At 70.0% G+C, this 53,562-nt stretch carries 56 protein-coding genes, 1 pseudogene and 1 other annotated feature (2 of these 58 running past the window's edge); of the genes and pseudogenes, 22 read left to right on the top strand and 35 right to left on the bottom strand.

The window, feature by feature from the left end:
- Both LH62_RS17085 and LH62_RS17080 read right to left on the bottom strand, forming a co-directional pair.
- Positions 1-338, bottom strand: partial view of a superoxide dismutase gene (locus LH62_RS17085; RefSeq protein ID WP_043363271.1) — the 5' end (the start) only. 397 nt of this gene lie to the left of the window's left edge; only the first 338 of its 735 coding nucleotides appear in the window; its start codon is at positions 336-338; its stop codon lies off the left edge, out of view.
- A 64-nt stretch (positions 339-402) separates the two neighbouring features.
- Positions 403-1,473 (bottom strand): ABC transporter ATP-binding protein, encoded by a 1,071-nt coding sequence (locus LH62_RS17080; RefSeq protein WP_043363268.1) that lies wholly within the window; start codon positions 1,471-1,473, stop codon positions 403-405.
- A 128-nt stretch (positions 1,474-1,601) separates the two neighbouring features.
- Between LH62_RS17080 and LH62_RS28510 the strand changes: the two genes are divergently transcribed.
- The 5 genes from LH62_RS28510 (at position 1,602) to LH62_RS28505 (ending at position 3,520) form a co-directional block, all read left to right on the top strand.
- Positions 1,602-1,949, top strand: coding sequence for a YqjD family protein (locus LH62_RS28510; protein WP_052214614.1), 348 nt, complete (start codon positions 1,602-1,604; stop codon positions 1,947-1,949).
- Between the two features lie 6 nt (positions 1,950-1,955).
- Entirely contained in the window at positions 1,956-2,390 is a 435-nt protein-coding gene (locus tag LH62_RS17070; RefSeq protein ID WP_043363265.1) for a phage holin family protein, read from the top strand.
- Between the two features lie 115 nt (positions 2,391-2,505).
- Positions 2,506-2,745, top strand: coding sequence for a hypothetical protein (locus LH62_RS17065; protein WP_144404513.1), 240 nt, complete (start codon positions 2,506-2,508; stop codon positions 2,743-2,745).
- On the top strand, positions 2,742-3,020 hold the full coding sequence (locus LH62_RS17060; protein WP_043363261.1) for a GNAT family N-acetyltransferase: 279 nt from the start codon (positions 2,742-2,744) through the stop codon (positions 3,018-3,020). The genes LH62_RS17065 and LH62_RS17060 overlap by 4 nt, the downstream gene beginning before the upstream one ends.
- 17 nt (positions 3,021-3,037) lie before the next feature.
- A complete protein-coding gene (locus LH62_RS28505; RefSeq protein ID WP_144404512.1) occupies positions 3,038-3,520 on the top strand; it encodes a hypothetical protein in 483 nt (160 codons plus the stop codon).
- 72 nt (positions 3,521-3,592) lie between these two features.
- Here LH62_RS28505 and LH62_RS17050 read toward each other — a convergent pair whose 3' ends face one another.
- From LH62_RS17050 to LH62_RS17030, 5 genes are read right to left on the bottom strand one after another with little or no spacing between them, the layout of a single operon-like run.
- Positions 3,593-4,717, bottom strand: coding sequence for a serine hydrolase (locus tag LH62_RS17050; protein ID WP_160299845.1), 1,125 nt, complete (start codon positions 4,715-4,717; stop codon positions 3,593-3,595).
- A gap of 54 nt (positions 4,718-4,771) precedes the next feature.
- Positions 4,772-5,728, bottom strand: a complete 957-nt coding sequence (locus LH62_RS17045) for a tripartite tricarboxylate transporter substrate binding protein (RefSeq protein WP_043363256.1) — start codon at positions 5,726-5,728, stop codon at positions 4,772-4,774.
- The gene (locus LH62_RS17040) at positions 5,728-6,225 is read right to left on the bottom strand and encodes a DUF934 domain-containing protein (RefSeq protein WP_043363254.1); all 498 of its coding nucleotides are present in this window, start codon (positions 6,223-6,225) and stop codon (positions 5,728-5,730) included. The genes LH62_RS17045 and LH62_RS17040 overlap by 1 nt, the downstream gene beginning before the upstream one ends.
- Entirely contained in the window at positions 6,212-7,879 is a 1,668-nt protein-coding gene (locus tag LH62_RS17035; protein ID WP_043363252.1) for a nitrite/sulfite reductase, read from the bottom strand. The genes LH62_RS17040 and LH62_RS17035 overlap by 14 nt, the downstream gene beginning before the upstream one ends.
- A gap of 2 nt (positions 7,880-7,881) precedes the next feature.
- Positions 7,882-8,184: a DUF2849 domain-containing protein gene (locus tag LH62_RS17030; RefSeq protein WP_043363250.1), complete on the bottom strand. Its 303-nt coding sequence runs from the start codon at positions 8,182-8,184 to the stop codon at positions 7,882-7,884.
- Positions 8,185-8,353: 169 nt separating this feature from the next.
- On the opposite strand from LH62_RS17030, the gene LH62_RS17025 reads away from it, so the two are divergent.
- Both LH62_RS17025 and LH62_RS32525 read left to right on the top strand, forming a co-directional pair.
- Positions 8,354-9,496 (top strand): YbfB/YjiJ family MFS transporter, encoded by a 1,143-nt coding sequence (locus tag LH62_RS17025; RefSeq protein ID WP_052214612.1) that lies wholly within the window; start codon positions 8,354-8,356, stop codon positions 9,494-9,496.
- Between the two features lie 18 nt (positions 9,497-9,514).
- The gene (locus tag LH62_RS32525; RefSeq protein WP_043363247.1) at positions 9,515-11,464 is read left to right on the top strand and encodes a DUF4139 domain-containing protein; all 1,950 of its coding nucleotides are present in this window, start codon (positions 9,515-9,517) and stop codon (positions 11,462-11,464) included.
- A gap of 4 nt (positions 11,465-11,468) precedes the next feature.
- Here LH62_RS32525 and LH62_RS17015 read toward each other — a convergent pair whose 3' ends face one another.
- The gene (locus LH62_RS17015) at positions 11,469-12,239 is read right to left on the bottom strand and encodes a hypothetical protein (protein ID WP_043363244.1); all 771 of its coding nucleotides are present in this window, start codon (positions 12,237-12,239) and stop codon (positions 11,469-11,471) included.
- Between the two features lie 30 nt (positions 12,240-12,269).
- On the opposite strand from LH62_RS17015, the gene LH62_RS31180 reads away from it, so the two are divergent.
- Together LH62_RS31180 and LH62_RS17010 are read left to right on the top strand one after the other, a co-directional pair.
- On the top strand, positions 12,270-12,428 hold the full coding sequence (locus LH62_RS31180) for a hypothetical protein (protein WP_160299844.1): 159 nt from the start codon (positions 12,270-12,272) through the stop codon (positions 12,426-12,428).
- Positions 12,407-12,691: a carboxymuconolactone decarboxylase family protein gene (locus LH62_RS17010; protein ID WP_052214610.1), complete on the top strand. Its 285-nt coding sequence runs from the start codon at positions 12,407-12,409 to the stop codon at positions 12,689-12,691. The genes LH62_RS31180 and LH62_RS17010 overlap by 22 nt, the downstream gene beginning before the upstream one ends.
- 122 nt (positions 12,692-12,813) lie before the next feature.
- Here LH62_RS17010 and LH62_RS17005 read toward each other — a convergent pair whose 3' ends face one another.
- Genes LH62_RS17005 through LH62_RS16990 form a run of 4 tightly spaced genes read right to left on the bottom strand, consistent with a single transcriptional unit; the run spans position 12,814 to position 15,843 of the window.
- Complete coding sequence (locus tag LH62_RS17005; protein ID WP_043363241.1) at positions 12,814-13,998, bottom strand: MFS transporter; 1,185 nt, start codon at positions 13,996-13,998, stop codon at positions 12,814-12,816.
- On the bottom strand, positions 13,995-15,065 hold the full coding sequence (gene arsB / locus LH62_RS17000; protein WP_236552567.1) for an ACR3 family arsenite efflux transporter: 1,071 nt from the start codon (positions 15,063-15,065) through the stop codon (positions 13,995-13,997). Before arsB ends, LH62_RS17005 begins: the two co-directional genes overlap by 4 nt.
- The gene (gene arsC, locus LH62_RS16995; protein WP_043363239.1) at positions 15,062-15,499 is read right to left on the bottom strand and encodes an arsenate reductase (glutaredoxin); all 438 of its coding nucleotides are present in this window, start codon (positions 15,497-15,499) and stop codon (positions 15,062-15,064) included. Before arsC ends, arsB begins: the two co-directional genes overlap by 4 nt.
- On the bottom strand, positions 15,496-15,843 hold the full coding sequence (locus LH62_RS16990; protein WP_043363236.1) for a helix-turn-helix transcriptional regulator: 348 nt from the start codon (positions 15,841-15,843) through the stop codon (positions 15,496-15,498). The genes arsC and LH62_RS16990 overlap by 4 nt, the downstream gene beginning before the upstream one ends.
- Before the next feature lie 44 nt (positions 15,844-15,887).
- Between LH62_RS16990 and LH62_RS16985 the strand changes: the two genes are divergently transcribed.
- Positions 15,888-16,409, top strand: a complete 522-nt coding sequence (locus LH62_RS16985) for a DUF6428 family protein (protein WP_043363234.1) — start codon at positions 15,888-15,890, stop codon at positions 16,407-16,409.
- A 154-nt stretch (positions 16,410-16,563) separates the two neighbouring features.
- On the opposite strand, the pseudogene LH62_RS16980 reads toward LH62_RS16985, so the two are convergent.
- A pseudogene (locus LH62_RS16980) lies at positions 16,564-18,039 on the bottom strand (SulP family inorganic anion transporter).
- Positions 18,040-18,119: 80 nt separating this feature from the next.
- Positions 18,120-18,175 (bottom strand) — a sequence feature (sul1 is cis-regulatory element that is thought to sense ions involved in sulfur or methionine metabolism; They are found in Alphaproteobacteria).
- 375 nt (positions 18,176-18,550) lie between these two features.
- Here LH62_RS16980 and LH62_RS16975 point away from each other — a divergent pair.
- The 3 genes from LH62_RS16975 (at position 18,551) to LH62_RS16965 (ending at position 20,323) form a co-directional block, all read left to right on the top strand.
- A complete protein-coding gene (locus LH62_RS16975) occupies positions 18,551-18,796 on the top strand; it encodes a hypothetical protein (protein WP_144404511.1) in 246 nt (81 codons plus the stop codon).
- Positions 18,789-19,850 carry a hypothetical protein gene (locus LH62_RS16970; RefSeq protein WP_052214609.1) on the top strand — a complete coding sequence of 354 codons (1,062 nt, stop codon included), beginning with the start codon at positions 18,789-18,791 and terminating at the stop codon, positions 19,848-19,850. The genes LH62_RS16975 and LH62_RS16970 overlap by 8 nt, the downstream gene beginning before the upstream one ends.
- A 152-nt stretch (positions 19,851-20,002) precedes the next feature.
- The gene (locus LH62_RS16965) at positions 20,003-20,323 is read left to right on the top strand and encodes a hypothetical protein (protein ID WP_052214608.1); all 321 of its coding nucleotides are present in this window, start codon (positions 20,003-20,005) and stop codon (positions 20,321-20,323) included.
- Between the two features lie 447 nt (positions 20,324-20,770).
- On the opposite strand, the gene LH62_RS16960 is transcribed toward LH62_RS16965, so the two are convergent.
- The 7 genes from LH62_RS16960 to LH62_RS28500 all read right to left on the bottom strand — a co-directional run bounded on the left by LH62_RS16960 (position 20,771) and on the right by LH62_RS28500 (position 29,714).
- Entirely contained in the window at positions 20,771-21,235 is a 465-nt protein-coding gene (locus LH62_RS16960; protein ID WP_043363229.1) for a hypothetical protein, read from the bottom strand.
- A 76-nt stretch (positions 21,236-21,311) separates the two neighbouring features.
- Entirely contained in the window at positions 21,312-23,708 is a 2,397-nt protein-coding gene (locus LH62_RS16955; protein WP_255360023.1) for a two-component system VirA-like sensor kinase, read from the bottom strand.
- Between the two features lie 20 nt (positions 23,709-23,728).
- A complete protein-coding gene (locus LH62_RS16950) occupies positions 23,729-24,697 on the bottom strand; it encodes a cytochrome-c peroxidase (protein WP_082012621.1) in 969 nt (322 codons plus the stop codon).
- A complete protein-coding gene (locus LH62_RS16945) occupies positions 24,697-25,467 on the bottom strand; it encodes a response regulator (protein ID WP_082012620.1) in 771 nt (256 codons plus the stop codon). Before LH62_RS16945 ends, LH62_RS16950 begins: the two co-directional genes overlap by 1 nt.
- 268 nt (positions 25,468-25,735) lie before the next feature.
- Complete coding sequence (locus LH62_RS16940) at positions 25,736-26,614, bottom strand: alpha/beta fold hydrolase (RefSeq protein WP_236552654.1); 879 nt, start codon at positions 26,612-26,614, stop codon at positions 25,736-25,738.
- A 5-nt stretch (positions 26,615-26,619) separates the two neighbouring features.
- Complete coding sequence (locus tag LH62_RS32720) at positions 26,620-26,862, bottom strand: DUF1127 domain-containing protein (protein WP_082012619.1); 243 nt, start codon at positions 26,860-26,862, stop codon at positions 26,620-26,622.
- A gap of 263 nt (positions 26,863-27,125) precedes the next feature.
- Positions 27,126-29,714 carry a winged helix-turn-helix domain-containing protein gene (locus LH62_RS28500; protein ID WP_052214606.1) on the bottom strand — a complete coding sequence of 863 codons (2,589 nt, stop codon included), beginning with the start codon at positions 29,712-29,714 and terminating at the stop codon, positions 27,126-27,128.
- Positions 29,715-30,293: 579 nt separating this feature from the next.
- Between LH62_RS28500 and LH62_RS16930 the strand changes: the two genes are divergently transcribed.
- From LH62_RS16930 to LH62_RS16920, 3 genes are all read left to right on the top strand, one after another.
- Positions 30,294-31,088, top strand: coding sequence for an alpha/beta fold hydrolase (locus tag LH62_RS16930; RefSeq protein ID WP_043366002.1), 795 nt, complete (start codon positions 30,294-30,296; stop codon positions 31,086-31,088).
- Positions 31,089-31,225: 137 nt separating this feature from the next.
- The gene (locus LH62_RS16925) at positions 31,226-32,842 is read left to right on the top strand and encodes a GMC family oxidoreductase (protein WP_043363227.1); all 1,617 of its coding nucleotides are present in this window, start codon (positions 31,226-31,228) and stop codon (positions 32,840-32,842) included.
- Positions 32,843-33,065: 223 nt separating this feature from the next.
- Positions 33,066-33,758, top strand: a complete 693-nt coding sequence (locus LH62_RS16920; RefSeq protein WP_201445521.1) for a winged helix-turn-helix domain-containing protein — start codon at positions 33,066-33,068, stop codon at positions 33,756-33,758.
- Here LH62_RS16920 and LH62_RS16915 read toward each other — a convergent pair.
- The 3 genes from LH62_RS16915 to LH62_RS16905 form a co-directional block, all read right to left on the bottom strand.
- Positions 33,722-34,624, bottom strand: a complete 903-nt coding sequence (locus LH62_RS16915; protein ID WP_052214605.1) for an alpha/beta fold hydrolase — start codon at positions 34,622-34,624, stop codon at positions 33,722-33,724. The genes LH62_RS16920 and LH62_RS16915 overlap by 37 nt on opposite strands.
- A gap of 276 nt (positions 34,625-34,900) precedes the next feature.
- Positions 34,901-35,689, bottom strand: a complete 789-nt coding sequence (locus tag LH62_RS16910) for an SDR family oxidoreductase (protein ID WP_043363222.1) — start codon at positions 35,687-35,689, stop codon at positions 34,901-34,903.
- Complete coding sequence (locus LH62_RS16905; RefSeq protein ID WP_043363220.1) at positions 35,689-36,015, bottom strand: nuclear transport factor 2 family protein; 327 nt, start codon at positions 36,013-36,015, stop codon at positions 35,689-35,691. Before LH62_RS16905 ends, LH62_RS16910 begins: the two co-directional genes overlap by 1 nt.
- A 136-nt stretch (positions 36,016-36,151) precedes the next feature.
- Here LH62_RS16905 and LH62_RS16900 point away from each other — a divergent pair, with 136 nt between their 5' ends.
- The gene (locus tag LH62_RS16900; protein ID WP_201445520.1) at positions 36,152-36,451 is read left to right on the top strand and encodes a helix-turn-helix domain-containing protein; all 300 of its coding nucleotides are present in this window, start codon (positions 36,152-36,154) and stop codon (positions 36,449-36,451) included.
- 305 nt (positions 36,452-36,756) lie between these two features.
- Here LH62_RS16900 and LH62_RS16895 read toward each other — a convergent pair whose 3' ends face one another.
- From LH62_RS16895 to LH62_RS16875, 5 genes are read right to left on the bottom strand one after another with little or no spacing between them, the layout of a single operon-like run.
- Positions 36,757-37,221, bottom strand: coding sequence for a GNAT family N-acetyltransferase (locus LH62_RS16895; RefSeq protein WP_144404510.1), 465 nt, complete (start codon positions 37,219-37,221; stop codon positions 36,757-36,759).
- Positions 37,222-37,226: 5 nt separating this feature from the next.
- Entirely contained in the window at positions 37,227-37,982 is a 756-nt protein-coding gene (locus LH62_RS16890; protein WP_043363214.1) for a creatininase family protein, read from the bottom strand.
- Positions 37,983-38,031: 49 nt separating this feature from the next.
- A complete protein-coding gene (locus LH62_RS16885) occupies positions 38,032-39,570 on the bottom strand; it encodes a cryptochrome/photolyase family protein (RefSeq protein ID WP_043363212.1) in 1,539 nt (512 codons plus the stop codon).
- Positions 39,570-40,169: a DUF6134 family protein gene (locus LH62_RS16880; protein WP_043363210.1), complete on the bottom strand. Its 600-nt coding sequence runs from the start codon at positions 40,167-40,169 to the stop codon at positions 39,570-39,572. The genes LH62_RS16885 and LH62_RS16880 overlap by 1 nt, the downstream gene beginning before the upstream one ends.
- On the bottom strand, positions 40,169-40,891 hold the full coding sequence (locus LH62_RS16875; protein ID WP_043363207.1) for an SDR family NAD(P)-dependent oxidoreductase: 723 nt from the start codon (positions 40,889-40,891) through the stop codon (positions 40,169-40,171). The genes LH62_RS16880 and LH62_RS16875 overlap by 1 nt, the downstream gene beginning before the upstream one ends.
- A gap of 115 nt (positions 40,892-41,006) precedes the next feature.
- On the opposite strand from LH62_RS16875, the gene LH62_RS16870 reads away from it, so the two are divergent.
- From LH62_RS16870 to LH62_RS16860, 3 genes are all read left to right on the top strand, one after another.
- Positions 41,007-42,185 (top strand): M20 family metallopeptidase, encoded by a 1,179-nt coding sequence (locus LH62_RS16870; RefSeq protein ID WP_043363204.1) that lies wholly within the window; start codon positions 41,007-41,009, stop codon positions 42,183-42,185.
- Between the two features lie 71 nt (positions 42,186-42,256).
- Complete coding sequence (locus LH62_RS16865; RefSeq protein WP_043363202.1) at positions 42,257-42,679, top strand: TerB family tellurite resistance protein; 423 nt, start codon at positions 42,257-42,259, stop codon at positions 42,677-42,679.
- A 67-nt stretch (positions 42,680-42,746) separates the two neighbouring features.
- Positions 42,747-44,918: a malate synthase G gene (locus LH62_RS16860; RefSeq protein WP_043363201.1), complete on the top strand. Its 2,172-nt coding sequence runs from the start codon at positions 42,747-42,749 to the stop codon at positions 44,916-44,918.
- A 64-nt stretch (positions 44,919-44,982) separates the two neighbouring features.
- Here the strand turns inward: LH62_RS16860 and LH62_RS16855 are convergent, their stop codons facing one another.
- From LH62_RS16855 to LH62_RS16840, 4 genes are read right to left on the bottom strand one after another with little or no spacing between them, the layout of a single operon-like run.
- Positions 44,983-45,870 carry a DMT family transporter gene (locus LH62_RS16855; protein ID WP_082012617.1) on the bottom strand — a complete coding sequence of 296 codons (888 nt, stop codon included), beginning with the start codon at positions 45,868-45,870 and terminating at the stop codon, positions 44,983-44,985.
- The gene (locus LH62_RS16850; protein WP_043363199.1) at positions 45,867-47,111 is read right to left on the bottom strand and encodes a M20/M25/M40 family metallo-hydrolase; all 1,245 of its coding nucleotides are present in this window, start codon (positions 47,109-47,111) and stop codon (positions 45,867-45,869) included. Before LH62_RS16850 ends, LH62_RS16855 begins: the two co-directional genes overlap by 4 nt.
- Complete coding sequence (locus LH62_RS16845; protein WP_043363196.1) at positions 47,108-48,373, bottom strand: FAD-dependent oxidoreductase; 1,266 nt, start codon at positions 48,371-48,373, stop codon at positions 47,108-47,110. The genes LH62_RS16850 and LH62_RS16845 overlap by 4 nt, the downstream gene beginning before the upstream one ends.
- On the bottom strand, positions 48,373-49,422 hold the full coding sequence (locus tag LH62_RS16840) for an MBL fold metallo-hydrolase (protein ID WP_052214603.1): 1,050 nt from the start codon (positions 49,420-49,422) through the stop codon (positions 48,373-48,375). Before LH62_RS16840 ends, LH62_RS16845 begins: the two co-directional genes overlap by 1 nt.
- A gap of 117 nt (positions 49,423-49,539) precedes the next feature.
- On the opposite strand from LH62_RS16840, the gene LH62_RS16835 reads away from it, so the two are divergent.
- Positions 49,540-49,767: a hypothetical protein gene (locus tag LH62_RS16835; RefSeq protein ID WP_043363193.1), complete on the top strand. Its 228-nt coding sequence runs from the start codon at positions 49,540-49,542 to the stop codon at positions 49,765-49,767.
- A 1-nt stretch (position 49,768) separates the two neighbouring features.
- Here the strand turns inward: LH62_RS16835 and LH62_RS16830 are convergent, their stop codons facing one another.
- Positions 49,769-50,530, bottom strand: coding sequence for an SDR family NAD(P)-dependent oxidoreductase (locus LH62_RS16830; RefSeq protein ID WP_043363191.1), 762 nt, complete (start codon positions 50,528-50,530; stop codon positions 49,769-49,771).
- A 36-nt stretch (positions 50,531-50,566) separates the two neighbouring features.
- Positions 50,567-51,787: an MFS transporter gene (locus LH62_RS16825; protein WP_052214602.1), complete on the bottom strand. Its 1,221-nt coding sequence runs from the start codon at positions 51,785-51,787 to the stop codon at positions 50,567-50,569.
- 165 nt (positions 51,788-51,952) lie between these two features.
- Here LH62_RS16825 and LH62_RS16820 point away from each other — a divergent pair, with 165 nt between their 5' ends.
- Positions 51,953-52,681 (top strand): substrate-binding domain-containing protein, encoded by a 729-nt coding sequence (locus LH62_RS16820; protein WP_043363189.1) that lies wholly within the window; start codon positions 51,953-51,955, stop codon positions 52,679-52,681.
- 69 nt (positions 52,682-52,750) lie between these two features.
- Here LH62_RS16820 and LH62_RS16815 read toward each other — a convergent pair whose 3' ends face one another.
- Positions 52,751-53,562, bottom strand: partial view of an NAD-dependent succinate-semialdehyde dehydrogenase gene (locus LH62_RS16815; protein WP_043363186.1) — the 3' portion only. It continues 625 nt past the right edge of the window; only the last 812 of its 1,437 coding nucleotides appear in the window; the start codon falls outside the window, past its right edge; its stop codon occupies positions 52,751-52,753.

The raw sequence follows: 53,562 nt of genomic DNA, 5'->3' as shown, positions 1-53,562 counted from the left end.
CCGCCGTTGTTGCGGAGCGCGGTGCGGATGCCCTCCGGCATCTCGCCGAGCTTTGCCAGGATCTGCTCGATCGGCATGGTAGCGACCTGGGAATGGTCCTTCACGGCCGCGTTCAGGTTGGCGACATAGGCGGCATGGTGCCGCCCGTGGTGGATCTCCATGGTCTGCGCGTCGATATGCGGCTCGTTCGCATTGGCCGCATAGGGCAGCGCCGGCAGGGCGAAGGGGCCAGTGGGAGCGGAAGCGGGCGCCTGCGCCCTGGCCCGCGGGGCGGCAAGGAGGCTCGCCAGGGCGGCGCCGCCGAGCAGGGCGGAGCGGCGGTTGAGCAGCGTGGACAAGGGCGGTCTCCCCGGATTGTTGCGCCGAGCAGATGGGGCGGCGGCGGCCGGAACCAAGGGCGGCTCAGCGCAGCGCGCGATAGGCGAAGGCCGCGTAAGGGTCCCAGGCGACGGAGGCCGGGCCGCCCGGAACCGGCAGGCGGGCGCCGGGCGGGCGCCGGGCAATGAGCATCCCACCTTCCCCCAGCTCCATCAGCAAGCGGACATGGTCGCCGAGGAAGACGCTGTCGCGCAGCGCGGCAGGGAGCGCACCCTCGCCCATCTCCTCGGCCGGCAGGGCGGCAACGGCAACGCGGTCCGGGCGGATGGCGACGATGCAGCGGCTCCCGGGCCCGCCGGCATCGGCAATGCGAGCCTCGACCAGCGGGCCGCAATCGAGGCGGATGCCGCATTCCGCCTCCTCCCGCCATGCGACCGTGCCGGGCAGGCGGTTGTTCTCGCCGAGCAGGCCGGCGATGAGGGCGGTGGCGGGTTCCTCATAGAGGGCGCGCGGCCGGTCGCATTGGACGATGTGGCCCCCGTCGAGGACTGCGATGCGGTCGGCCAGCGCCATCGCTTCCTCCCCCTCGCGGGTCGCCAGCAGGAGGGTGAGGCCGAGGCGGCGGGCGAGCCGGCGCAGGTCGAAGGCGAAGCTGCGGCGGGAGCCGGGGTCCAGGCCCGCGAGCGGGTCGTCGAGCAGCAGCAGCGGCTGCTCCGGGGCGAGGGCCCGGGCGAAGGCGGCGCGGAGGCGCGGCAGCGGCCCGAGGCCGGCGATCCGGCGCCCCTCGAAACCGTCGAGGCCGAGCGCGGTCAGCGCGCGGGCGATGCGGGCGGGCCTGTCGCGGGCGGGGATGCCGTAGCCGGGCAGGAGTTGGGCGGTCGCCTCCTGCACCGTGCGGTTTGCCGGCAGCACGGGATCGAAAAGGGTGAGCGGGCGCTGCGAGGGCGCGAGCGGGGCAAGGTCGCGGCCGTCGAGCAGCAGCTGCCCGGAATCGGGCCGGTCGATGCCGGCGACGAGGCGAAGCAGCGCGGTCTTGCCGCTGCCGGCCGGGGCGAGAAGAACCAGGGTCTCGCCGCGGGCGAGGTCGAGGCTGATCTCCTCGAAACCCGCCGCCCTCCTCGCAATCCCATCCAGGCGCAGCAGCGGCGCGTCCATGATTTCCCCCTTCACAGGTCGCAGGCATCGCCGCCCGAGGCGAGGGTGTCAACGCGCACCGGGGTTGGAACCATCAGGCGGCAGGCCGCGTTGCAGCGGCAAGTTTCCACCTCGCAAGGAGCAATGACATGTCGGCTGCCAACGACCTCTCCAACGACGCCCGCCGCCTCAAGGACCAGGCCGCGGCCTCGACCGACCGCGTGGCGACCGATGCCCAGGAAGAGCTGGCGAAGCTGCGCGCCCAGGTGGAGCGGCTGATGCAGGAGCGCGTCACCCCCGCCCTGGCCGGCGCGGCCGACCAGGTTTCCGACTACGCCAACCGCGCCCGCGAGGCGGTCGAGGAGCGGGCCGATGCGCTTTCCGAGACCGTGCGCGAGAAGCCGCTGATGGCGATCGGCATCGCGGCCCTCGGCGGCTACCTGATCGGCCGGCTGATGGGCGGCAATACCTACGTCTATCCGCGCGACCGGCACTAAGCGGCCATGCGCCTGATCAGCCTCCTGCGCGTCGCGGCGCAGGCCGAGACGCTGCGGTGGAAGCGCACCGGCCGGGGCGTCGCCATCCAGGCGGCGCTCGGGGCGGCGGCGGCGGTCTTCGGGCTGATGCTGCTGGTCATGCTGCATGTCGCGGCGCTGATCTGGCTGGCCGAGGGGCGCAGCGGGACGACGGCGGCGCTGATCGTTGCCGGCGTCGACCTGGTGGTGGCCGCGTTGCTCGGCTGGCTCGCCGCCCGGCATGCCGAGGACCCGATCCAGGTCGAGGCGCAGCGGGTGCGCGACGACGCCCTGCGGCAGGTGGGCGATACCGCCTCCCGTGCCATGGTGCTCGCGCCGCTGCTGCGCAGCCGCAATGCGAAGAAGGGGTTGATCGGCGCCGCGCTGACCGCGGCGGTGGTCGGCTTCGTCGCCCGGCGGTGACATGACGGGCGGCCGGATCCTGGGCGATCCGGCCGCTCGCATATCGGTCCCCTGCATGTCGATCCATGGCGGCCCTTGCGCGTTCGACCAGGGCAGGCAGCGAGGGGATGGCGGCATGGACCGCTCACTTCACCATCATCCGACGACGATGCTCGATGGGCTGAGGCCCTTGCTGGCTATGGCCGGGTGCGACGGCGTGCCCGGCCAAGCCGCGGCCTCCGAGATCGAGAAGGCGCTGGCGCCCGGCACGTTCGGGTGGCGGACCGGTGACGAGCCTGCGGTCGGTGCGGCGAATGCCGGGATCATCGGTCACGGCGGGCGCGAGCGCAGCGCCTGGAGGATCGACGAGGCATGAACCAGGTCAACGACAACGCGGCATCGCAGCGCTTCGAGCTGGCGGCAGGGGATGCGGTCGCCTTCATCGCCTACCGCCGCGAGGGCAACCAGGTCGAGCTGATCCATACCGAGGTGCCGCAGGCGCTGGAGGGCAAGGGCGTTGGCTCGGCGCTGGTGCGCGGCACGTTGGAGCGGCTGCGGGCAGACGGTGCGACCGTCTTGCCGAGCTGCAGCTTCGTTGCTCGCTACATCGAGCGACATCCCGAATATGGGGACATGGTCGCTGGCGGCTGACCGCGATGCGGGCGCTGGTGCTTGCGCTCCTCCTTGCCGCGCCGGCGGCGATGGCGCAGGAGGCCCATTGCACCGTGCCGGCGACGGCGCCGGTGATGGACTGGCGCGGCCTTGGCCTCGGGATGCGCTATCCATCCACCTTCACAATCGCCGAGGCGACGCCTGATACAGTCCGCTTTGCCAGCCGCGATGGGCAGGCCAGCGCCGCGGTGACGGCGATCCCGAACGGGCTGCGTCAAAGCCTCGCGGCGGTGATGGCCGAGGCGCGGCAGGACATCACCGGGAATAGTGGCGGGGAGATCACCTACAGCCGCACGAAGGGGAGCTGGTTCGTGTTCTCCGGCTTCATGGCCGGCCGGATCTTTTACCGGCGCAGCCTGGTGTCGACGGATGGAACATTCATCGGCACGCTCTGGGTCGAGTTCCCCCGCGCGATGAAGCCATGCTTCGAGGCGGCGGTGACGACGATGTCGCTCTCCTTCCGCGAAACGGGCCGCTAGACCCGGTCACCGGTCATGGTTCGGCTTGTCGCCTGATAACGCCTTCGGCGCTTCCGCCTCAAACGATCACGCTTAATCCGGCAGGATGGCGGCGTGGGCGAGGCTGCTGAGCACATCCATGCGCTGGTTATGGAAGGCCTCGGTCTGGCGGCAATTCGAGAAGAAAGCGAAGGAGACGCCGCTCGTCGGGTCTGCCCAGCAATAGGAGCTGCCGACGCCGCCATGGCCGAAGGTGCGCGGATGGCCGATGGTGCCGAGGCCGCGCGCGACAGGCGTTTCCCCGCGGGAGTGCGGGCCAAGGCCACGATGCATCGGGATGCCCATGTAGTCGTCGATGCGGTCGCCGGTGAGATTGCGCGTCACGAACTCGATCATGCGCGGCGAGAACAGCCGGGTGCCACCCAGCGTACCGCCCTGCGCAAGCGCCTGGTAGAAGGCCGCCATGCCACGCGCCGTGCCGTAGCCGCCACCGCCCGGGATGCCGGCGGCGTGGTGGGCAGCGGTGTTTTCCGCCGCGCGGGGGACGAAGGTGCCGTCCTGCTTCAGGTCGTAGATCTCGGCGGCGCGGGGAAGGTCGCCCTCCCCCATGCCAATGACGACCTCGCGCTCGAGGCCGAGCGGCGCGAGGATGCGCTCGCGGATAACGGTGCGGAAGTCCTGGCCGGTGATCGCCTCGATCAGCACCGCGGCCACCCAATGGGCGGCGGTCGGATGGTACTGGACGCGGCTGCCGGGGGTCCATTCGAGGGTGAAGTCGCTGACCTTCTGCCGCAGCCGGGCATGGTCGGCCCAGCACTCCGACGGCACCACGGCCGAGGGAAAGCCGCCCTGATGGGTCAGCAGCTGCAGGATGGTGATGCCATCCTTGCCATGCGCCGCGAATTCCGGGACGTGCTGCGCCACGGGGTCGGAGAAACGGAGCAGCCCTTCCTCCGCCAGCAGCCAGAGCGCCGAGGCGGTGACGACCTTGGTGTTCGAATACATCAGGAAGAGGGTATCGGCCGTTGCCGGCATGCCGAGCCGCGCCTCGCCGAAATGGCGGAACAGGGCGAGCTTGCCGTGCCGGGCCACCGCCACCTGCGCGCCGGGGTGGTGGCCCTCGGCGATATGGCGTTCGATAACGGCGCAAAGGCGGGCGAGCGGGCGCGGATCGAGGTTCAGCGCCTCCGGATTCGACTCGGGCAGCGGGAAGGCCATGGACATGCTCCCTCGGTTCTTTCCTAGGGAGCCTAACACCGCTGCCCGGCGATGCTAGTCCGGCTGGATGCGGGCGCGGCGGATGGTCACGGCCCAGCGCTCGGCATCGGCGCGGATGAGGGTGCCGAGGGCTTCGGGACTCTCCTTCACCGGCTCCAGGCCGAGGGCGGCGAGGCGCTCGGCGACCTCTGGCTTCCCCAAGACCTGGCGGATGGCGCCGTTCAAGCGGGCAACGACCGCAGGGTCCGTGCCGCGCGGCGCGACGATGCCATGCCAGCCGACCGCCTCGGCACCAGTCATGCCGGCCTCGGCGAGGGTCGGAACCTCGGGCAGGCCCTTGCTGCGCTCGCCGCTCGAGACGAAGAGGCCGCGCATGCGGCCGATGCGGACATGGTCGGTGACCGCGCCGATATTGATGATGACGCCCTGCAGGCTGCCGCCGAGCAGGTCGTTCACCGCAAGCGCGCCGCCGCGATAGGGCACATGCGTCCAGCGCACCTCGGCCGCCGCCTGGATCTGCTCGCCGAGCAGATGGGCAAGGCTGCCATTGCCCGGGGTGCCGACGGCGAGCGGCTCACGGCGGGTGGCGGCCAGGAAGTCCTCCAGGGTCTGCGCGCTGCTGTCGGCGCGGACGACGAGGATCTGCGGCACGCGGACGGCGCGGGCGACGGGCGCGAAGCCTTCCACCGGGTCGAAGCCGAGATGCGGGAAAAGCGTGCGGTTGATGGAAAGGCTGTCGGAGCCGGCGAGCAGCGTGTAGCCGTCCGGCCGGGCGCGCGAGGCGGCCTCGTAGCCGATATTGCTGCCGGCGCCGGGCAGGTTCTCGACCACCACATTCTGGCCGAGCGTGTCGGTCAGGTGGCGGGCCAGCAGGCGGGCGACGATGTCCTGGCTGCCGCCGGCGGCGACGGGGACGATGATGCGGATGGTCCGCTCGGCCGGCCAAGCCTGCGCGAAGGCAGGCGTGGCGAGGCTCGCGGCGGCGAGGGCGAGGAGGCTGCGGCGGTGCATCAGGCGAGTTCCAGCTTGCGGCGGAGCAGGGAAAGCGGGTGATCGGCGCCTTGCGCAGCCTGGTAGCCGATGCGGATGGCATCGCGCGAGCGCGCCCAGGTCTCGGGCCTCGTGCCCTCAGGGACCTCGACCGTGCTCACGCCGCAGCGGAGCAGCATGGCGTACTGGTCGGGGAGGACGTGACCCGTCGCCCGGATCTCGCCGGCGAAGCCGTGATGCTCGCGCAAGCTCCGGGCCTGGGTGAAGGCGCGGCCGTCCTTCGACTTCGGCATGCGCAGCGCGACGAGGGCGAGGCGGCTGAGGAAGGGGGCGATCTCCTCCGGCTGCGTCTCGGGCGCGACGGCGACGCCGAGCGGCGCGTTGCGGCCGGCGAGCGTCGCGGCCTCGGCCTGCAGGCGGGCGAGGCTGATGATCGCCGGGCCTTCGGGGAGCGGGGCGTCGTCCTCGATGCTGGTCCAGTCGTCGGGCCGCAGGCGGCCATCCTCAAGCAGGGGCATAGAGGGCGTCCTTGAAGGGCGTCACGCCGATCCGGCGGTAGGTGTCGATGAAGCGCTCGCCCGGGCTGCGATGGGCGATGTAGGTGGTGATGAGGGTTTCCACCGCATCGACGATGGTGTCGTAGGAGAAGGCGGGGCCGATCAGCTCGCCGATCGCGGCGTCGTTGGTCGCCGAGCCGCCGAGGGTGACCTGGTAGACCTCCTCGCCACGCTTATCGACGCCGAGGATGCCGATATGGGCGACATGGTGGTGGCCGCAGGCATTGATGCAGCCGGAGATGTTGATGAAACACTCGCCGATGTCGTGCTGGCGGTCGAGCGAGGCGAAGCGCTCGCTGATGCGCTGGGCGATGGGGATGCTGCGGGCCGTCGCCAGCGCGCAGTAGTCCATCCCCGGGCAGGCGATGATGTCGCTGATCAGGCCGATGTTCGGCGTCGCCAGCCCGGCGGCGCGGAGGCCCTGCCAGAGCGCATGCAGATCTTCCTGACGGACATGCGGCAGGACGAGGTTCTGGACGTGGGTGACGCGGATCTCGCCGAAGGAGTGGCGCTCGGCGAGGTCAGCGACGGCCTCCATCTGGTCGGCGCTGGCATCGCCGGGGATGCCGCCGATCGGCTTCAAGGAGATGGTGACGGAGGCATAGCCAGGCTGCCGGTGCGCGCGGACGCTCGTCGAGGCCCAGGCGCGGAACTCCGGGTCCTCCGGCAGCTCCTGATCCTCGAGGGCGGCGAAAGGCGGCGGCGCGAAATGCGCCCCGATGGCGGCGACGATATCCGGGTCGAGCCGGTACCTGTCGCGCGGCATGCGCTCATATTCGCGCTCGACCATCTGGGTGAACTCGTCGCCGAGGTCGCGGACGAGGATCTTGATGCGCGCCTTGTAGATGTTCTCGCGCTGGCCGAGGGCGTTATAGACGCGCAGCACGGCTTCCATATAGGCGAGGAACTCGGACTCCGGCACCCAGTCGCGCAGCTTGCGGGCGATGATCGGGGTACGGCCGAGGCCCCCGCCGGCATGCACCTCGAAGCCGACCTCGCCGCGCTCGTTGCGCTTGGCCAGCACGCCGACATCATGCACCTGGGCTGCCACGCGGTCGTTGGGGCTGCCGGTGATGGCGATCTTGAACTTGCGCGGCAGCCAGGTGAATTCCGGGTGCAGCGTCGACCACTGGCGGAGGATCTCGGCGTAGACAAGCGGGTCCACCACCTCGTCGGGCGTGGCGCCGGCATATTCGTCCGTCGTGGTGTTGCGGATGCAGTTGCCGCTGGTCTGGATGGCATGCATGTCCACCTCGGCCAGCGCTTCCAACATCGCCGGCACATCCTCCAGCTTCGTCCAGTTAAACTGGATGTTCTGGCGGGTGGTGAAATGGCCGAAGCCGCGATCCCAGCGGCGGGCGATTCTGCCAAGCTGGCGGAGCTGGGCGCTGTTCAACAGGCCATAGGGAATCGCCACGCGGAGCATGTAGGCGTGAAGCTGGAGGTAGAGGCCGTTCATCAGCCGCAGCGGCTTGAACTCGTCCTCGGTCAGCTCGCCGGCGAGGCGGCGCTCGATCTGGCCACGGAATTCGGCGATCCGCTCCTGGAGGAACTCGCGGTCGATCTCATCGTAGCGGTAGGTGCGTGCGTATTGCGGCGGGGTCAGGGCATTCATGCTCAGGCGGCCTCGGCTGCGACGCTCGGACCCTGCACGCGCAGGCGCTCGCGGAATTTCAGGGGAATGGGGCCGGCAGGATCGACCTCGACGGCATAGACCCCGACGACATTCTGGTCGCGCTCGCCCTGCCGGGCGAGGGCAAGGCCTGCCTCGGCGGCATCGGGAGCGAAGGGGGCAATCTCGGCGATGCTGTCGCGCCAGAGGCCCTCGGTGCCGAACCAGACCACGCGGCCATCGCGCAGGCGGTTGGCGGTGAAGACCACGGGGGCCGTGGCGGGGCGGGCCTTCGCCTTGGTGCTCATCGAGGGGATGTCCTGCGCGGCGGGGGTGTTGCCCGGTATTTAACGACCGGGATGGTGAACAACAAGTCACAGCCTGTAGATTTGCGCGATTGAATCTCGTGTTTTCACGCATTGCGATTGTGGTTCTTGTCGCATCGCCCGGCGCGGAGGGGCCGTCTAGGCTCCGGGCGTGAGCCCCTTCCTTCGATTCGCCCTGGCCGGTGCTGCCGCCACCGCCGCCGGCAACGGCTTGGCGCGCTTCGCCTATGTGCCGCTCTTCCCGGCCATGGTGACGGCGGGATGGGTGGATGGCGGCGAGGCCGGGATGCTCGGGGCGGCGGCGCTGCTTGGCTACCTTGTCGGGATACTGGGCGGGCGCGGGGTGGCGCTTCGGCTGGGTGTGCCGGGGCTGCTCGATTGCGGCATGGGTCTGGTGGTGCTGGCCCTCGCGGCCTGTGCCTGGAATGGCGGTTTCGCCTGGTTCCTCGTCTGGCGGACCTTGGCCGGAATCGGCGGCGGGCTGCTGATGGCGCTGGCCGGGCCGGCCACCCAGGCCTCGGTGGCGCCGGAACGGCGGGGGGCGGCCGGAGGTGTCGTCATCTCCGGGGTCGGGCTCGGCATCGCCACCGGGGCCGCGGCAGTGCCGGCGCTGCTTTCGAGCGGACTGCCGGCGGCCTGGCTCGGGCTGGCGGGGCTGGTGCTTGGCCTCTGGGGCTTCGCCCATCCGCGCTGGCCGCGCATGGCGCTGACCGGCGAGGCAGCCGAGGCGCCGCCACGGGCTAGGCTGCTCACTGCGACCTACGGGCTGCACGCGGCCGGGATGGTGCCGCCGATGGTGTATCTGGCGGATCTCGCGGCGCGGGGGCGTGGATTGGGCCTCGGGATCGGTGCGGCGGTCTGGCTGGTCTTCGGCCTGGCGGGAGTGGCGGGCGGCATCCTCTCCGGCCGGGTGACGGACCGGATCGGCGGGCGCCGGGCCCTGGCGATCTGGCTGGCGGTTCAGTCCCTGGCGTTGGCGCTGGCCCTGCCGCCCTGGCCGGCGCTCGTGCTGCCGGCGGCCGCGGCGGCGGGCTTCGCCGCGGTGGGGGTGACGGCGGTGACGCTTACCGTCTGCCGGGAGGTGGCGGGCGCGCGGGCGACCGGGCTCTGGGTACGCTGCACGGCGGCCTTCGCGGTGATGCAGACCGTGGTGGGATTCGGCCTGGCCGCGCTCTTCGCCGCGACGGGGGAGAGCCATCTCGCGGTCTTTGCCGCGGGACTTGGCTTCTCGCTCGCGAGCCTCGCCGGGGCGATGGGGTTGCTGCGGAAAGCGGATAGAATGATGGCCACCTGATCCCCTGGGGGAGGTTCCATGCGTCGCCTGCTGCTGCTCGCCGTCTGCTTCAGCTCCCCGGCACTGGCCGAGGAGTTGCCGGTCCGGGCAGTCACCCTTTCGAATGCCGGCCTCGCTGAGATCGAGCGTGGCGGGCGGCTGGAGGCCGGGGTGGCGATCACCTTCCGCGTCCCGGTCGAGGATGTGGACGACGTGCTGAAGAGCCTGGTGCTGCGCGACCCGGCCGGGGTCGTCGAGGGGCTCCGCCTACCGGCGCAGGAGATCGAGGCGGAGGCTTTCCGCGGCCTGCCGCTGAAGCCGGCGGATTTCGAGAACCGGGCGAGCCTGCTGCGGGCGCTGCGGGGCCAGGTGGTGGAGGCGGGGGGCAGCACCGGGCGGCTGGCCGATGCCGAGGAGGCCGAGGGCGGGCTGCGCGTCTCCCTGCTCAGCGCGGCGGGACTCAGGCTGCTGCTGCTGCGCGAGGGGGAGGAGGTGCGCCTCACCGATGGCGGCCTCGCGGCGCGCATCGCCCGGGCGGCAGAGGCGCTGGCGGCGGCCCGCGCGGCGGATGAGCGGCAGGTGGAGATCCGGCTCCGGTCGGATACGGCACGGGAGGTTTCCTTCGCCACGGTAACAGGAGCGCCGCTCTGGAAGCCTTCCTACCGGCTGTTCCTGCCGGAGGCGTCAGGCGAGGCCGGGTTGCAAGGCTGGGCGGTGGTCGAGAACCGCTCCGGGGCGGATTGGGCGGGGGTGCGCCTCTCGCTCGTTTCCGGCAACCCGGCGGCCTACCGGCAGGCGCTCTACACGCCGATCCGGGTGGAGCGGCCGGAACTGCCCGTGCGTGCGGCGGACCAAGTGCAGGTGGCGGCAGATACCGGGCCACAGCCGCCGCCCCCCCTGCCCGCGCCGGCCATGCGCGCCATGCGGATGGAGCCCGAGGCGGCTCCGCTGCCCGTCGCCGCGGTGCCGCAGGCGGTGGCCGAGAGCGCGGCCGGGCGGGCCGCCTTCACCCTCACCTCCCCCGTCTCGATCCGCGGCGGGGAGACGGCGAACCTGCCCTTCCTCGAGGCGCGGCTGCCGGCGGAGCGGGTTTGGTGGGTGCAGGAAACCGGCGCCCGCAACCCGCTCAGCGCGGTGCGGCTCCGCAATGCCGGTGGGACGGTGCTGCCGGACGGGCTGGCGGCGGTCTTCGACGCGGCCGGGGGCTATCTTGGCGATGCGGAGCTGCGGGCGGTGCAGCCGGGCGAGCAGCGGCTGCTGGCCTTCGCCGGCGACCGGGACGTGGCCATGTCCTCCAGCGCCTCCAGCGCGGAGCGGCCGGTTGGGGTCGCGGTACGGCGCGGCATCGTCGTGCTCGACGCGCTCCGGCGGGAGGAGGTGGCGCTGGCGGTCGATCCGCGCGGGGCGCGCGGGCGCATGGTGATCGACCTGCCGCGGCGGGCTGGGGCACGGCCGCTCTTCCCTGTTGCCGCCGAGGGGGATTTCGGCCTGCGGACGGAGGCGGTGCTGGAGGGCCAGTCGGCTGTGCTGCGCTTCGCCTGGGAGCGGGACGGACGGACGGAGGTGCCGATCCTCGACCAGGGGCTCGGCGACCCGGTCCTGCTGCGCTGGCGGGAGATCGATGTGGAGGCGAGCCTCCGGCGCCTGCCAGGCGGCATGGCGAGTCTTGAGACGCTGCGCGCGGTGCTGGAGCGGCTGCCGGCGGAGGCACCCGGGCGGCCGGCGCTGGAGGCGGTCGTTGCCGGCCTGGGTGAATCGCGCCGGCTGCTCGAGGCGGCGCGGGGTGCGATCCGGCAGTACCAGGTGGCGGAGGCCGCGCTCGGACGGGCGCGCACCGCCGCCGAGGACCGCAGCGGCGCGGAGCGGGAGGAGGCGCGGCGGCGGCTCAACCAGGCGAGCCTCGCCGCCGAGCGGGCCGGAGCCGCGGCCGATGCGGCCTGGGAGGCTTGGCAGCGGCAGGTGGCGGAGGTGCTCGGGCGGACGGGCTAAAGCATCACATCCCGCCGGCGCCTGCCTTCTGGATCCGGCGGCGCCCGGCACGCCCCAGCCAGGCCGCCACTGCGACGATCGCCATGCCGAGACCGGCCGTGACGGCGACCGCCGGCAAGGCCGCATTGGCGACGACGATGGCGAAGAGCGCCCAGAGCAGCGCGCCAGCATACCAGAGGTCGCCCCGGCCCCGCCGCAGCACGGCGCTGCCGATCCAGGCGGCGAGCAGGACCAGCCCCATCGCCACCAGGGCCGGATCGGTGCCGCCCCAGGTCACGCCCTCGGTCGCCGCCGCGCCGGAAAGGTTGACGATGCTGGCGGCCGAAACCCAACCGGCCAGCAGGCCGAAGAGCGGCCGGACGATCCAGCGCCAGCCGGCACCCTCCGCCGGCAGCGCCGTGGCCCGGAAGAAGGCCGTCAGTGCCGCGGCCAGCAGGGCGAGGATGATCGCCAGCAGGTGCCAACCATTCGGCGTCAGCTGCGCCATGACCATCCAGAGCAGCATCAGCGCGAAGGCCCCCGCCGCCGGGCCGCGCAGGCGCGCGAGGCGGGCGTCGGCGTGCTGCGCCGGGCGCATCTGCCAGAAGCCCCAGGCCAGGGCGAGGGCGAAGATCGGCCCCCAGATCGAGAAGGCATAGGGCGCCGGCACCACCGGCGTGCGGATGCTCTGCATCGCCCAAAGCGGATGGCCGGTGCCGATGAGGCGCGCCAGGCCGCCGGCGAAGGGCAGCAGGGCCGGGAGGAGCAGGTTCAGCAAGGCGAGGATTCGGGGCATGCTCGGCACTCTGTCAGGGGACCGGGACGGATGCAGCAGCGGGCCGAGGCCGATCCTTTCCTTGCCGAAAGGCCGCGGCTGCTGGTGCTGGCCCTCGCCTACCGGATGCTCGGCGCTACCGGCGAGGCCGAGGAGGTGGTGCAGGAGGCTGCGCCTTCTGCATCCACATGCACAGCGCGGATGCGTTGAAGGCAGGCGAGACGCCGCAGCGGCTGCTGCTGCTTTCGGCCTGGCGCGAAAGCTCGCTCTACACCGCGCAGGAGCGGGCGGCGCTCGCCTGGACGGAGGCGCTGACCCTGCTGCCGCAGACCGGGGCGCCCGACCCCGACTATGCCGCCGCTGCCGAGCAATTCTCGCCCGCGGAGTTGGTCGCGGTGACGACGCTGGTCGGCATGATCAACCTGTGGAACCGGCTGGGCGTCGGCTTCCGCCTGGACCACCCCAGGGGCTGATACGGGGGCCGGCGGGGTGGCTGAGGATGGCCACTTGCGGCACGGCCGCTATCGACGGCAGGGCGTTGCGAAGCGGAGCAGGGATGCGGCCTTGATCCCGCTGCCCGGCATCCTCGGCGGGGTCAGCCTGCACCCTTACCGCGCGTTCGGCGTGCGAGAGCCAGCAGGGCGAGCAGGGACAGCGCCGTGAGGGAGCCGGATAGCAGGAGCGCGGCGCGTGGCCCGAGCGAGTCCAGCACCAGCGCGAAGACGAGCGGCGCCGCACCCTGCAGCAGGCGTGCAGGGGCGGCCAGCAGCCCCGTCCGCAGCCCGTAGCCGGCGGGCCCGAACAGCGCGAGCGGCAGTGTTCCGCGCGCGATGGTCAGCAGGCCGTTGCCGGCGCCGTGCAGCACCACGAAGGGGATGGCGGCCGCCGGACCCATGAAGGCCAGTAGCACCGCTCCGACGGGATGCAGGCCCGCGACCAGCTGGGCGGTGACGAGGGGCGACGCCTTCCGCAGCAGCGCGAACTCCGCCATGCGGGCGGCGACCTGCGCCGGGCCGACCAGCGACGCCGCGAAGATCGCCGCGGCCGGCGCCGCGCCCAGGGCCTCGATGACGCGCGGCAGGTGGGTCGCCATGGCGGTCGAGACGAAAGCGGTTGCCGCGAAGACGGCCGCCAGGATGACCATGGTCCAGGGTATGCCGCCGGCCGCGGCATCGGCCTGCGCGGCGGCGGGCACGGGCGGCGGCGCCTTGGCGACGAGGAAGCGGTTCATCGGCAGGGCCACGGCCAGGTGCAGGAACGCCCAGGCCAGGCAGGCGCCGCGCCACCCCAGGATGTCGATCATGAGGGCGCTGGCCGGCCACCCCACCGTACTGGCGAAGCCGGCGAAGAGGGTGATTCCGGTGATCGCGTTGCGCGCCTCGCGCCCGTAGAGGCCCGTGACCGTGGCGAAGGCGGCCTCGTAGAGGCCGAACCCCATGCCGACGCCGATCACCACCCAGGCGAGTGCCAGCGTGATGGGCCCGGACGCCCAGGCCAGCAATGCCAGCCCGGCCGCGAAAACGATGTTGGAAGCCGCCAGCACGTCACGGCCGCCATAGGCGTCGATGAGTCGCCCGGCGGTCGGGCCAACCAGGCCGGAAAGCAGCAAGGCGCCGGAGAAGATGCCGAAGAACCAGGCCCGCGACAGGCCCAGCGCCTCGCAGACCGGGTCGGCGAAGACCGCCGGGAGGTAGTAGGTGGAGCCCCAGGCGAGGGTCTGCGTGACGCCGAGGGTGGTGGTGACCACACCCCGGCGCCGCGAGAGATCCGCAGCCGTCATCTGCGCTCGTACCAGCCCCGGGTCCGCATCACGATGTGCACGACGGACAGCATGACGGGCACCTCGACCAGCACGCCGACCACGGTTGCCAGTGCGGCGCCGCTCTCGAAGCCGTAGAGCCCGATCGCGACGGCGACGGCGAGCTCGAAAAAGTTCGAGGCGCCTATGAGCGCGGAGGGCCCGGCAACGCTGTGGGCCGAGCCGCACTGGCGGTTCAGGACGTAGGCGAGGCCCGCGTTCAGATAGACCTGGACGAGGATGGGCACTGCCAGCAGCAGGATGACCAGCGGCTGCGCGAGGATCTGCCCGCCCTGGAAGCCGAACAGCAGCACCAGCGTGGCCAGCAGCGCGACCAGCGACACCGGGTGCAGCGCCTTCAGCGTGCGCTCAAGCGCCTTGCCGCCTGAAGCGACCAGCGACCGCCGCCAGACCTGCGCCGCGGCAAGGGGCAGGACGATGTAAAGCCCAACCGAGAGGATCAGCGTGTCCCAGGGCACGGTGATGGCAGAGAGGCCGAGCAGCAGTCCGACCACGGGCGCGAAGGCCACGAGAATGATCGCGTCGTTCAGCGCGACCTGCGACAGGGTGAAGTTGGCGTCGCCGTCGGTCAGGCGCGACCATACGAAGACCATGGCCGTGCAGGGCGCGGCCGCCAGCAGGATGAGCCCCGCGATGTAGCTGTCGACCTGGCCCGCGGGCAGCCACGGCCGGAACAGCCAGCCGATGAACAGCCAGCCGAGCAGCGCCATGGAGAAGGGCTTCACCAGCCAATTGATGCCGACCGTGACGGCGATGCCGCGCCAGTGGCGCGCGACCTGCCCCATGGCCGCGAAATCCACGCGGAGCAGCATCGGCACGATCATCGCCCAGATGAGCAGGGCGACCGGGATGTTGACCTGGGCCACCTCCATGCGGCCGAGCGCCTGGAAGGGGCCGGGCAGCAAGGCGCCGAGCGCAATGCCGACGACGATGCAGAGGGCAACCCAGAGGGTCAGGTAGCGCTCGAAGGTGCCCATGGCAGCCTTTCGGCGCCCGATGGCGGCCTCGCCTTCGGCAGCCGCGCTCATGCCGCCGGATCCTTGGCGACGCGGTGCCCATCGGCGTCCACCACCGCCTCGCCGTCCTCCTTGGCGAAGGCGCCGCGCTGCGGGTCCGGCAGGATCTCGAGGACGGTCTCGGACGGCCTGCAGAGCTTCACGCCAAGGGGCGTCACCACGATCGGGCGGTTTATGAGGATGGGATGCGCCATCATGGCGTCGAGCAATTGGCTGTCGGTCAGGGACGGGTCGCCGAGGCCGAGTTCCGCGTAGGGGGTGCCCTTCTCGCGGAGCACGTCGCGCACCGGGATGCCCATGCGCTGGACGAGGTCGGCCAGCACCTCCCGAGCCGGCGGGGTCCTCAGGTACTCGATGACCTTCGGCTCCTCCCCGCTGTTCCGGATGAGGGCCAGGGTGTTGCGGGACGTCCCGCAATCCGGGTTGTGGTAGATCGTGACGGTCATTCCGCGGGCTCCACAGGAGGGCAGGCACAGGCCGAGAGCGCCGGAGTGCAGACCTCCGGGTGGCCCTGGCAGCAGTCGCGCATCAGGAAGGCGATGAGGCCGGAGAGGGCCTCGTAGACGGCCGAGTAGCGGATCGATCGACCCTCCCGCCGCGACTGGACCAGCCCGGCTGCCTCGAGGTGGGTGAGGTGGAAGGACAGGCGCGAGGAGGTGGCGCCCATGGCGTCCCCGATCGCACCGGCGGCCATGCCTGCTGGCCCGGCCGTCACCAGCAGGCGCACGATCCTCAGGCGGGTCTCCTGCGACAAGGCGCCGAGCGCATCGAGTGCTTGCATTTCATCCATGACGGCTCAATAACTCAAGAGAGGTTGAGATAAAAGAGGTCACGATGAACGCGCCTGTCCTCCCGGTGAACATCGGCTTCCAGGGCGACGCCTCGTTGGGCGTTGTACTCGACGCTTTGCTGCCCCATGGGGCGCGCCGGCTGGTCATCAGCTACGACGGGCGCCAGACCGGGGGCGGCTACCACGTCACCGAGGTGAAGGCGGGCTCCTTCGTCACCCTCGACTGCGGCGGCAACCCGGATGCCTGGCGGGAGACGATCCTGCAGGTGGAGGACCTACCCGCTTCGGCCGACAAGCCGGACCCCATGGAGGTCGGCAAGTTCCTTTCCATCCTGGAGAAGGTGGCAGCTCGGGTGAACCTTGAGCCGGACAGCCGGCTGACCTTCGAGATCGGGCCGCCCGGCCGTCCCATGCAGGTCTTCGATGTCGAAGCCATCCGCGTCGAGGCCGCCAGCGTCGTGATCGAGCTGGGTCCCCGGCCCGCCATCTGCAAGCCGCGGCACCGTGCCGAACAGGACGCCAAGGCCGGCTCGGCCTGCTGCACACCGCGCAGCGGGTGCTGCTGACGCCGGCGTCATTTCCGAACATTTTGAGGCAGCTGCCCTCGTAGGCGCGTCGTCAACGGCATGCCGATCCCCGCGGGGGCGCGCTCCTTCCAACGCGGATCATGCCTTGCCGATGCCGCAGCGGCACTCATAGCCGCGCATCAGCCTGTGCGCTTCAAGAATGGGGCCGGACGGGTGCGGCAGCATCCTGCCTGTGCGAGGCGAACCGCTCGACCATGGTGGCGCTCGCTTCGATCAAGCCAACCACCCGCACGTCGTGCCCGTAACGGCGCCCCTTGAGCACGACCCGATCCAGAGCGCCGACGGCCGAGATGTCCCAGAACTGGGCGTCGCTGACGTCGATGACGATGTGCTCCGCGGGCTCCAGCAGGTCGATCGCGTCGAAGAGGGTGCCTGCCGAGGCGAAGAAGACCTGGCCTTCCACCTTGTAGGTGCGAACCTTGCCGTCGGCCGAGAACTCCGAGGTGACGCGGCTCAGGCGGGACACCTTGCCGGCGAAGAAGACGCCGGAGAGCAGCACTCCGACCAGTACGCCCTTGGCCAGGTCGGCCGTGGCGACGACGGTCGCCACCGTCGCCAGCATCACCACCGAGGACGGCAGCGGGTTGCTTCGCAGCCGCGCAATGGAGGCTCAGGAGAAGGTATTGATGGAAACCATGACCATCACCGCCGTGAGCGCCGCGACCGGCACGATGGCGAGCAGGTCCTGGAGGACAACCAGCAGCACCAGGAGGAACACGCCGGCGGTGAGGGTCGACAGGCGACCGCGGCCTCCGGAAGACACATTGATGACCGACTGGCCGATCATCGCGCAGCCCCCCATGCCGCCGAAAGCGGCCGAGGCCATGTTCGCCACGCCCTGGCCGACGCACTCCCGGTTCTTGCTGCTGGGCGTGTCCGTCATGTCATCGACGATCTGCGCCGTGAGCAGCGATTCCAGCAGGCCGACCGTGGCCAGCGTCAGCGACACCGGAAGCAGAATCTGCAGGGTCTCGAGCGTCATCGGCACATCGGGAAAGCCGAAGCTGGGCAGGGCCGAGGGAAGCTGACCGAGGTCGGCGACCGTCCGCACGTCGAGGCGGAGTGCCGCCGTCAAAGCCGTCAGGACCGCAATGGCGACCAGTGGCGAAGGAACGGCACGGGTGAGGCGCGGAAAGCCGTAGATGATGGCCAGGCCGAGTGCGACGAGCCCATAGGTTGCCGCCGAGACGTCAACCAGCTGCGGGAGTTGGGCCAGGAATATCAAGATCGCCAGCGCGTTGACGAAACCCGTCATGACGGACTGCGACACGAACCGCATAAGCCGACCCAATTTGAGAAGGCCGGCCAGAATTTGGAAGATGCCCATCAGGATGGTGGCGGCCAACAGGTACTGCACCCCGTGATCGCGCACGAGGTCGGTCATCAGGACCGCGGTCGCAGCCGTCGCCGCGGAGATCATCGCCGGACGGCCACCCGCGAAGGCGATGACGCAGGCGATGACCACGGAGGCGTAAAGGCCCACCTTGGGGTCGACGCCAGCGATGACGGAAAAGCCGATCGCCTCCGGTATCAAGGCAAGGGCAACGACGAGGCCGGACAGGATATCGCTGCGGGTGTTCGAGAACCATCCGCGCAGCGGGGACCGCATGTGTTTCATAGGAGCGAGGAATCCGCATCGGACACGGAGAGCGCGCCGGGTGCCGCCGGGCTATCCTGGAATGTCGCATGCGTTGTCCGGCGGATCAGCGGCCGGAAGAGCCACCCGGGATTGCGCCGGGTCCGTACGAATAAGTAAAAGATAACCGCAACCGTGCTGCGCTGCAACCTGGGCATCTGGTGGTGATTGCGCCTCGCAAACCCTGCGATCCGACCAAAGCCTGCAGGCGATGCCATGACCGAGGAATCGAGACTTGCAGCACGATGGTGCGCATCAGCGCTGCCCTGGGCCCAATCATACCGTATGCAGACTTGTGATTATGATTACGAGGGCTGTTCCAGTAACCTCATCCAACCATGACATCCGCGCCGCCATAGCCCCCTTTCTCCTGTCGCCCTGACACGCCGCTTGCGGCCCAGGGCTACATGCGTCCCGCGTCCCGCGGGATGGATGGCCGCGCTTTCTTACGCCGTTGCTCGCCTGAACCTCATGCCCGCATGAGGTGAGCCGCACGGAGTTTGCCTTGATGTCCGTGTTTCCGATTCTACCGCATCCCATTGGCGGCTCGACCCTGCCGCTTGCCTTCAACATCCTTCCCGCCTTCTCAACCCTCCCTCTGGCGCGTTCTGGCATCGACGCCGATGCTGGCGGGGCCTGGCACGACACAAAGCTGGACGTGCCGACTGGCGGCACTCAATCCGCGCCGCATGCCATGGCTGCCCTCGCGGAGGCGCCGGCCGATGCATGATCCATCGAACTCCTCGGGCAATCCCAAGGTTGAGAAAGATGCCCTGGCCCCAGCGGCCACCGCGCCGCCATGGCGCAACTACCTGGCTGCCTTCCTTGGCTCGCTCGCTGCCATGTTCGCGCTCTTCTACGGTGCGCTACTCGGTCTGTCGGCAACCGGCAACCTGCCTCCCCCGGCCCTCACGAACTCGCTTTGCATCGATGAGAAGTTCGCATCGATGCGGCAGCATCGTCCCGAGGCCCCGAACCTGCTGGTGGTGGGATCCTCGGTCGCCTGGCGCCACTTCGACGGCGATACCCTGACGCGTGCGTCGCCTGAAGCGGCGCCCTTCAATGGCGGCATGTGCGGCCGCAGCATCAACCAGACCGGCTACGCCACGGAATGGCTGCTGGGCCATTTCGATACGGTGCGCGACGTGCTGCTCATCGCGGCGCCACAGGATTTCAACAGCTGCCCGGCGTCCTCAACCGCCTTCTTCGACCCTGGCGACGTGGACGACTACATCTTTGGCCGGGCGACTCCCTGGCTGCATTACACCCGCTACTTCTCCCTGGTCTCACTGGTGCGCAATGCCCTGTCCATCGCCGGCAAGCGCTCGGGAGCGGACAGGATCGACCCGCTGGTCTTCGACAGGTATGGCAGCGGCCCGCTGGGAGGCGATGGCGTCAGAGGCAGCCTGCTCTACGGCAAGGTCGCCGAGGCGGATCCCGCCTGCCTCGAGGCGTTGTCGCGGCTCGCAGCGAAGCTGCGGCAGGACGGACGCCGCTTCATGGTCGTGTCCACGCCCCTTCACCCGGAATGGAGAAGGCTGCACGACCCCGCAGGCGATTATCTGGGCCGCTTCAACACCGCCCTGCAAACCGCCCTGGCTGGAAGCGGCGCGGAGTATTGGGACAGCAACTCCTCCTCATCGGTGGAGGCGAGCGACTTCTTCGATGCGATCCACCTGCGCTGGGCCGCAGTCCCGGAATTCACGGGCGACCTTGTGAAGGCTTTCCACCTCGACCGCGGCGTCGCCGGGCTCGCGACGGCTATCGTTCGGGGAGGTGCCTGATGGCCAGGGATTCTGCTCTAACCTGGAGGCTTCGCTGCCACGGCAGCGTCGTGCATGGCTGTGACGACGTCATCATGCCGGGGGTATGGCCTCCTGTGCGCTGCAGAGTGCCGGCAATCCGACATGCCTCCCCGCAGGTTGCGTGAGCCCAGATGAGGCGCAATCCTGAGCATGCCAAGGCGGCGCTCGCGGAAGTGACGGCAAGGAAGATCGAGCTTGGCCGCCCACGGCGCCGGTCCGGCAACGCCGAGACGGGCAAGACGGCTCGGGCGGCCTCGTCGGCGGCCGCGACGCAGCGCGCGATGGAGGTGCTGCCCTATCTCGAAGTCGCGCGCCGCGCCGGCGCCATCACCTTGCAGCAACTCGCCGACGCGCTCACCGCCCGGGGTGTGCGTACGCCACGCGGAGGAGAGCGGTGGTTTCCCGCGCAAGTCCGACGCTTGCTGCAGCGTACAACCCATCATCCACGCTGAGGCGGCGTCGAGGACGACCTGTTTTCGCGGACGCCCAAAGGCTTGCGACAGAGGTGTCCGAGATGCGGCAGTTCAGGGTGGACCAAGAGCCATTGGATGCTCAGTGGCCCTCTTGCGTATTCCCACATGTTGCATCGATGGGCTGCTCGATGACGCCGGAGCGGCGGCCAGGGACCGGTCCATGACAGAGGCCCGCCCGGTTGTCGTCCAGGACGGGCGGGTCGCACAGCATCGTCTCGGTCATGTGGGGGTGGAGGCTATGCCGCGAGGGGCGACCCGACCGGGCTGGGCCGCCGTGCTCCTGCCAGCGCAGTCGCAGCGGCCAGTTGCGGAGTCCATGCTCCGGAGCAGCCCGTGTGGAGCACCTCCGCCCCAGGGTGCCCGGCAATGCCCGACCCAGCTGACAGCGGAAGGCGTGTCCCCACGCCCCCCGCAGCCAGCCCTTTGTCAGCCCTGTGGCTCGGCCTGGCGCGACGCCTTCCGGACTGACGTGCCCGGCGGACCAGACTCGGGCATCGAGCCATCACCACCGATCAGCGCCTGCCACAGCCGCTCGGTGTCCGCCGGCACCCAGACCGTCGCACTCTCGCTGCTGCCGAGGGTGACCGGCATCATCCCGGCACGCGGCGGTTGACCGAGCTGAGGATCGAGACGGGTGAACGTGATGTTCTCGCCGCCTCCGCTGACGATCACGTGGCCGCCACCGACGATGTTGCCGTGCGGGCCGGGGCCGTGGTCAACCGTCCGATCCTCGCCGGAACCGATGATGTGCGGGTAGTATGGTTGCGCGGCAGACAGGGCCGGCAGCAGGCCGAGGCTGAGCGCAGCCACAGCGCAATATGTGGCGCGACGGCTTGGCGTAGCGCGGCTGGGGGGCGCGCAAGCCGTGATGGGGCGGGCGATGTCGTCCATAACGACCTCCTTCTGGTTGACGGAAGGAGAGTGGACGCGTCGCGCAACCCGACGATGTCGGACCGGCGCCTTTCGGCTACCTCGGTAACCCCACGCCCGATGCGGGCGATGCAACAGCGGAGCGGGATTGCCCAGTCGGCCGGGTGGATCGCGCTAGGCTGCGATGCAGCGTCGCAGCCAGCTCCTCCGCCCGCAGCGGCCAGCTTATGCAATGGACATCGGCCATCTGCGGCACACCTGCGAGGATGACCGGCAGCCCGGGTGCCGCACGGCGGATCGCCCTCGCCAATTCCGGGGTGCCTTCCGGAAGCAGTGCGGCCTCGAAGCGATGGGGTGCGCCGCGCAATGCTTCCAAGGCGGCGGCCGCGGCGCGAAAGCCCCGCGGCTCGTACCCGAGTGCGGCAAGCAGTTCCTCCTCGTGCGGCAAGCGGTCGTCGTCGTGCAGAAGCAGCACCAGCCCGCCCTCGCCGCGCGGCAGCTCGCGCCGCGCCGCCTCCGCGGCGATGGCGCGCGGCAGCCACACCTCGAAGCGGCTCCCCTGCGCCGGAGCGCTCTGCACCGCGATGCCGCCGCCATGGGCCAGGACGATCTCGCGTACCGTCGCCAGGCCAAGCCCGTGCCCCGCCGGGCGGGTAGTGAAGAAAGGCTCGAAGATGCGACCGAGTGTCGGTTCGTCCATGCCCGGCCCCGTGTCCAGCACGTGGATGAGGAGGTAGTGGTCGGGCCGAAGCTCGCCGAGCCGAAGCGCCAGCTTCGCGTGGAGGATGCGCGCTTCGACCTCTATCGTGATCTCCCCTCCGCCGCCCATCGCCTGCGCAGCATTGCGGCAGAGATTCACGATGACCTGCTGCAGACGTGTCGCATCGCCCAAGACCATGGTGACCTCGCGCGGCGGATCGACGACCAGCCGCACCTCCGCAGGAAGCATGGCGCGCACCAACGTCGCCGTCTCCGCGAGGAGGCTGCGGACATCCACCTCGCCCTGCGGCTTCGGCTGCTGTCCCCCGAATGTGAGAATGTCGGAGGTCAGGTCTCGTGCGCGTTCCGCGGCACGGCGGATATCGCCGATCCGTGCCCCGGAAGGCTCTGCCTGCGCCATCTCGGCGAAGCCCATTATGGCACCGATGATGTTGTTGAAATTGTGCGCGATGCCGCTGGCGAAGGTGCCGAGCACCTGCATCTGCCGTGACTGTGCCTCCTGCGCGGCCAGGCGCATCCGCTCCGCCTCCAGGCAGCTCCGGGTCACGAGGTTGAGGACTGCGTCGAGCGCGAGTCCGAGCGAACCAAGCTCCTCTTCCGACGGCACACGTCCGGGACGCGTCAGGTCGCAGCCGAGCAGGGCCGTAATGTTGCCCTCCAGCCGACGCACCACCGCGAAACAGGCGTATGGCCTGCCCGGCATGTCGCGCAATCCGGGATGCTGGGGAGGCAGGCTCAGCGTGCCCGCCGCCGAAGGCGAATAGCGGGCAGCCACCGCGATCGCGGCCTCCCTCCAGCCCGGCGTCGGCGCCTTGCCATCCTCCGCCCAGAGATGTGCGCGGGAAGCCTTGCCTGCGATCAACAGATAGGCACGCTGCGCGCCCAGGCGCCGGGCGATTTCCTCCAGCGCCTGACCGAGGCTGGCCTCCGAATCGCCCTGGCTGGTGCCGATCAGGCGGGCCGAGAGGCGTGCCAGCATGTGCTCGAAGGCAAGGTGACGCTGCATGGCGAGCGACTTGGCACGCAGTCGAACGCCCAGCAGCAGCAGGCCGCCCAGCAGCAGGAGCGCGCTGGCATAGAGCAGCAGCCGGTAGCGCCGTGCCACAGCTTCCTGCGCGTTGCGCCGGGCCTGCAGCTCCGTGGCGATCATCTCCCGCGCTGGCCCGCTCGCGTTGGCGAAGAGGTCGCGCAGCAGCCCGTCCGCGCGCGGCAGCAGGTCGTGCAGCAGCCAGCCATGCGCGAGCAGGGCTGCAGCCGGCTCGACTTCGCTGCCCGTCGCGGCTTTTTGGCCCATGTAGGCAAGGCCGCGCCGCACTTCTTCGAGCACGGGCGCCGATGTGTCGAGTGTCAGGTGCAGCATTGCCGAGCCAAGCCTGCCGGCCCCAGCCAAGGGCACGCCGCTACCGGACGGGGCAGAGAGGCGGGCCGTCAGGCGCCCGAACTGCGCCAGCGAATTCTGCAGCAGCGCATTGGCACTCTTGCTTGCCTCGACCAGTGCCTGCTGCCGGACGCGCCAGGTTTCCAGCCGCTCGACATGCGCAGGCGTGGCGAGCTCGCGCAGCCGCGTGATCGCGGCCTCGACCTGCCCCTCGGCCCGAACGAGGGGGTCGTAGTCGCGCAGCAGCCCCACGCGGGCGGAAAGCAGGTCGCGTCGCATGGCGGCTTCGGCCAGCTCGATCTCGTCCAGCAACTGCATGGCCGTGTCGATGGGCTGCCCGTCCACGGCGAAGCCCCTCAAGAGCAGCCAAGTGAGCAGGAGCAGGACTGCCGCCACGGCGGGCAGGATGCCGAACCTCACGGCGGAGCGGCAAGCGGCATGCCGCGGTACCTGCCGGTCAGCGTCCGCAGGAAGGCGATGATGGAGGCGATCTGTTCGTCGTCCAGCACAAGGTTGAGCTGGGCGAGCCCCATGCCGCGCACCGCCTCTTCCAGCGTGGCCGCGCTGCCGTCATGGAAATAGGGCGCAGTCACCGCGACGTTGCGCAGGCTTGGCACGCGCAGGATCTGCGGCTCGGGCGCCGCCAGCGCATGGAAAATACCGTGCCGCTGGAAAAGATTGCCGCCAACATTCGTGCCCTGGTGGCAAGCAGCGCAGCCCACGCTGCGGAACAGCGTGTACCCTGCTCGTTCCTCCGGCGTGATCGCTTCGGCTTCGCCGGCGAGCCACCTGTCGAAAGGGCTGCCCGGCGTTACGAGGCTGCGCTGATAGGTAGCGAGCGCGTCAAGCAGCGCCTCCTTGTCCGGAGGCCGGCGATAGGCATCATAGAAGGCCGCGACGGCGGACGGGTCAGCGGACAGGCGCCCCAGCACCATGTCGGGGCTCGTGCCCATGATGGCGGGGCTGCGGAGCAAGGCTTCGGCGTGCGCTTCCAGGCTGCGTGCACCGCCCTCCCAGCCGAGGCGGAAGCTGAAGGCCGCATTGAACACGGTGGCAGTGTTCAAGGGCAGCTCCTGCCCGTCCAATCCTAAGTCGCGCCGGTTCGCCGTGGCGCCGTTGGTCCGCAAGTCGTGACAGGAGGCGCAGGCGCGCGAGCCGTCGCCAGACAGGCGCGGATCGACGAAAAGACGCTCACCCAGTGCGCGCCGGCGCTCTTCAACGACCATCGGGTGCAGGACGCCGATGGGGTGGAGACCTTCCGTCGTTTCGGTCACGCCTGAATGGGCCGGACCCTCGCGCTCCCCCTCCAGGCTGCGGCTTACCAGGATAGCGGCGAGCAGCAGCGCAGCGAGCGGCACGCTGGTCAGACGCAGCGCCACGCGCATCACACGCGCACGACCGCCACATCAAAGATGTAGCCAATGCCGCGCTCGGTGCGGATCATGCCGGCCGCGCCGCCGGCGTCGAGCTTGCGCCGCAGCCGCAGCACCTGCACGTCGATGCTGCGGTCGAAGACATCTTCATGCAGATGTGTGGCCTTCAAGAGGCTTTCGCGGGAGAGCGGTCGGCCAGGTGCATCGAGGAAGGCGCAGAGCAGCGCGAACTCTCCCTTGGTAAGGTGCACCTCCGCACCGTCGGGCGCCGTCAGGCGGCGGAGGCGGCGGTCCAGCATCCAGCCTTCGAAGCGATGCCGCACCGCGACGCGCCGGAGTCCGGGATGGCTGGATTGGCGGCGCAGCACGGCGCGGATGCGCGCCAGCAGCTCGCGCAGGCTGAAGGGCTTGGTGACATAGTCGTCGGCGCCGAGCTCCAGGCCGATCACGCGGTCCACCTCGTCCCGGCGCTCGCCGGTGACGATGATGACGGGGATATCGGAGCGGGCGCGAGTTTCGCGCAGCAGGTCGAGCCCGCTCTGCGCGCCCAGCCGTAGGTCAAGCACCATAAGCGCCAGGTCGTCACGCGCCAGCTGACGCTCCACTTCCTGTCGTTCGACCGCCTCGAGCGCATGCAGGCCATTACTGCCCAGGAAGCTTACGATCATCCGGCGCATGTCGGGGTCGTCGTCCACGACGAGAACCCTCGGCGACCAGGAGGCGGGTCCGGTTTCGGTGGGGTGGTCTTCGATCGTCTGCAACGTCGTAGCGGTATCGAGCATCGTCCTGCCATCGTCGTGATTGCCATGGGCGTCCGTCCGGGCCGGCCCTGCTGCGCATGGCGCCCGCCGGCGTGCGACCGGCCGACGGACCCGTCCGCGGCATATGCGGGGTGCTTGTTGCAGGCACATGTCGCGCCGCCGGCCTAATGGTTACAAATGTCATGGACGCCCGGTGCCGATTGGCTGCGGCACTGGTCAGGCGCCGCTTTCTCCCGAAAGGCAGGGCAGGCCCGTGCGCAGCGCAGGCCGCTTGCCGCCGGGCCCGGTGTCAAGCCGAGGCGCACAGCCCCGCATGCTGGAGGAAGCCGAGAAGGTGGTCCGTCACCACCTCCGGCGCCTCCAGCGACGCGATGTGGCCAACGCCCGGCAGCACGGCGAGCTGGCAGGCGAGCGCGCTCGCCATGCGCTCAGCTTCTTCCACGCTGCGCGGGATATCGGCCGCGCCATGCAGCACGATGCGGGGCATGCGAAGCCGTGGTGCGTCATCCAAGGCATCCCGGCGCCCAAAGATCATGCGGCCGAGCGGCACGACGCTGTCCAGCAACCGGTCACGCGGCCAGTCCTGCAAGGCGGCGCGGAAGCGCGCCGGGAGGTCCGGCCGGCACGATACGATGTCGGGCGCGAAGAACATCGGCACGACGGCGTCCAGCACGTGCGATGAAACCGCGCCTGCGCTGGCTACCGCGTCCAACATGCCAAAGAAGCGGAGCTTCGCCGGCTGCGGCTCGGCGCCGATGAAGCTGTCGAGCAAGGCCATTGCCCGCACGCGGTGCGGCGCGAGGCAGGCCATTTCGAATGCCCACATGCCGCCAACCGACAAACCGCATACGGCGAAGCTCTCAATGCCCAGCGCGTCCATCAAGGCGAGGTGCTGGCGCGCGAGGCCGCCGACGCCCTGCGTGACCTCCGGGAGACGGCCAGAGCCGCCATGTCCCCACAGGTCGGGAACGACGACGCGGTAGTGGCGCGCCAACACCTCGACCTGCGGGCGCCACATCTCGGCGCTCCAGAGATAGCTGTGGCCGAGCAGCACCGTGTCGCCACGGCCCGCGTCCAAGACATGAAGGGGCGAGCCGTCCACCTCGATCAAGTGCTTGCGCACGGCGAAGTCCGGTGTGGCGGCCCGTGCGGAAGTCATCGACTGCATGGCGGTCACTCGCCCCCGCCGCGGCGCACGAGCCGGGTCACTTCGCATCGTGACATGCCGATATCGGCAAGCATGCTGTCGCTCATCGAGGCGAGCTCCGCCTCCGCGATGCGGGCGCGGTAGCATCGCTGGGCCCAAAGCTCAAGCCGCCGAATGAGGTGCAATGGCCGAGCGGCGTGTCGGCCATGGTGGACAAGCGAGGCCAGGTCTGGCCCAGCGTTCCATGAAGCGCGGTTCGGAATGTGCATGGGGAAAACTCCGTGTCCTGCGCCCTCGGAGAGCGCACCGCCTCCATCGCTCCGCCATGTCGCAGGTGAATGTCCGGAGCTGCCGCTTCGGCTACAATGGAAACACGGAGCGGCGAGAACGCTCGCCTCCAGGCGCGGAGCACCACGCCTTTCCCCCTTGTGCGTGTCTCACTTCTCCGTGTGGTCTTGCCGTTTCTTCGGACCCACGGCGTCCCGACATAAGCTGGCTTGCAGCCACCGCCGCAACGCACCGGCATGCCGCGTCATGACCGCGACGCGATAGCGAAGGCCTCCGCCACCATTTCCTCCTCGTCAAGGCAGGCTCCGCGCGCCGTCATCCGCTCCAGCTCGTCCGGGGTCAGACGCTGGCGCAGCACCGCCAGCAGCCGGTCATGAACGGCCTGCGAGCCGAAGCTGCGCAGGATGCCGCGCTGCGCATGACAGAACTGGACATAGCCAAAGAGCCGCCCGGCCGTGGCGAGGTCGCCCTCCATCGCGGCGATCAGCGCCAGCCTCTCGAGATTGGCGGCCACCTCATGCGGCAGGCCCATGAGGCGGGCTGCTGTCAGCCTCTCCGCAATGATCGGGCGGGCACGGGCGATGTCGCCTTCCGCAAGCCGGTAGGATGCCACGGCCCCGGCGATATGCTGCACCCAGGCGGAGCGTGCCTGCGCCGGCTCGAGAGAGGCCAGCGCTTCCTGCGCGACCGCGATGGCTTCTCCCATCCGGCCTCCCGCACAGTGGAATTCGGCCATGCTTCCTAGCGTCAGGGCGATGTCGCGCGGGCTGCGGAGGCGCCGGGCGATGGAGAGTGCCTCCTCCAGGTCTGCGCGCGCCGCAGCAGGCTGGTTGCCGCGCAAGCGAAAGACGGCCCGGGCCCTCAGGCAGGAGACAAGGGCCTTGCTCGCCCTTTCGCCGCGGAGCAGGCTTTCGGCCTCGTCGACTAGGGGTCCGGCGGCGGCGAGGTTGCCCGAAAGGGTGTGCTGCCAGGCTTGCCGCCATAGCGCCCGCCCAAGATCGACCGGGCTGCCGGCGGCACGGAACAGCGCAGCTGCCCGGCGCGCGGCGTCGAGCGCCTGGGCGCCCCTAGGAGCGATCCACCCGCAGCGACCAAGCCACAACCGGCCTGCAACTTCGGGCGGCGTTGCCTCGTCGATCCTGGAGATCGCCAGGTCGAACCAGTCGTGCAGCTCGCCCGTCAGCGAAAGTTCGGCCCAGACATGCTCGGTATGGCTCGCCAGCTCGACGCCGAGGCGCTCGTCGCCGTCCGGTCCGAAGGCCCAGGCCAACCCTGCCCGCAGGTTCTCGATCTCTGGCGCATAAAGGGCGAACCAGTCGTTGTCCGCCATGAACGGCCAATCCGCCTCGGCCCGCTCGTAGGCCTTCACCAGCCATTGCACCAGGCTGCGCCGAGCCTCGGCCAGGGCGGACGCGGAAAGGCGCTCGGCGGCGTAGTAGCGTGTCGAAGCCAACAGGCGGTAGCGGGCCTGTACCCCTGTCAGGTCTGCCTGGACCAGCGACTTGTCCACCAGCGCGGCGATCAGGCCGCAGACTGCGTCCTCCCCGGCTGCGCAGCCCGCCAGGAAGGCGGCGGAGCCGGCGGTCCAGGTGCCGCTGAAGACGGACAGCCGCAGCAGAAGCGCGCGCTCCAAGGGTTCCAGCAGGTCGAGGCTCCAGCCGATCGTGGCCCTGAGCGTCTGCTGTCGCGCCAGCGCCGTCCGCCGCCCGGCGGTGAGCAGCTCGAAGTGACGCTCCAGCCTCTCGCGGAGCTCCGTCAGGGTCATGGCCTGCAGCGCCGGGGCCGCGAGCTCGATGGCAAGCGGGATGCCGTCTAGCCGCTGGCAGATTTTCATGATCTCGCCCGCCTCGGCATCGCCCGGCACGAACTCGCCGAGCGCCGCGCGGGCGCGCTCGACGAAGAGCTCGCTGGCAGGGTAGTCCGCCAGCCGTTTGGCGGTGACCGCGACACCGGGTGCCGCCGCGTCCAGAGGCTGCAGCCGATGGAGCCGCTCGCCCTCGGCGCGGAGCGGCTCGCGGCTGGTCGCCAGGATCACGATGCCGGGGCAGCTTCGCAAGATCGCCTCGGCTGCGTCGGCGGCGGCGCGCAGCAGGTGCTCGCAGCCGTCGAGCACCAGCAGCCCGCGCCGGCCCGCCAGGGCCGCAATCACGACGTGGAGCGCGTCGCCGTCGCCGACATCGACACCAAGGCCGGCAGCGATGGTGGCTGCGACAAGGCGAGGCTCCTTCACCGGGCCGAGATCGGCGAACCAGGCGCCATCCGGGTAGCCGTGCCGGATGCGGTCGGCAGCTGCGAGGGCGAGCCTTGTCTTGCCCACACCGCCGGCCCCCACGACCGTGACGAGGTGCGATTCGCGCAGACCTACCTCGACCCGTTCGAGGTCGCCGTCGCGGCCGACGAGCTTCGTCAGTGGTCGCGGCAGGTCCCCCGGCCATGGCGGGGAACCCGCCGGGCCCGGCGCCTCCGCCCGGACCGATAGCAAGAGAGCGGAGGCAGGCGGGGGCTGCCATCCCTCTTCAGCCGGGATTTCGGTGACGGCGGCGACGAACCGGTACCCTCGCCCGGATAGCGTGGCGATGATTCCGCTGCCAAGGAGCTTGCGCAGGCCGGCGATATGGACGGTGAGGTTCCCCTCCTCCACGACGCGGCCTGGCCAGACCAACTCCATGAGTTCGTCCTTCGAGACAACGCGGTCGCGCCGCTCGACCAGGGCCAGGAGCAGGTCGAAGGCGCGCCCGCGGATCGGGACCTCCCTGCCCTCGGCGACAAGGGTGCGACGGTCCGGGACCAGGCGAAAGGGCCCGAAGGCGAAAGCTTTCGCGGTCTCGGCCATGACGACGCCCCTCCCTTTGGAAAAATTTGCATTTCTTCGCTCGGCGCTGCCATGCACCGGCCGCCATCATCCGATCGAACGCACACTACACGCGACGCGTGCGGCCGACCTACCCCCAGCCGGGGGCGGAGGGCCGAGCTGCGGCCTGGACGCTCCTTACGCGGCTACCGGGATGCGGGCGAGCCCTGTTGCGAGCGGCACGGCGCCGCGCGCATGCATCCCTCCTTGCTCCGGAAATTTGGATCTATTTGGCGGCGCGACGAGGACTTCAAGCCGCCAGAGCGTGATTCTCCGCCTCGGTCGTCGCCCGGTTGCGACGTGCCGGGCATGGGAGATTCGACTGTGAACACCGATCCCGCGCGGCGGTGCCCCTTTCGCAGGCATGGCCTGGCTTCGGCCGCCGCTGAGCTGCGCGGAGCCGCGGCGAAGGCCGTGGATGACTTTCGGGTCGGTGCGATGCTCCCGCCCGGCATCTGCATGACGCCTGTGGATGTCATGCGCCCGCACCTCCCAGCCTCCACGCGGGCTGAACGCGACGTCGCCGCCCGCTTCCCGCTCCCTCGCAAAGGAACTCTCGTCATGTCCCCCACCCGTCGTGACATCGTCGCGTCTGCCGCCGCCGCCACAATCGTTGCCGCTGCCGCCCAGGCGCAGCCCGCCAGCCAGGGTCCCGGCCCGCAGCCGGCCAGAAACGTCGTCCTCGTGCATGGCGCCTTCGCCGATGCCTCCGGCTGGCGCGGCGTCTATGACGAGCTCAGCGCTCGGGGCTACCGCGTCAGCATGGTCCAGAACCCGCTCACCTCGCTCGCCGACGACGTTGCCGCCACACGGCGCATCCTCGACCGCCAGGACGGGCCCACCATCCTCGTCGGCCATAGCTGGGGCGGCACCGTCATCACCGAGGCAGGCGTCCACCCGAAGGTCGCTGGTCTCGTCTATGTCTCCGCCCTCTCCCCCGACGCCGGCGAAACCACCGCCCAGCAATATGCCGGCTTCGTCACACCGCCCGAATTCGTCATCGACACCCATGGCGATGGCTTCGGCTTCGTGAAGGCGGAGAATTTCAAGGCCGGCTTCGCCGCCGACACCAGCGACGCCGAGGCGGCCTTCATGCGCGACTCTCAGGTGCCGATCGCCATGTCCGCATTCGGCACGAAGCTGTCCCAGGCCGCCTGGCGCAGCCGGCCGAGCTGGGCGGTGATCGCAACCGACGACAAGGCCTTCGACCTCCGCATGTTGCGCCACATGGCGAGCCGCATCGGGGCCAAGGTCACCGAGGTCGCGGCCAGCCACGCCGTTTTCATGACGCAACCCAAGGTTGTCGCCGGCGTCATCAACGAAGCAGCGCAGCAGGCCATCCGCGCCACACGCTGACCATTGCGATATCGATCCGGCGATGACCGGCGCCGGGACAGCGCCGGCACCGGCTGCTGCCCTGGCTGGCGCCAGCAGGCCGGCCGGGGACGGCGCGTCCGGATGATGCCGCCCGGAACAGGAAGGAATTTCAGACCATGACCGACATTGCCTCCTCCGAGGAGCGCGATTTCTCCATGCGTGTCCGTGACAACCAGACGCGGCTGACGGCCGAGCTGCAACCCCGTTACGACGTCATCGTCTGCGGGGCCGGCGCCTCCGGTTCGGTCGTCGCCCGGCGACTGGCGGAGAACCCGCAGGTTCAGGTGCTGCTGCTCGAGGCTGGCGGCAGCGACGAGGCCGAATCCGTGCTGGACCCGGCGCTGTGGCCGACCAATCTCGGCAGCGAGCGAGACTGGGGTTTCCAGGCTGAGCCGAACCCACACCTGAACGGGCGGCAGCTCGCGCTGTCCATGGGCAAGGGGCTGGGCGGCGGGTCGAGCATCAACGTGGCGGTGTGGGCGCGCGGGCATCGCAGCGACTGGGACTTCTTCGCCCTGGAATCGGGCGATCCGGCCTGGGGCTACAAGAACGTTCTCGACATCTACCGCCGGATCGAGAATTGGCAGGGCACACCCGACCCGCAGTTCCGGGGAACCGGCGGGCCGGTCTGGGTGCAGCCCGCGCCTGATCCGAGCCCGATCGCGTGCGCGATGCTCGACGCCGCGAGCGAGATCGGCATCCCCACCTTCGAGCATCCAAACGGCCGCATGATGGAGGGCGATGGTGGTGCCGCCATCAGCGACATCCTGGTCCGCAACGGCCGCCGCCATTCCCTGTACCGGGCCTATCTCCACCCCTGGCTCGACCGGCCCAACCTGACCGTGCTGACCGGCGCCCTTCTGCGTCGCGTGGTGTTCGACGGCCGTCGTGCGACAGGCGTTGAATTCCTGCGCGACGGCCGGGTCATGACGGTGGGCGCCAGTGCCGAGGTCGTGCTGTCGCTGGGCGCGATGCAGACGCCAAAGGTGCTGATGCACTCCGGCATCGGCGACCGCGAAGAACTCGGGCGCGTGGGCATCCCGCTTCTGCAGCACCTGCCGGGCGTCGGTCGGAACTTCCAGGACCATGTCTCCTTTGGCTGCACCTGGGAGTATGCCGAGCCGATCGCGCCCCGCAACAGCGGCAGCGAGGCGACCTTGTACTGGAAGAGCCGGCCCGATCTCGATGCACCGGACCTTCTGTTCTGCCAGGTGGAGTTTCCCGTCCCGAGCGACCGGACGGCAGCGCGGGGCGTGCCGGCGCATGGGTGGACGATGTTTGCGGGGCTCGCACAGCCTGCCAGCCGCGGGCGCCTGCGCCTGCGGAGCTCGGACCCGTCGGCGCCGGTTGCCGTGGACGCGGACTTCCTGTCCGATCCGGCGGACCTGGCGACGGCGAGAACCTGCGTCGAGCTCTGCCGCTCCTTGGGGAATGCGCGGGCCTTCCGTCCCTTCGTGCGCGGCGAGGCCATGCCGGGTGAGTTGAAGGGCGAGGCGCTCGACCTCTACATCCGCGACGCCGCCGTCACCTATTGGCACCAGAGCTGCACAGCCAAGATGGGGCGGGACGAGATGTCGGTCGTGGACAATACGCTCAGGGTCTACGGTGTGGACGGCCTGCGGGTGGCGGACGGCTCGATCATGCCGCGCGTGACAACCGGCAACACGCAGGCGCCCTGCGCGATCATCGGCGAGCGGGCTGCGGAGGTGATCCGCAAGGCACACGGGTTGTAGCCGCCGCTGCTTCGGGACCCCCTTGGCTTGGGGTCCCGAAGGCGTCATCGAGACCGGCGACAGTCCTTGCCGCGCCGCATGAGCCGGATCGCGGTGACGGACCTCGCGCCCCACTTCCCCCAGGACGGAGGTTGCGGATTCCATGGGTCATCTTGCAATTCCTGAGCGCTGCGGGCCGGAGCCGCCTTGCCCTGATGGCGCTGTTCCGGGACGCGTGCTCGTGGTGGACGACGATCCCGCGACCCGCGGCATGTCCATAAGCTACCTGGCCAGCCGCCAGTGCCTGTCCCTTGGTGTCACCCACGCAGATGCGGCACGTCATCTCAAGCGGGGGCCGTTCAGCCTCGTGGTGGTGGATGCCCGGGCCACGGATGACGACGGGGCCGAGATGCTGAGGAGCATCCGTGCGCAGTCCGAGGTGCCCGTCATCCTGGTCGTGGGGCAGCACTACACCGTCCTCGACAGGATCGTCTCCCTCGAGCTTGGCGCCGACGACGTCCTCTGCGCACCGTTGAACCTTCGCGAGCTGCTCGCGCGCGTGCGGGCGACCTTGCGCCGGCATGAGGCGGGGCGCCGCGACGCCGCACCCGGCTTCCAGGGCGGCTACCGCTTCGATGGCTGGGTGCTGGATCAGCGCAGCAGGACGCTGACGAATCCGGCAGGCCGGACGGTGGATGTCACGAAGACCGAGTATGCGCTGCTGTTGGCCCTGCTCGGGACGCCCGGCCGGCCGCTTGCCCGCGCGCAGCTCATGCGCGCGACCCGGGCGCATGAGGATATCCACGATCGCACGATCGACGCGCAGGTGATGCGGCTGCGGCGCAAGATCGAGGCCGATCCCTCCTCGCCGAAGCTTATCAGAACCGGCCGTGGCGCGGGCTACATCCTGGACGCCTGGGTCGAGGCCATCTTCTGAGCACATCCGACGGCCGGGCCCTCGGGTCCTGCAGGCTCGCGCTCCAGTTCGCCAAGGAAACGCCCCACCAGGGCGTTGAACGCGTCGGCGGCGTGCCAGAACGGTGCATGGCCCGCCCCGTCCAGGCGATGACAGCGCTCCTCCCAAAGGTTGCGGTAGGCAACGTCATCGAGGTAGTCGAGCCTGATCAGGGGATCGGCCGCGCCATTGATGACGGCAACCGGCAGGGCACTGCCTTCGACCGCGAGGCGCTGATCGACGCCGAGCCCTGCGCGCGAAGCCTCGAAGAGCCCCTGTCGGCAGCGGCCGTCCGAACGGCCGATCGCGCCCTGGAGGAAAGGCTCCACCGGCTCGCCGAACATCGCCCGGGCGAAGGTGTCCACCTCGGCTTCGGAAAGATGGCGGCGCGCGGCAAGGCCGTCAGCCGGCGATGAAACGAAGCCTTCCACGAAGCCGCCGCGCCGGATGGGAGGCGTGCCGGTGAGGATCAGGCTCTTCATGCCCTTGAAGCGGGACAGCATCTCGATGGCGACATGGCCGCCTAGCGACCATCCCAGCACGACGGCGCTGCTGACCCCAAGGCGTTCCAGCAATTCCACCGTGCAGTCGGCAAGTCCCGGAAGGGAGTAGGTGCGGGCGGGATCGTGCGCATCCTCGGACTGGCCGTGGCCCGGCAGGTCGAAGGTGATCAGGCGGCATCGCGCGGCGAAGTCGCTTCGCATCTGGCGCGCGAAGACCTGGCGACATGATGAATTTCCATGGATAAGCAGCAACGGAGTGCCGGAACCCCCGCTATTCGTGACGGCCAGCTTGGCATGTGATGTAGAAACAAAGTTAAAAGGCCTAATTGCATGTGTCTCGGTCATCTTAATGTCCCCTCGGATATTTCAGCGCATGCGGCGGTTGGGCGATATATACGAAGAAGTGCCCGGATTTCCTGTATTACGGCAATCAAATGACGGCCATTTGTTTCAGCTGTAGTCAATATCGAAGCACGGACCAAGACAGCTCAATCGACTACGCCGGCGCCTTGCAGGGATGCGAACACCTGGCCGCCCGCGTTGCCGTGGATCGTGTCGCGCAGCCAGGGGAAACCTGCCGGGATGGTTCGGGAGACCGCCCCGATACGGCAGCCAGTGCGGCTACATTGTTGGGATGGTGCCGCCGTCTATGACGTATTCCGCGCCGTGGATCGCCGACGCCCGGTCGGAGGCGAGAAAGGCAATCAACTCCGCCACATCCTCCGGCTTGGCAGGGCGACCGAGCGGGATGCCGCCAAGCGCATCCAGGATGCCCTGGCGCGCGGTCTCCGGTGTGCCGCCGCTGCTGGCCGCGAGCCGCTGCACCAGCGCATCCGCCGCTTCCGTGTAGATCCAGCCTGGTGAGACGACGTTCACCCGCACGCCCTTCGGCCCGACTTCCTTCGAGAGCGCCTTGCTGTAGGTTGTCAACGCGGCCTTCGCCGCAGCGTAGGCCGTCGTGGAATCATGCAGCGGCAGGCGGCGCTGGATGGACGCGACATGGATCACCGTCCCGGACCCGCGCGCGATCATCTGCGGCAGGAGCAGTCGATCGAGCCGAACCGCCGGCATCAGGTTCAGGTCGAGTTCGGCGCGCCAATGTTCCTCCGTCAGGGCGGCGAAGCCCCCGCCCGGTGCGGTGGAGCCGCCGAGGACATGCACCAGCACATCCACGCCCCCGAGCCGCTCCATGGCCGCCTCCGCAAGAACACACGCTCCGCCCGCCTCCGTGAGGTCGGTCGCCACGAAATCGGCGCCCGCAGGGTCCGCAGGCCTGTGACGCGCCGCGCTCATCACCCGGGCTCCTGCACCGAGGAAGCGTTGCACAGTTGCTCGACCGGCACCTTTGCTGCCCCCGGTGACGAGGACTCGGCGTCCCTCGAACTCGCGGGGGTTGTCGTGCGTCGGCATCAGGCGATCTCCAACCCGGAGATCGCGCCGTCCCGCAGCGTGAAGCTGAAGGTGAAGCGGATCGGGCTGCCGGGGAAATTACCCGTGGTCGAGCCGACCACGACGACGTGGCCATCCTGCTCTCGCCAAGTCTCGGGGGTGAAGACGGCCCGGCTGGCGACCGTCGCCGACTGGATCCAGTTCCTGATCTCGTCAATGCCCACATGGCGGCCGCCATCGTCGCGGACCACCGCGTCCCGGGCGAATGGCGCCAGCATGCCGTCGGCATCGAGCCGGGCATCCGCCGCGACATAGGCTGCGATCGGTGTTGGCATTTCGCTGCTCATGATGAGTCTCCGTAGCTTTCTTGCGCTGGGGTGAAGCTGTTTCTAGGCTGCCCGAATGACAAGAACGAACGGAAAGGTAAGCGACTTACCCCAGAGTAAGCGTGTGCCGCACACGCCGGAAACGGCTGCGCAGGGCGTGCAGACCGCCATCAGGGTGTTGGAAGGACGCTGGAAGTTGGTGATCCTGTTTCAGCTCTTCGGTGGACAGGTCCGACGCTTCTCCGATCTCGAGCGAGCCATTCCCGGCGTCTCGCAGAAGATGCTGATCCAGCAGCTGCGCCAGCTCGAGGCGGACGGCGTCGTCGCTCGCATCGTCCACCATCAGGTGCCTCCGAAGGTCGAGTACCATCTGACCGACTGGGGGCAGGCGCTCTGCCCGGCGCTTGATGCCCTGCTGATCTGGGCGGAAGGCGCGCCGTCCGGGCCGGGTTCCTGATCCGCTGAGGCGGCACGGTCTGGGAAGTCAGGTCCACGCGGGCTTGTGGGCCATCAACTGCCCTGCCTGTCCTTCGCGTCTCGCCAGGACGCACGCTGCCTCCGATCAGTTCCGGTAGCCGCGCACCACCGTGGGGCTGCCCACTCGCACCCCTCCGGGCGGCAGCGGCCTATCGCCGGGTACGGCGATACGCCTGCGTTCCTCGATTTCGTCGTCAGGGTATTCGCCAGAGCCGGGCTCTGGATCATCCACGTCGGCGCTTGCTGCTCTCCGAAGACCGCACCGTCACAGCTGAAAACTGCAGCCTAGCCGTCGCGGCGGATGATGAAGCCGTTGGCGACGCGTTCCATGCCGAGCTTCGGGTACCAGCTCATCGGGTCCGGCGCCGAGAGCAGCAGCAGCATGCAGCCTGGTCCGATGATGCGCTTGGTCTCGGCGATGAGGCCGCGGCCGATGCCCCTCCCCTGCCCGGCCGGGTTCACGCAGAGGTCGGAGAGGTAGCAGCCATAGGCGAAATCGGTGAAGCTGCGCGCGGCGCCGATCAGGCGGCCCGCCTCGTCGCGGGCGGTGACGATGAGGTTGGAGCTGGCGACCATCGCCGCCATGCGGGCCGCGTCGTCCACCGGGCGCACGAGGCCGGAAGCGCGGACCACTGCGGTGTATTCCGCCGGGTCGAGGCGGCCCTCCTCGCGGGCGAAGGTGATGCCGGGGGGCGGCGCGGCGAGCGCGGCCCAGGCGGCGTGACCGATGACCAGTGGGTGGTCGGGCATCGGCGTCAGGCCCAGAGCGCTGGGTTGCGGAGCAGCTCGGCCATGCGGGTGGCGATGGCATTGAGCAGGCGCGCGCCCTTCTCCGCCGTCGCCACGCGCGCATCGCCGATGACGCCGGAGGCCGAGATCGCCTTGAAGGAGCGGCGGAGGGCGAGGCCGGTGGGCTGACCCTCGACGCGGGTGGAGTGCGGGCCATGTGCCTCCGCCAGGCGCCCGGTGCGGACGCTCTCGGGGCGGAGGTGGAGCATCAGGCTCGTCTCCGCCTCGCAGGCATGCATGAGGCCGGCCTGGCGCTCCAGGATGGGGGCGATCACCTCCGGCACGGCATGCCAGTAGGTGGCGGCGGCGACGTGGATGCAGAACTCGATCGAGAATTCGCCGGCGGCGACGGCCACCGCCTCGGCGTTCCCGCCATGGCCGTTCAGCAGTATCATCCGCTTGAAGCCGTGGCGGGCGGCGGATTTCACGATGCCGCGGAGGACGCCGGCGAAGCTCGCATAGTCCAGCGTGACGGTACCGCCGAAATCCATGTGGTGCTCGGCGAGGCCGGTCCAGACGCAGGGGGTGACGACCACGGGGGCACCAAGGCGGCGCGCCGTCTCCTCGGCGACGGCGGTGCCGAGGATGATGTCGACGCCGGTCGCCATGTGCGGGCCGTGCTGCTCGAGCGAGGCAACGGGGATGATGACCAGCGCATCCTCGGCGGCGCGGGCGCGCAGCTCCTCGGCGGTGAGGCGCATCCATTCGATCTCGTCGGCCATGGTTCCCCCGGTGCTATGGGCAGCGATGATGCGCCGAGGCAGAGGTGGGTCAAGCCTCGGGGCGCAGCTCCGGACCGGCCAGGAAGGCGGCGGCCTGGGCGTGGAGGGCGGCGCGCTTCTCGGGTGCCATCTTGCGGAGGGTCTGCAGGGGCATGGCCATGCGGGGATTGCCGGCGAAGCGGCGCTCGTGGCGGGCGACGAAGTCCCAGTAGAGGGCATTCATCGGGCAGGCCTCGGGGCCGGTCGCCGCCTTCGGGTCGTAGGCGCAGAGGCGGCAGTAGTCGGACATGCGATTGATATAGGCGCCGCTCGCCGCATAGGGCTTGCTGGCGATGACGCCGCCATCGGCGTGCAGGGCCATGCCATGGGTGTTGGGCAGTTCCACCCACTCATAGGCATCGGCGTAGACGGCCATGTACCACTCGTTCACCTGAGCTGGATCGAGGCCGGCGAGGAGGGCGAAATTACCGGTCACCATCAGCCGCTGGATGTGGTGGGCATAGGCCTCGTCGCGGGTCTGGCGGACGACCTGCTTGAGGCAGTTCATGCGCGTCTCGCCGCCCCACCAGGACCAGGGGAGCGAGCGCGTCGCCTCCAATGCGTTGAGGCGGGCGTAGCCGGGCATCTTCAGCCAGTAGAGGCCGCGGACATACTCGCGCCAGCCGAGAATCTGGCGGATGAAGCCCTCGACGGCGTTGAGCGGCGCCCGGCCGGCGCGGAAGGCGGCCTCGGCGGCCTCGCAGCAGGCACGGGGGGAAAGCAGGCCGAGATTGAGGCTGGTCGAGACCAGGGCGTGAAAGAGGAAGGGCTGGCCCGCCGCCATGGCGTCCTGGTGGTCGCCGAAGCGGGGAAGGCGGTGGCTGATGAAGTCGGCAAGGGCGGCTTCGGCCTCGGCGGCGGTGACAGGCCAGGCGAAGGCGTCGAGCGTGCCGAAATTGGCGGAAAATCGGGTTTCGACGAGGGCCAACACCTTCTGGGTGATGGCGTCCGGTGCCGGGCGGCGGGGCGGCGGCGCGGCGAGGCCCGGGGTGAAGGGGCGGCGATTCTCCGCGTCGTAGTTCCACTGTCCGCCCACGGGTCCGTCGAGATCCATCAGCAGGCCGGTCTCGCGGCGCATCTCGCGGTAGAAGAACTCCATCCGCAGCTGGCGGCGGCCCTGCGCCCAGCGGCGGAAGCGGGGAAGTGGGCAGAGGAAGCGACCGTCTTCGCGGATGTCGACGGGGAGGCCGAGGTCCTCCTCCCAGCCGCGCATTCCCTCCAGCACCCGCCACTCGCCGGGGAAGGTGCAGATGACGCCCACCGGCCGATGGCGGGCGATGGCGCGCGTCAACTCGCCGGTCAGCGTCCCGCTGTTGGCAGGGTCGTCGAGCCGGATGTAATCGACGGCGATGCCGCGGGCGCGGAGCTCCGCCGCAAAATGCCGCATGGCGGAGAGCACCAGCACCAGCTTCTGCTTGTGGTGCGGGACGTAGGTGCATTCCTCCATGACCTCGGCCATAAGCACCACGTCGCGGGCGGGGTCCAGGCCGTCAAGGGCGGCGATGTCAGGAGAAAGCTGGTCGCCGAGGACGAGGCGGAGGACGCCCATCAGGCCCTTTCATAGGTGACGAGGCTGCCGTCATCGCCCTTGGTGCGCCAGGCGAGCCAAGTGCCGTCGGCGGCGTACTGGCCCTCGCCTTCCTCGTCGCCAGTGGCGCGGAAGGTGGTGGCGGCACCGGGGCCGGGGGTGCGGGTCCATTGCAGGCGGAGCAGCTTGCCGGTCTCGCTGTCGAAGAGTGGACGGTCGAAGCGGCGTGGCTCCCACCAGCTCAGCGGCGCAGCCTCGGCGGAGAGACGGAGCGGGCCCTCGGGACCCTGGACGAGGATGGCGCCGCCCTCGGCCCGCGCCGTCATGTCCTTCACCGTGCCGTTCCGGTCATGGTGGGAGGTGACCGAGCGGAGGCGGTCGCCGGCCCAGACCTCGGTGAAATTATGGGTCAGGCGGAAGACGGTGATGCCCACGAGCTTCACCTGCACGATGACCTCGGTGCGGGCGGTCAGTTCGCCGCCGGCCTCGCTCAGCGTCACCGTGTGGGTTCCGATGGCGCTGCCCTCGCGCATGATACGGAAGCGGGTGACGGCGGGGATGGCGCCTGCCGGGCCGGCAAGAAGCGGCAGCGCCAGAAGCGGCAGGTGGCGGCGGCGCATCAGCCGCGGCCGCGCAGGCTGGAGCGGCCGCCATCGACGCCGATCACCTGGCCGGTGATCCAGCCCGAGGCGTCGGAGAGGAGGAAGTCGGCCAGCGCCGCCGCGTCCTCCGCCTCGCCGAGGCGGGGGATGGGGTGGAGCTTGGCGATGGCCTCAGCCATCTGCGGGTTCTTCGTCATGGGTGTGGCGATGCCGGTGCGGGTGAGGCTGGGAGCGATGCAATTCACCCGTACGGATGGCGCCAGTTCCGCGGCGAGGGCAAGCGATAATCCTTCGACCGCGGCCTTGGCGGCGCCGATCACCGCATGGCCGAGGAAGCCGGCGCGGGCCGCGACGGAGGAAAAGAGGACGACGCTCCCCTGCCCCACCGCCAACGCCGGGGCGGCGGCCTGAACGGCGAGCGCGGCGGCCGTGGCGTTGAGGGCGAAGGTTGCGGCGAAATCATCGGCGGTGGCGCGGGCGAGTGGCTTCATCACGATGGAGCCGATGCAGAAGGCAAGGCCGGCAAGCGGGGCGCCTGCGGCGGCGATGGCGGCCTTCAGCGCCGCGGGGTCGGTGACGTCGCAGGGGGCAGAGGGGGCGTGGAGTTCCTCCGCCAGCCCCGAAAGGCGGCCGGCGTCGCGGCCTATGAGGAAGAGCGGGACGCCGCGCGTGGCGAGGCGGCGCGCCAGCGCCCCGCCGATGCCGCCGGTGGCGCCCAAGATCGCAACAGGTCCCGACATGCCTTCTCCATCCCTTGCGGGGCCGAGATGGGGGCGCGAGCCGGGAGCGGAAGGGGCCCCTTGCCGCCACGGGCGGACGGGGACAGGCTGGTCCCTTTCCTTCGACGAGGCCCGCATGAGCACCGAATCCGCCGTCACCGCCTGGCTTGCCACCCAGGAGGAGGCCATGCTGAAGGTGCTGGAAGCCATGGTGAACACCGATGGCGGCAGCTACGACAAGCCGGGCGTCGATGCCGTCGGGCGGATCGTCCAGGACTTCATGGCGGCCGAGGGCATCCCGGTCGAGCTGGTCCCGCAGGAGAAGTATGGCGACTGCCTCAAGGCCCGGGTGGCCGGCGACGAGGTGGCCTCTTCCGGCAACGAGAAGCAGTCGATCGTGCTGATGGGGCACCGGGACACCGTCTTCCCCAAGGGCGAGCCGGAGCGGCGGCCCTTCCGCGTCGAGAACGGCATCGCCACCGGGCCGGGAGTCTCCGACATGAAGTCCGGCCTCGTGATGAACATGTTCGTCCTGGCGGGCTTCCAGCGCTTCGGCGGGGCGCCGGGGCCGCTGGTCGGGCTCTTCACCGGCGACGAGGAGATCGGCAGCCCGGAAGGCCGCGCGGTGATCGAGGCGACGGCCAGGGAGGCGCGGGTCGTCTTCAACTCGGAGCCGGGGCGGCCCAACGGCGGCGTCGTGACGGGGCGGAAGGGCGGCGTGTTCTCGATCTTCGAGATCGAGGGTAAGGCGGCGCATTCGGGCGGCAATTTCGAGGCCGGCATCAGCGCCATCGGCGAGCTGGCGGCGAAGGTCACGGCGCTGCATGCCCTGACCGACCTCGCGCGGGGGATCACGGTGAATGTCGGCCTGGTCTCGGGCGGGCAGAGCGTCAACACGGTGGCGCCCTGGGCGCAGGGGCAGATCGACCTGCGCTACAAGGAGCCGGCCGACCGGGACGAGGTGATGGCGAAGATCCATGCCATCGTCGAGCGGGCCTCTGTACCGGGGACTCGCTCGCGCCTCACGATCCGGGGCGAGTTCCTGCCGCTGAACGAGACGCCCGCCTCGGCCCGGCTCTTCGGCATGTACCGGGATGCGGCGGCGGAGAGCGGGCTTGCCGTCACCAGCGAATTCAGCGGGGGCTGTGCCGATAGCGGCTTCACGGCGGCCCTCGGCGCGCCGACCATCTGTGCGGTTGGGCCGGTGGGCGGCAAGGCGCACAGCCCGGAGGAGTATCTGGAGGTGGCGAGCCTGGTGCCGCGGGCGCAGGCCATGGCGCGTGCCATCTTGCGGCTCGACCGGGCCGGGCTGTAATATTTCTTAAAGATGACAAACCGTCCATATTCGGCTATCTCGCGGGCGCTTCAACCCTTCGGGAGATGTCCATGTTCGGCATGTTCAAGTCGCAATCGGCCACGCTCGACCTCACGCCGCGCACCTGCCTCGCCGTCTCGCTGATCTACTGCATGGCGGCGGACGGGGAGATGGACGAGGAGGAGGTCGGCCACCTGCTCTCCGCCCTCGGGCGGGGGATGACGCGGCAGGAGCTGGATGCGGCGCTGCGCTATGCGCGGGCGACGAAGCCGGAGCAGTTCCTGGCCGACGCCACGCCGCGGCTGCGGCCGGAGCAGCGGCTCTGCATCCTGCTCAACATGATCGACAGCGCCATGAGCGATGGCGAGGCGGAACAGGGCGAGCAGGACCTCGTCCGCCGCTTCGCCGAGGCCTGGGGCCTATCGGAGGAGGCGCTGGCGCCGCATTTCCGCACCCTGGTGGCCAAGAACCAGCGCAGCGTCCTTGATGCGTGAAAGCCTCCGCCCCTTTGCGGGCGGCGCGGTTTCGCCTAGGTAGCCCCCTGAATTCAGGGAGGCTGGCATGGCGGAGCGGGTTGAGGTCGCGGGGCTCGGCGTCGAACGGGCCCTCAAGGATTTCATGGAGCGGGAGGCGCTGCCGGGCACCGGCGTCGCGCCGGAGCGGTTTTGGTCCGCCTATGCCGCCATCCTCCGCGACCTCGGCCCGCGCAATGCCGAGCTTCTGGCCAAGCGGGACGCGTTGCAGGCGAAGATCGACGAGTGGCACCGGGCGAACCCGGCACGCCCCGTCGATGCGGCGGCCTATACCGCTTTCCTCCGGGAGATCGGCTACCTCGTGCCGGAAGGGCCGGCCTTCCAGGTTTCCACCACCAATGTGGATGCCGAATTCGGCACCGTCGCCGGGCCTCAGCTGGTCGTGCCCGTCTCCAATGCCCGCTATGCGCTGAACGCCGCCAATGCGCGCTGGGGCAGCCTCTACGATGCGCTCTATGGCACGGATGCCATTCCGGAGACGGATGGGGCCGAGCGCGGGCGGGGCTTCAACCCGAAGCGGGGCGAGAAGGTGATCGCCTTCGCGCGGGCGACGCTCGACAAGCTCGCGCCGCTGGCGGGCGACGCCTCGCATGCGGACGCGAAATCCTATGCGATCGCCGCCGGGGCGCTGGCGGTGACGCTGAAGGATGGGCGGAGCGTCGGGCTGGCGCAGCCGGGGCAGTGCGTCGGCTATCTGGGCGAGCCGGCGGCGCCTTCGGCCATCCTTTTCGTGCATCATGGGCTGCATGCGGAGCTGGTGATCGACCGCGACCACCCGATCGGCCGGGGCGACCCGGCGGGCGTCGCAGACCTGGTGCTGGAGGCGGCCGTCACCACCATCATCGATTGCGAGGACAGCGTCGCCACGGTGGATGCCGAGGACAAGGTCGTCGTCTACCGCAACTGGCTCGGGCTGATGGCGGGGACCCTGGAGGCGAGCTTCGAGAAGGGCGGCAAGACGCTGGTCCGCAAGCTGAACGGCGACCGGACCTATCTGAAGCCGGGCGGCGGGGCGATGACGCTGCATGGCCGCTCGGTGATGCTGGTGCGCAATGTCGGGCATCACATGATGACCGATGTGGTGACGCTCGACGGGGCGGAGACGCCTGAGACCATCCTCGATGCCATGTGCACCGTGGCGATCGCGCTGCACGACCTGCGCGGCCAGGGCCGCGGGCGCAACAGCCGGGCGGGCAGCGTCTACATCGTCAAGCCGAAGATGCACGGGCCGGAGGAAGTGACCTGGGCGAACGAGCTGTTCGGCCGCGTGGAGGATGCCTTCGGCCTGCCGCGGGCGACGTTGAAGATGGGCATCATGGATGAGGAGCGCCGCACGACGGTGAACCTCATGGAATGCATCCGCGCCGCCAAGGACCGCGTCGCCTTCATCAACACCGGCTTCCTCGACCGCACCGGCGACGAGATCCACACCTCGATGGCGGCCGGCGCGGTGCTGCGCAAGAACGACATGCGCGGCACGGCCTGGATCAAGGGCTACGAGGAGTGGAATGTCGATGTCGGCCTGGCCTGCGGGCTGCGCGGGCGGGCGCAGATCGGCAAGGGCATGTGGGCCGCGCCGGATGCGATGGCGGAGATGCTGAAGCAGAAGGTCGGCCACCCGAAGGCGGGCGCCAACACCGCCTGGGTCCCCTCCCCCACCGCCGCCACGCTGCACGCGCTGCACTACCACGAGGTCGATGTGGCGGCGCGGCAGGAGGAGCTGGCGCAGGGCGGGCGCCGGGCGAAGCTCGAGGAGATCCTCAGCATCCCGCTCGCCACCGACACCAACTGGCCGGCGGATGCGGTGCAGGCGGAGCTCGACAACAACTGCCAGGGCATCCTCGGCTATGTGGTGCGCTGGATCGACCAGGGCGTCGGCTGCTCCAAGGTGCCGGACATCCACGATGTCGGGCTGATGGAGGACCGGGCGACGCTGCGCATCAGCGCGCAGCACATCGCCAACTGGCTCGCGCACGGCATCACCACCGAGGCGCAGGTGATGGAGACGCTGAAGCGGATGGCGAAGGTGGTCGACGGGCAGAATGCCGGCGACCCGCTCTATACGCCGATGGCGCCGGGCTATGAGGGCGTGGCCTTCAAGGCGGCCTGCGACCTGATTTTCAAGGGCGCCAGCCAGCCGAATGGCTACACCGAGTTCATCCTCACGGCCCGCCGCCGCGAAGCAAAGGCCGCGGCCTAGAACTCAGGGTTCCAAGGGCCCTTCGGCCCTTGGCGGGTGGAGCTTGAGGAGGGCAGCGCCCTCCTCAACCTTGCTTCCGCGACTCCCGCCGCGCGATCCAGCTCGTGCTGGCGAAGATGACGAGGCCGCCGATCCAGGTGGCCGTGCCTGGCACGTCGCCCCAGACGGCGAAGCCGAAGAGCGAGGCCCAGACCAGCTCGAGGAATTTGATCGGCTGGGTCACCGACATGTCGGCCAGCTTGAAGGCCCGCGTCAGGCAGATATGCCCCGCCGTGCCGACGACGCCGCAGAAGGCGAAGGCGGCCCATTGGGAGGGCGTCGGCCAGGTCCAATTCGGCAGGGCGAAGGGCAGGCTGAACAGCGCGACGGCAAGCGACTGCCACACGACGATGACATGCGGCGCATCCCGCCGCGTCAGCGCCTTGGTGATGAGGAAGGAGGCGGCGAAGAGCGGCGAGGAGGCGAGCATCACGAAGCCATAGGCCCCGGCTCCGCCCGACAGGTTGGGCGAGACGACGATCAGCACGCCGCAGAAGCCGATCAGCGCCGCCACCCAGCGAGCGGCGACCATCCGCTCGCGCAGGAAGACGACGGCGCCGAGCATGATGAAGAGCGGCGTGGTGAAGCCGAGCGCCGTCATGTCGGCCAGGGGCACATGCGGCACGGCGATGAACCAGAGCAGCAGCCCGGAGGTGTGGATGGCGCCGCGCCAGATCTGCCCGCCGAGGTTCGCCGGGCGGTAGGCGGCCCAGCCGGCGCGCAGGATGAAGGGCAGCATCACCAGCACGCCGAAGCTGTAGCGCAGGAAGCCGGTGACGAAGGGGTCGAGCTGCTGCGCCAGCAGTCGCAGCGTGCCGTTCAGCAGGATGAAGAGCAGGCCGGAGGCCAGCATCCAGAGGATAGCACGGGTGGTGTCGCCCATCGCGGCGAGGCGGGGCAGCGCCTGGCTCATGCGGCGAGGAAGTCCAACGCCGTCAGCGCATGGACCTGGGCGACCTGGAGGAGTTCGTCGACGAGGACGTATTCGTCGGCGCCGCCCATGTTGTGAGGGGTGGGGCCGTAGACGACGGTCGGCAGCCCGGCCATGCGGAACCAGCGGGCATCGGACCCGCCGACGCGCATGTTGATGGCGCAGGGCGTGCCGAGCACTTCGGCGGCGGCCGAGGCGGCGCGCTGGACCAGCTCGTGCTGCGGGTCGGTGTGGTTCGGCTCGAAGCGGCGGAGGATGCGCCAGGCGATGCCCTCGCGGCCATCGAGCGCCGTGGCGAGGGCGGCTTCGGCCGTGGCGCAGGGAAGGCCGACGGGCAGGCGGATATCGATCCCGGCGCGGGCGCTGGCGGGGACGAGGTTGGTCGAGGTGCCGCCCTCGATCCGGCCGATATTCACCGTGACGCTGCCGAGGACGTCGGCCTCGCCTGGGCCCGAGAGGGGTTCGGAGATGGGGCGGGCGCCGGCAATGGCGGCGGTGACGGCAGGCGGCGCCTCGGGCCGCAGGGCACGCAGGCCCCGCACCGCATCGAGCGCGGCGCAGAGGCGGTCGAGCGCGTTCACGCCCAGATGCACATGGGCGCCGTGGCTGGCGCGGCCTTCGGCCTCGACCTCGATCCAAAGGAAACCCTTCTCGCCGAAGCGCAGCACGCGGGGGCTTCCGGCATCGCCGATGATGACGGCATCGCCGCGCGTCTCGGGGATGTTGTCCATGAGCCATTTCGTGCCGAGCGGGCCCATGGATTCCTCGTCGCCAGCCAGGGTCAGCACGGCCTCGCCGCGCCAGAGTCCCCGATGGGCGGCGAGCAACGCGAGGGCGGTGACGGAGGCGGCGATGCCCCCCTTCATGTCGGACGTGCCACGGCCATAGAGTCGCCCGTCGCGGAGCAGGCCGCCGAGGGGCGGCACGGTCCAGGGCAGGGCTTCGTTCACCGGGTAGGTATCGAGGTGGCCGTTGAAGACCAGGCGGCGGCCTGAGGCATGGCCCCGCACCACGGCGACGAGGTTGGTGACGCCTTCGCTCGTGGGGTGGAGGGTGACCTCGGCATCCGGGACAAGGCCACGGATCAATCCGGCTGCCGCCTCGGCGCAGGCGCGGACATCACCGGGCGGGTTGGGGGACGGGATGGCGACCAGGGCCCGGGTCAGGGCGATGACGCGCTCCCCGCAGGCGGCGGCCTTGGCGGCAAAGGCGGTGCGACTCATCGCGCGAGTGTAGCGGACAACGCGTCCGCTGCCGCCATGCCGCTTGCCCAGGCGCCGCCGACCGTGCCGGCATAGCGGGTATGGCAGGCCTCACCGGCGAAGCGGATGCGGCCATCGGCAAGCCGGGCTTCGGCGAGCGCTGCGCGGGCGCCGGCGCTGCCAGGGCGGGCATAGGTATAGGCACCGAGGAAGAGTGGGTTCTCGCCCCAGTCCGTAGCGACGGCCGGATGGGAGAAGGCACGCGCCAGCTCGGCCTCGCCGAAATAATGGGCGAGTTCGGCGCGGGCCGTGGCCTCGGCGGCGGCGGGTCCCTCGCGGGCCAGCGCCCAGGCCGCCTCGCCGCCGAGGAAGCCGATCGCATGGTCGCGGCCGAAGGGACTGACCACCCAGGACATCGGCCGGTCCCCCTCCCCTTCGACGCGGCGCCCGAGCCGGGCGAAGGGATCGAGGCCGAGCCCGGCGCCGCCCCGCAGGGCGATCTTGGAAAGGAGCGCCATGGGTAGGCCATGGATGGCGGCCTCCACCTCCGCCGGCAAGCCGGGCGAGAAGCGGAGGGCACCCGATGCCAGCACGCCGGTCGAGACGGTGACAATGCAGCCGCGGGCGCGGATCGTGCCGCACGGGCCTTCCAGAGTGATGTAGCGGTCGGCACCCAGGCGGTGGATGGGGGTCGCCAGATGGATCGGCAAGCCTTCGGCAAGGCGGGCGACCAGGGTGCCGAAGCCTTCCCTCACCTGCGGGTTCTCGCCGTCGAGGCCGGTGTCGATGTAGTCGCGGAGGCTGTTCCGCTCGGGCTCCACGCCGCAGATGGTGGTGCCGAGCCAATGGGAAACGGTCGCGTCCCAGGTACCGCCATGCGGCACGGCCTCGGCGATGGAGATGTCGGGCCCGCCCTGCGCGGCGCGGGCTTCCGCCGCCGCCTCCCAAGCATCGCAGGCGGCGTCATGGGCGGCCTTTTCGGCGGGTGTCGCCGGGCGGCCACCGATGAGCAGGATGTCGCGGCGGCGGCGCTCGCCCTCGAAGAGGGTGAAGCCGAGGCGTTGGGCGATGGGAGCCAGCGGGTTGTGCTCGGCGACATGCACCCAGGAGGCGCCGTGGTCGAAGGGGGTGCCGAGGCTGGCGCTCTCGGTATGGGCGCGGCCGCCGGGGCGGGTGCCTGCCTCCAGCACCAGGCAGGACCGGCCGAGTTCGACGAGGCGCGTGGCGGCGGCGATGCCGGCGGCGCCGGCGCCGATGATGGCGATATCGGTTTCGGTGGGCATCAGATGGTCCGGAAGCGGGCAACCTCGCCGGCTTCGACGCGCAGCCGGCCCTGGCGTTCCAGCCGGCGGAGATGGGCCAGCGTCTCGCCGACGGTGAAGCTCACCTGCCCCATCTCCTGCGCGGCGCGGGGGAAGAGGAATTGCGCGGCCTCATAGGCGGTTAGCGGCTCGCGGCAGGCCTCGGCCAAGGCGTCGAGGCGCTCGGCATGGTGGGCGGCGAGCATGTCGAGGCGGCGGTGCAGGGTGGTGAAGGGCTCGCCATGGCTCGGGAGGACCAGCGTGTCCTCCGGCAGGGCGCGGAAGCGGTCGTTGCTGGCGAGGAAGTCGCCGAGCGGGTCGGCCTCCGGCTCGCCGGGATGCAAGCCGACATAGGGCGAGATGCGCGGCAGGATCTGGTCCGCGGAGATCAGCACGCCACGCTCGGGGCTATGGAGCGTCGCCATGTCGGGGGCGTGGCCGGCGCCGGTCTGCACCCGCCATTCGCTGCCGCCGATGGTGACGCTGCGGCCGTCCTTGAGGGCGTGGAAGCTGCGCGGCAGTTCGCCGACGGCACGCTGGTAGAGGGCGCCGCGGCCTTCGACGAAGGCGATGAACTCGGGCGGACAGCCGGCACGGGCGTAGTGCTCGATCTGCTGCGCCATCATGTCCGGGCCGCTGTCGTACCAGAGGGCGCGGGCCATCAGCCACTCGATGCGGGTCATCATCGGCAGGATGCCGAAGCGCTCGCAGAGCCAGCCGGCGAGGCCGATATGGTCCGGGTGGAAATGCGTGACGAGCAGCGCCGTCAGCGGCCGGCCGCCGAGAGCAGGCTGGGCGAGGAGCTGGTCCCAATGGCCGCGGGTGGTGCGGCTGGCGATGGCGGTGTCGATGGCGAGCCAGCCGCCCTCATGCTCGAGGAACCAGATGTTCACATGGCCCGGGGCGAAGGGCAGCGGCATGCGGGCGCGGAGCAGGCCGGGCTGGATGGTGCGGAGCTCGCCGGGCGGCGGGGCCTCGGGCGGCAGCGGGGCCGGGACATAGGCGGGTGGGTTGGTCTGGTCGGGTGGCATCCGGCTCTCCCGTTGGGCAGGAAGGATAGGGCGCTAACGGTCGGCCTGTCGATGCGGCGCTTGCATCACGGGGGTGCGGGGCGGGTATGCTCGCCCGGCTCGGAGGAGGTGGATGGGATGGCGCCAGAAGTCTTCGTCCTGCTCAGCGGCGGCCTCAGCTTTGGGGTGCCGCTTGTTCTCGCCATCCGCGAGCTGCGGAACCTGCGGCGCGGCGATGGCGGCGGCTGGCGGCCGAGTCCGACGCCGCCACCGCCGAGGCCGACGGGGGGAAGCGGGAAGCCGCTGCCGGACTGCCTCATCCCGAAGCCGCTGCCGACGAGGCCGCGGGAACTGGAGACGGCCTGAACTACAGTTGCACGCCGCGGGTGAGCGCGCCGTCGATCACCAGGTTGGTGCCGGTGGTGAAGGAGGAAGCGGGGCTTGCCAGGAAGACGACGCCGCGGGCGATCTCCTCGGGCGTCGCCATGCGGCCGGTGGGGTTAAGCGCCAAGGCCTCGGCGAAGAGCGCCGGGTTGTTCTGCTCGATCCACTGCCAGATGCCGCCCGCGAAATAGGTGTTGCCGGGCGAGACGGTGTTGGCGCGGATTCCCTTGCTTGCCAGGCGGTGGGCGAGGCCCTGGGCGTAGTGGACCAGCGCGGCCTTGAAGGCGCCATAGGCCGGGCCGGTGAAGTCGATCTCGCGGCCGGAAACCGAGGAGATGATGGTGATGGAGGCCGACGTCGATGCCTCCAGATGCGGGAGCGCGGCGTTGACCGTGCGGATCGTGTGCATCAGGTCGGTCTCGAAGCCGCGGCGCCAGGCTTCCTCGCTGTCATCGACCGCCAAGGCCGAGACATTGGCGACGACCATGTCGATGCCGCCGAGGGCGGCGGCGCTGGCGGCGACCCAGGCTTCGAGCGCGGATTTGTCGGCGACGTCGACGGGCTGGCCGAAGGCGGTGACGCCTAGCGCCTGGAGTGCGGCGACGGTGGCCTCGACTTCCGCCACGTCGCGGGCGCAGAGGGCCACATGGGCGCCCTCGGCGGCGAAGAGTTCGGCGCAGCGGCGGCCGATGCCCTTGCTGCCGCCGGTGACAATGGCCCGGAGGCCTTTGAGACCGAGATCCATGTCCCTTTCCTCTCGCTTGTACCCGGAGAGATTCAGTCAGCGCATGGGCCGGCGCAATGCCCAGAAGGCGACCGAGCCCGTGGCATAGGCGGCGATCGAGAGCAGGAAGGCGATGCGGTAGCTGGCGGTGACGTCGAAGATCCAGCCAGCGGCCCAGGAGCCGATGGCGGCGCCCAGGCCGGAGCCGATGGTGATGACGCCGAGGATGGTGCCGAGCCGTGGGCCGGGGAAGAGATCGGCGGTCTTCGCCGTGATGGCCGGGCCGCGGGCGCCCCAGGTGAGGCCGAAGCCGCAGCCATGCAGCCAGAGCAGCAGGTGCTGGTCGGGCGAGGTGATCAGCAGCGCGCAGACCACGCCGAGGATGGAGATGCCGTAGGTCAGCAGCGCCGAGGCCTCGCGGCCGATATGGTCGGAGAGGGTGCCGGTGAGGATCACGCCCGGGAAGGCCAGGAAGGCTCCCATGCCGAGCACGCTGGCCGCGTAGAGCGGGTCGAAGCCGATATCGACGGCGAAGGCGATCTGATGCAGCGAGACGAGGAAGCTGCCGATGCTGGTGCACATGTAGACCAGGAAGAGCAGCCAGAAGGCACGGGTGCGGATCGCCTCGGCGAGGGTCCAGTTTCGCGGCGCGGCGGTTGCGGCGCCATCGGCTGCGCCAGGGATCTCGGGGCTGCGGCGGAAGATGGCGGCGAGCGGCAGGACCAGCACGGCCATCGCCGCGGCGGTGGCGAGATAGGCGCCGCGCCAGCCGAGGCCGCTGATCAGCATCTGGCTCGTCGGCGCGGAAAGGGCGCGGCCGAAGGCATTGGCCGATTGCAGCACGGAGACGGCCATGCCACGTCGGCGGTGGAAGATGCGCGAGACCAGCGGCACGAAGACCAGCAGGCCGAGGCAGTTGGCCCCGATGGTCATCACCACGCCGTAAAGGAAGACCACCTGCCAGAGTTCGCTGGCGAAGGCGCTGCCGAGCAGGCCGAGGGTCAGCAGGCAGCCGCCGAGCAGCACGCAGCGCCGGGCGCCGACCCGGTCCACCAGGCCACCGACGAGGGGCGAGCTGGCGCCGCCGACGAGCTGCCCAACCGAATAGGCGAGCGAGCTCTCCGCCCGCGACCAGCCGAAATCGGCGACGAAGGCGAGCAGGAAGACAGTGTAGGAGTGCATCAGGCTGGCGCCGACCGTGAAGGCGGCGAAGGCGCCAGCGAGCATCAGCCAAGCCTGGCGGGAGGGTCTGTCGGCGGTCCCGGCTTTGGTTGGCATGGCGTCATGCTGCGGGTGCCGGGCGGGCCGGTCAATCGGCCGCCACCGGAAAGTCGGTACGAGGATCGGCTGCGGAACATGCCCGGTGGCTGGTAGGCGGAGGGCCGGCATCGCGGTAGAGCAGCCGGACAGGCCCTTCAGAGGACTCTTATGCGGCGTCGGTTGATGGCTCTCCTCCCTGTCCTGATCGTCACCGGGCCGGCGGCACGGGCAGCCGAGTTGGAGGTGGTGAGCGCCCGGACGATGGAGCCGGGGCTGGCGCCGGCGGTACAGGCCTTCCGCAATGCTTCGGGCCATGCGGTGCAGATCCGCTATGCGACGGCGCCGGCCATGCAGCAGGCGCTGGCGGATGGGGATGTGCCGCAGCTTCTGATCGGGCCGGACTCGCTGATGGCGGGGCTGGCGCAGGCAGGACGCCTCGCTGGGCAGCCGGTGCCGCTCGGCCGGGTCGGGGTGGGGATGGTGGTGCGGCCGGACCTCGCCATTGCGCCGGCCACGGATGCCGAGGGGCTGCGGCGGATGGTGATCGACATGCAGTCGGTCGTCTTCAACCGCGCCTCATCCGGCCTCCATATGGAACGGATCTTCGACCGGATGGGCCTGACGGCGCTGGTGGCGCCCAAGGCGCGGCGCTACCGCAGCGGGGCCGAGGTGATGGCCCACCTGCTCCAAGGCAGCGGACAGGAAGTCGGCTTCGGCGCCATCACCGAGATCAGGATGGTGCGGGAGCTGCGCTACCTGGGCCCGCTGCCCGCGGAATTGCAATCCTACACGACCTATAGCGGGGCACTGACGCCGGGCGCTCCGGTCGCGGCGGAGGCACTGCTGCGCTGGCTGGCAGGGCCGGAATCGCGCGGCAGCTTCGACGCGGCGGGGATCGAACCGGTGCGCTGAAGGAGGGCAAGCCCCTTCAGCGATGCCTGCACCGGGAATGCGCCCTGAGGCGCATCCCCGAACTGGCTCTTACAGGCCGGCCTGGCTGACGAACTTCGTATTCAGATAGGCCTCGATGGCCTCCGAACCGCCCTCGGAGCCGTAGCCGCTGTCCTTGATGCCGCCGAACGGCACCTCGGGCAGTGCCAGGCCGAGATGGTTGATCGTCATCATGCCGCTCTCGACCTTGGCGGCGATGGCATTCGCCGTCTTGGCCGAGCGGGTGAAGGCATAGGAGGCGAGGCCGTAAGGCAGCCGGTTGGCCTCTTCCACCACCTCGTCGAACTCCCGGAAGGGCGCGATCATGGCGAGCGGGCCGAAGGGCTCCTCGTTCATCATCCGCGACTCCTTGGTGACGCCGGTCAGCACCGTGGGCTGGAAGAAGTAGCCCTTGTTGCCGATGCGCTCCCCACCGGTCCGGACTTCGGCGCCGCGCTGGCGGGCATCGGCGATGAGGCCCTCCATCCAGGGAATGCGGCGCTCATGGACGAGCGGGCCCATCTGGACGCCCTGCTCCGTGCCGTTGCCGACCTTCACCGCCTTGGCGGCGGCGACGAACTTCTCGACGAAGGGCTCGTAGTGCTTTTCCTGCACGAGGAAGCGCGTCGGGCTGACGCAGACCTGGCCGGCATTGCGGAATTTGGCGCCGGCGAGGGTCTTCACCGCGAGGTCGAGATCGGCGTCGTCGAAGACGATGGCGGGAGCGTGGCCGCCGAGCTCCATCGTCACGCGCTTCATGTGCTGGCCAGCCAGCGCGGCGAGCTGCTTGCCGACCGGGGTGGAGCCCGTGAAGGTCACCTTCTTGATGGTCGGGTGCGGGATCAGATACTCGCTGATCTCGG

The organism is Belnapia sp. F-4-1, from assembly GCF_000802185.1.
Classification (GTDB): domain Bacteria; phylum Pseudomonadota; class Alphaproteobacteria; order Acetobacterales; family Acetobacteraceae; genus Belnapia.
Note: the sequence above shows the minus strand (reverse complement) of the source record. Positions and strands in the feature narration are given on the sequence as shown.

What these genes read in the sequence shown, in the direction of transcription:
- LH62_RS17080 (WP_043363268.1), bottom strand. Translation starts at nt 1,473, where the DNA reads ATGGACGCGCCGCTGCTGCGCCTGGATGGGATTGCGAGGAGGGCGGCG.
- LH62_RS28510 (WP_052214614.1), top strand. Translation starts at nt 1,602, where the DNA reads ATGTCGGCTGCCAACGACCTCTCCAACGACGCCCGCCGCCTCAAGGAC.
- LH62_RS17070 (WP_043363265.1), top strand. Translation starts at nt 1,956, where the DNA reads ATGCGCCTGATCAGCCTCCTGCGCGTCGCGGCGCAGGCCGAGACGCTG.
- LH62_RS17065 (WP_144404513.1), top strand. Translation starts at nt 2,506, where the DNA reads ATGGACCGCTCACTTCACCATCATCCGACGACGATGCTCGATGGGCTG.
- LH62_RS17060 (WP_043363261.1), top strand. Translation starts at nt 2,742, where the DNA reads ATGAACCAGGTCAACGACAACGCGGCATCGCAGCGCTTCGAGCTGGCG.
- LH62_RS17050 (WP_160299845.1), bottom strand. Translation starts at nt 4,717, where the DNA reads ATGGCCTTCCCGCTGCCCGAGTCGAATCCGGAGGCGCTGAACCTCGAT.
- LH62_RS17045 (WP_043363256.1), bottom strand. Translation starts at nt 5,728, where the DNA reads ATGCACCGCCGCAGCCTCCTCGCCCTCGCCGCCGCGAGCCTCGCCACG.
- LH62_RS17040 (WP_043363254.1), bottom strand. Translation starts at nt 6,225, where the DNA reads ATGCCCCTGCTTGAGGATGGCCGCCTGCGGCCCGACGACTGGACCAGC.
- LH62_RS17035 (WP_043363252.1), bottom strand. Translation starts at nt 7,879, where the DNA reads ATGAATGCCCTGACCCCGCCGCAATACGCACGCACCTACCGCTACGAT.
- LH62_RS17030 (WP_043363250.1), bottom strand. Translation starts at nt 8,184, where the DNA reads ATGAGCACCAAGGCGAAGGCCCGCCCCGCCACGGCCCCCGTGGTCTTC.
- LH62_RS32525 (WP_043363247.1), top strand. Translation starts at nt 9,515, where the DNA reads ATGCGTCGCCTGCTGCTGCTCGCCGTCTGCTTCAGCTCCCCGGCACTG.
- LH62_RS17015 (WP_043363244.1), bottom strand. Translation starts at nt 12,239, where the DNA reads ATGCCCCGAATCCTCGCCTTGCTGAACCTGCTCCTCCCGGCCCTGCTG.
- LH62_RS31180 (WP_160299844.1), top strand. Translation starts at nt 12,270, where the DNA reads ATGCAGCAGCGGGCCGAGGCCGATCCTTTCCTTGCCGAAAGGCCGCGG.
- LH62_RS17010 (WP_052214610.1), top strand. Translation starts at nt 12,407, where the DNA reads ATGCACAGCGCGGATGCGTTGAAGGCAGGCGAGACGCCGCAGCGGCTG.
- LH62_RS17005 (WP_043363241.1), bottom strand. Translation starts at nt 13,998, where the DNA reads ATGACGGCTGCGGATCTCTCGCGGCGCCGGGGTGTGGTCACCACCACC.
- arsB (WP_236552567.1), bottom strand. Translation starts at nt 15,065, where the DNA reads ATGAGCGCGGCTGCCGAAGGCGAGGCCGCCATCGGGCGCCGAAAGGCT.
- arsC (WP_043363239.1), bottom strand. Translation starts at nt 15,499, where the DNA reads ATGACCGTCACGATCTACCACAACCCGGATTGCGGGACGTCCCGCAAC.
- LH62_RS16990 (WP_043363236.1), bottom strand. Translation starts at nt 15,843, where the DNA reads ATGGATGAAATGCAAGCACTCGATGCGCTCGGCGCCTTGTCGCAGGAG.
- LH62_RS16985 (WP_043363234.1), top strand. Translation starts at nt 15,888, where the DNA reads ATGAACGCGCCTGTCCTCCCGGTGAACATCGGCTTCCAGGGCGACGCC.
- LH62_RS16970 (WP_052214609.1), top strand. Translation starts at nt 18,789, where the DNA reads ATGCATGATCCATCGAACTCCTCGGGCAATCCCAAGGTTGAGAAAGAT.
- LH62_RS16965 (WP_052214608.1), top strand. Translation starts at nt 20,003, where the DNA reads ATGAGGCGCAATCCTGAGCATGCCAAGGCGGCGCTCGCGGAAGTGACG.
- LH62_RS16960 (WP_043363229.1), bottom strand. Translation starts at nt 21,235, where the DNA reads ATGGACGACATCGCCCGCCCCATCACGGCTTGCGCGCCCCCCAGCCGC.
- LH62_RS16950 (WP_082012621.1), bottom strand. Translation starts at nt 24,697, where the DNA reads ATGCGCGTGGCGCTGCGTCTGACCAGCGTGCCGCTCGCTGCGCTGCTG.
- LH62_RS16945 (WP_082012620.1), bottom strand. Translation starts at nt 25,467, where the DNA reads ATGCTCGATACCGCTACGACGTTGCAGACGATCGAAGACCACCCCACC.
- LH62_RS16940 (WP_236552654.1), bottom strand. Translation starts at nt 26,614, where the DNA reads ATGCAGTCGATGACTTCCGCACGGGCCGCCACACCGGACTTCGCCGTG.
- LH62_RS32720 (WP_082012619.1), bottom strand. Translation starts at nt 26,862, where the DNA reads ATGCACATTCCGAACCGCGCTTCATGGAACGCTGGGCCAGACCTGGCC.
- LH62_RS28500 (WP_052214606.1), bottom strand. Translation starts at nt 29,714, where the DNA reads ATGGCCGAGACCGCGAAAGCTTTCGCCTTCGGGCCCTTTCGCCTGGTC.
- LH62_RS16930 (WP_043366002.1), top strand. Translation starts at nt 30,294, where the DNA reads ATGTCCCCCACCCGTCGTGACATCGTCGCGTCTGCCGCCGCCGCCACA.
- LH62_RS16925 (WP_043363227.1), top strand. Translation starts at nt 31,226, where the DNA reads ATGACCGACATTGCCTCCTCCGAGGAGCGCGATTTCTCCATGCGTGTC.
- LH62_RS16915 (WP_052214605.1), bottom strand. Translation starts at nt 34,624, where the DNA reads ATGACCGAGACACATGCAATTAGGCCTTTTAACTTTGTTTCTACATCA.
- LH62_RS16910 (WP_043363222.1), bottom strand. Translation starts at nt 35,689, where the DNA reads ATGCCGACGCACGACAACCCCCGCGAGTTCGAGGGACGCCGAGTCCTC.
- LH62_RS16905 (WP_043363220.1), bottom strand. Translation starts at nt 36,015, where the DNA reads ATGAGCAGCGAAATGCCAACACCGATCGCAGCCTATGTCGCGGCGGAT.
- LH62_RS16895 (WP_144404510.1), bottom strand. Translation starts at nt 37,221, where the DNA reads ATGCCCGACCACCCACTGGTCATCGGTCACGCCGCCTGGGCCGCGCTC.
- LH62_RS16890 (WP_043363214.1), bottom strand. Translation starts at nt 37,982, where the DNA reads ATGGCCGACGAGATCGAATGGATGCGCCTCACCGCCGAGGAGCTGCGC.
- LH62_RS16885 (WP_043363212.1), bottom strand. Translation starts at nt 39,570, where the DNA reads ATGGGCGTCCTCCGCCTCGTCCTCGGCGACCAGCTTTCTCCTGACATC.
- LH62_RS16880 (WP_043363210.1), bottom strand. Translation starts at nt 40,169, where the DNA reads ATGCGCCGCCGCCACCTGCCGCTTCTGGCGCTGCCGCTTCTTGCCGGC.
- LH62_RS16875 (WP_043363207.1), bottom strand. Translation starts at nt 40,891, where the DNA reads ATGTCGGGACCTGTTGCGATCTTGGGCGCCACCGGCGGCATCGGCGGG.
- LH62_RS16870 (WP_043363204.1), top strand. Translation starts at nt 41,007, where the DNA reads ATGAGCACCGAATCCGCCGTCACCGCCTGGCTTGCCACCCAGGAGGAG.
- LH62_RS16865 (WP_043363202.1), top strand. Translation starts at nt 42,257, where the DNA reads ATGTTCGGCATGTTCAAGTCGCAATCGGCCACGCTCGACCTCACGCCG.
- LH62_RS16860 (WP_043363201.1), top strand. Translation starts at nt 42,747, where the DNA reads ATGGCGGAGCGGGTTGAGGTCGCGGGGCTCGGCGTCGAACGGGCCCTC.
- LH62_RS16855 (WP_082012617.1), bottom strand. Translation starts at nt 45,870, where the DNA reads ATGAGCCAGGCGCTGCCCCGCCTCGCCGCGATGGGCGACACCACCCGT.
- LH62_RS16850 (WP_043363199.1), bottom strand. Translation starts at nt 47,111, where the DNA reads ATGAGTCGCACCGCCTTTGCCGCCAAGGCCGCCGCCTGCGGGGAGCGC.
- LH62_RS16845 (WP_043363196.1), bottom strand. Translation starts at nt 48,373, where the DNA reads ATGCCCACCGAAACCGATATCGCCATCATCGGCGCCGGCGCCGCCGGC.
- LH62_RS16840 (WP_052214603.1), bottom strand. Translation starts at nt 49,422, where the DNA reads ATGCCACCCGACCAGACCAACCCACCCGCCTATGTCCCGGCCCCGCTG.
- LH62_RS16835 (WP_043363193.1), top strand. Translation starts at nt 49,540, where the DNA reads ATGGCGCCAGAAGTCTTCGTCCTGCTCAGCGGCGGCCTCAGCTTTGGG.
- LH62_RS16830 (WP_043363191.1), bottom strand. Translation starts at nt 50,530, where the DNA reads ATGGATCTCGGTCTCAAAGGCCTCCGGGCCATTGTCACCGGCGGCAGC.
- LH62_RS16825 (WP_052214602.1), bottom strand. Translation starts at nt 51,787, where the DNA reads ATGCCAACCAAAGCCGGGACCGCCGACAGACCCTCCCGCCAGGCTTGG.
- LH62_RS16820 (WP_043363189.1), top strand. Translation starts at nt 51,953, where the DNA reads ATGGCTCTCCTCCCTGTCCTGATCGTCACCGGGCCGGCGGCACGGGCA.